Here is a 56,775-nt window from a genome sequence, read left to right as displayed (position 1 = left end):
GCGACAGGCGGCCGGGCGTCGCCACGGCGCGCCAGCTTCAGGGCAAGCAGCTTTCCTACAACAACATCAACGACACCGACGCTGCCTTCGAGCTGGTCGGCGAGTTCGACCCGTCGCGCTCCGCAGCAATTGCCATCATCAAGCACGCCAACCCGTGCGGCGTCGCTGAGGACGCTTCGCTGCAGGCGGCCTATGCCAAGGCGCTGGCCTGCGACCCGGTCTCGGCCTTCGGCGGCATCGTCGCCATGAACCGCATCCTCGATGCCGGAACCGCCGAAGAGATCGTCAAGACCTTTACCGAAGTGATCATCGCACCGGAGGCGTCCGAAGAAGCAGTCCGCATCATTGCCGCCAAGAAGAACCTACGCCTGCTGGTCACCGGCGGCCTGCCCGACCCGCGCGCGGCGGGCCTTGGCTTGAAATCGGTTGCCGGCGGTTTGCTGGTCCAGGGCCGCGACAACGCGGTGGTGGATGACCTCGAGCTGAAAGTGGTGACCAGGCGCGCTCCGACGCCGGCCGAATTGGCCGATCTGAAATTCGCTTTTCGCGTGGCAAAGCACGTCAAGTCGAACGCCATCGTCTATGCCAGGGATGGCGCTACAGTCGGCATCGGCGCCGGCCAGATGAGCCGGGTCGATTCCTCGCGCATCGCGGCGCGCAAGGCGCTCGACGCGGCCGAGGCTGCCGGCCTGACGGAGCCTTTGACCAGGGGCTCGGTCGTCGCCTCGGATGCCTTTTTCCCGTTCGCGGACGGGCTTTTGTCGGCAATCGAAGCCGGCGCCACCGCCGTCATCCAGCCCGGCGGCTCGATGCGCGACGACGATGTCATCGCCGCCGCCGACGCTCACGGCATTGCCATGGTCTTCACCGGAGTGAGGCATTTCCGGCATTGAACGCGTTACCCTCCCGCTGTGGGAGAAGGCAAGAGCAGCTCACTCCGCCGGCCGATCTGCCGGATAGGGCGTGCCGATCAGGATCGCCATGCCGGCGCCAAGGAACAGCACGATCGCCGCCATGCCGAGCCGCGCCGAGCCGCTGGCCAGGGTGATCGTGGCCACCATGAAGGGTGCGGCAAAACTGGTTGCCCGGCCGGCCAGCGCATAGATGCCGAAATAGCGGCCCGATTCGGCAGCGGAGACGCTGCGCGCCATGTAGGAGCGCGACGATGCCTGCACCGGGCCGAAAGCAAGCCCGATCAGCAGGCCGTAGAAAATGTAGGCTTTTTCCGCCGCCGTGCCGAACAATCCGCCACCATCCAGTCCGGGCATCACCCAGGCGCCGAACAGCGTATAGCCCGGTCCGGTCGAAACGATGCCGATCGTGGCAATGCTCAGCATGACCAGCGAAATCATCACTATGGTCTTGGAACCCAGCGCTGTGTCGAGGCGTGCGGCAACCAGGCAGCCGACGATGGCAACGATGTTGAGGATGATGCCGAACAGGCCGATCTCGGTAATCGACCAATGGAACATTGCCGCCGCAAACGTTCCGCCCAGCGCCAGCAGTGCATTGACGCCGTCCTGATAGATCATACGGGCGACGAGAAAGCGAAAAATGCCGCTGCGCTTGCGCACTTCGGCCAGCGTCGACTTCAGTTCCGACAGGCCTTCGCGCACCGCCGGCCCGATTGGAATGCCTTTGATCGCATCAGGCGTGAAGAAGAACATCGGCAGGATGAACAGGAAATACCAGCCCGCCGACAACGGCCCGGTAGCGCGCGCGTCCTCGCCGAGCCTGGGGTCGAGGCCGAAGATCGGGTCGAGCCCAACGACGGTCTTGCCGGTTTCAGGCGAGCCGGCCATGACGGTAACGACGAAGATCAGTGCGATCATGCCGCCGAGATAGCCGAGTCCCCAGGCCATGTTCGAGATCCTGCCGATGTCGCTCTTCGGCACCAGGCGGGGCATCATCGAATCATTGAACACGGTCGAGAATTCCGCCGCGACCGACGCCAGCGAGAACAACGCCACGACCAGAAAAAGATCAGAGCCGGGCGCGGCAAACCACAGCAGGGTGAGGCAGGTGATCTTGACCGCGGCGAAGAAGGCTATCCACGGTTTGCGTGGTCCGGTCTGATCGGCGATCGAGCCGAGGACCGGCGACAAAACGGCAATGACGAGGCCGGCGGCGGCAATGCCGTAGCCCCAGGCCGCTTGCCCGGTCTCCGGATTGCTGGCCATACGCGAGACGAAATAAGGACCGAAGATGAAGGTGGTAACGACCGTGAAAAACGGCTGTGCCGCCCAGTCGAACAGCATCCATCCCCAGATGCCGCGTCCCGATGCCCGCTGCACTGCCATCTCAGCCATGTCCCTCCGCTGGAGCTTGCTCCATGCCGATCGAATCGGAATGATGCTCCGTCTTCTTGTTGAGCACGATCTTGTCCAAAAGCCGATCGTCACTTTTTGGGATCATGGTCCGGCGCCCCCCAAAGCAGCGCGCCGTTTGCTCTATAGCGCGGTTCTTGCCGGCAATCCCGCGCGATATGGAAGACGTCTCACAGCTGCGTCAGATCACTCATCAGGCCGGATGCCACCGACAGCCGCGACACGGTGATGTCGCCGCCCTCGGTCAGAGCCTGCAACCGCTCGCGGATGCGTCCGACCCGTTCGCCGCCGGCCTCCAACCATGCCGTCACCGGATCCGCCGCCTCGGCATGGCCGGTCAGCGCCGCCACCGCGATGCCGCGCCTGGCCGCGCCGATCGTGTCGGTGGCGCGGGAAAGCGCCAGTTGATCGTAATAATCCGAGGGCGTGATCGAGCGCGCCGCATCTTCGACGCGCGGGATGCGGAAGACATCGCTGACTGCAAAAAACGCCTTGGCGGCAGCGACGATGCCGGCATTTGCCGTCCGCGCCGTCAGCGCTATGTCGGGGATGAGTTCCGCCACATCGGTCAACGCCAGTTGCTCGGCAAGGCTCTCGGGCGCGCCGCCCTTCGACAGGCTGTGCCGCCGCTCCTCGATCCGCTCGCGCGAGAAGGCCGGCAGCAGCGAAACGAGCTTCGGCTCCAGCGCCTTGCGCGCATCCTGCAACTCGGCAATCCGCTGCCCGAGCAGTGCAGTGTCGGCATCGTTCTTCAGGTACCAGCCGCTGGTCACATAGATCAGCCGGCTGACCGCCTGATAGAGGTCGAGCTGGATCTGTCCGTCGATCTGGTTGTCGAGCGCGTCGATCTGGCGATAGAGCGCCGGCAGTGCAAAGCCATCCCGCACCACGGCGAAGGTGCGCACGACATCGGCGGCACTGCGCCCGGTCGCTTCCTGCAGCCTGTTGACGAAGGACGGGCCGCCGCGATTGACCAGATCATTGGCGACGACACGGGCGATGATCTCGCGGCGCAGGCGATGGCCGTGGATTTCCGCCGCATATTTCTTTGCCATGCCGTCGGGAAAGTAACCCATCAGGTCGCGGTCGAAATGCGGATCGTCCGGCACGTCGCTGGCGACGATATCGGAAAACAGCACGATCTTGGCATAGGCAAGCAGCACGCCGAGCTCGGCCCGGGTGAGCGGCTCGCCGCGCGCTTCGCGCTCGGCAACAGCCGCCGGCGACGGCAGCGTCTCGACGGCACGGTCGAGCAGCCCGCGCGCCTCGAGCGCCTCCATGAAGCGGCTCTGATGGGCAATGTCGGCAAGGCCGCGCTTGCGAGCAAGGGACAGCGCCAGCGTCTGCTGGTAATTGTTGGACAGCACCAGGGCGCTGACCTCGTCGGTCATCTCGGCCAGCAATTTGTTGCGCGACGGCCGCGTCAGCGATCCCTTTCGCATGGCGGAAGCCAGCGCGATCTTGATGTTGACCTCGACGTCTGAGCAGTTCACGCCGCCCGAATTGTCGATCGCATCTGAGTTGCAGCGGCCGCCATTCAATCCGAATTCGATGCGCGCCCGCTGCGTGACGCCGAGATTGGCGCCTTCACCGATGACCTTGGCACGCAGGTCGAGCGCGGTGATGCGGATCGCGTCATTGGCACGGTCGCCGACGTCCTGGTTGGTCTCGCCCGATGCCCTGACATAGGTGCCGATGCCGCCGAACCACAAAAGATCTGCCGGCGCCTTGAGGATGGCACTCATGATCTCGACCGGCGTGGCCGTTGTCTTGCCGAGGCCGATAGCTGCAGCCGCGGCGGCCGGCAAGGTGATCGACTTCTGGCTGCGCGAGACGATGATGCCGCCTTCGGACAGCTTCGTCTTGTCGTAATCCTGCCAGCTTGAGCGGGCGAGAGCGAACATACGCCGGCGCTCGGCCATCGAAGCCGCCATGTCGGGATCGGGATCGATGAAGATGTCGCGATGATCGAAGGCGGCGATCAGCCGGGTCTGCTCCGACAGCAGCATGCCGTTGCCGAACACGTCACCTGACATGTCGCCAACGCCGATGGCGGTGAACGGCGTGGTTTGGATGTCGCGGTTCATCTCGCGGAAATGCCGCTTGACCGCTTCCCAGGCGCCCTTGGCGGTGATGCCCATCTTCTTGTGGTCGTAGCCGGCCGAACCGCCGCTGGCGAAAGCGTCGTCGAGCCAGAAGCCGTGCCTTTCGCTGATGGCGTTGGCGATGTCCGAGAAGGTCGCCGTGCCCTTGTCCGCGGCGACGACGAAATACGGATCATCCTGATCGCGCCGCACGACGCCGGCTGGCGGGATGACGCCGTCCAGCCCGATATTGTCGGTGATCGACAACAGGCTGGAAACGTAATTCTTGTAGGCGGCCGTGCCGGCCTCGAAAATTGCGTCGCGCCCGGCGCTCATCGGCAGCTTTTTCGGGTAGAAGCCGCCCTTGGCGCCAACCGGCACGATCACCGCATTCTTGACCTGCTGTGCCTTGACCAGGCCGAGCACCTCGGTGCGATAGTCCTGCGCACGGTCCGACCAGCGCAGGCCGCCACGCGCGACCGGGCCGAAGCGCAGATGCACACCCTCGACCTCGGAGCCGTAGACGAAGATCTCCCGCCATGGCCGCGGCGCCGGCAGCCCGTCGACCGATTGCGAATCGAGCTTGATCGCCAGCGATTGGCCTTTCTGTTTCGTATCGGAAACGAAATGATTGGTGCGCAGCGAGGCTTCGATCAGGTTCAGATAACGGCGGATGATGGTGTCGTCGTCAATGTTGGGAACGTCTTCCAGCGCATCCGTGATCTTGGCTTTCAGATGTTTGGCCTGAACGACGCCTTCCGTCTCGGCCGTCGGGCTGAGGCGGGCGACAAACAGCGCATGCAGGCCGCGGGCGATCTCGGGATAACGGTTGAGTGCGGCGGCGATGAAATCCTGGCTCTGCGGGATGCCGGCCTGCTGCAGATAGCGGCCATAGGCGCGCAGGACGGTGATCTCACCCGACCACAGGCCGGCGGTCTGGGCAAGGCCGTTATAGCCGTCATTGTCGACATCGCCGCGCCAGACGGAAAGGAACGCATCCTCGAACAGCGCGCCGCCATTGCCGAGGTCGATCGGCCTGCCGTAGCTGTTCTCGAGTTCCATGTCGTGGATGAAGACCATGCCGGATTGAATGTCGCCGACCTCGAAAGTGCGCTCGCTGATGACGCGGAAACCGATGTTTTCCAGCACGGGCACGCGCCGCGACAGCGCCACCGGGCTGCCATGGTGATAGATCTTCAGCGCCGCCTGATGCGGCTTCTGGACGGTGTGACGGTAATAGTCGATGGCGATCGGATTTGACGCATCGAGCTTGGCGATGCGCCTGGCGTCGGCAAGCGCCACGGCCGGCGGAAAACTGTCGCGATAACTTTCCGAAAAACGCGAGGCGATGGCCGTGAGTCTCGCATCGGCGCCGGTCTCTGTCGCGGTCTCGCGCAGTGCATCGTCCCAGGTCCGTACGATGTCGCGGATCGCCGCCTCGATCGTCGCCTGCTCGACCTTCGGCGTCTTGCCGCCGGAGCGGCCGATGATGAAATGGACGCGCGCCAGCCCGCCTTCCGGGAAGGCCGGATAATAGGCCGACAGCCGGCCTTCGAAGACGGTCTTCAGATAGGTGCCGATCTTCTCGCGCACGACGCTGTCGTAGCGGTCGCGCGGCACGAAGACGAGCACGGAGACGAAGCGGTCGAACTGGTCGACACGCACCAATGCCCTGACGCGCGGTCGCTCGATCAAGCCCAGTATGGCTTCGGCATGCTTGCGCAGGATCGGCACCGGAACCTGGAACAGCTCGTCGCGCGGATAGCTCTCCAGCACGTTGATCAAAGCTTTGCCGGAATGGTCGCTTGGATTGAAGCCGGATTTGGCAATGACGGTTTCCGCCTTCGAGCGCAGGTAGGGGATCTTCATCACCGAGCGCGTATAGGCAGTCGAGGTGAACAGGCCGACGATACGGAGCTCGCCTGAAAGCACGCCTTTGCCGGTGTAGGTCTTGACGCCAATGTAGTCGAGGTAGATGCGGCGGTGCACCGATGACTTGGCGTTGGCCTTGGTGACGATCAGCGGTTCCGGCCCATGCAGGAAGGCACGGATTTCCGGCGTCGTGCTCACCGCTTCGGTGCCGCGCCTGAGCACCAGCACGTCGGGATCGGAAAGGATGCCGAGGCCGGGCTTTTCGGCGCGCTCGAGCATGCCGCTCGTCTCGCCGCCGGTGTAGTTGAATTCGCGCATGCCGAGAAAGGTGAAATTGTCGTCGCGCAGCCATTCGAGGAAGGCGATCGCCTCGGTGACATGGGCCTTGTCGAGCGGCACTGGCGAGTAGCGGAATTCCGAGATCGCCTGGTCGAGGCGGGCAAGCATCGGCTTCCAGTCGGTGACGGCGGCTCGCACCTGGCCGAGCAGCTTCGTCAGGCGTGCGGCCAGGCCTTCGGCCTGCTCGGCCGAAAGGCGGCCGATATGGACATGGATGACGCTCAGTCGGTCATGGCTGTGGTCGCCCTTGGCATAACCGCCATCGCCGAGGATTTCCTCGACGCCGTTCTTGCCGTGCCTGACGACTATGACCGGATGGGTAACCAGCAGCGGCTCGCCGGCGCTTTCTGTAATCTCGCCGAGGACGGAATCGAACAGGAACGGCATGTTGTCGTTGACGACGGTGATCACCGTCATCGGCCGGCGCTGGCGGACGACACCGGAATCAACGTCTATAGCAACGACGCAGTCGTCCTTCTTGTGCCTGGCCACTGCGCGGCCGGCGAGTTCGGCAGCGCGTTCGAGATCGATGACGTCGTAGGCGGCGACATCTTCGGCCGGAGCTCGGGCCAGCAAGTAGTCGGCAAGCCTGCCGGGCTTTTCGCCACCCGCGGCTTCACCCCTCGTCACGCCGGCTTTTTTCAACCGGCTCGCTGACTTTACGCTGGCCATGAGTCCCTCCCGTCACATGTTTTTGCGGCTATGCTAACAGATGACGGGTATTTGGCGACAAAGGTTTGACGGCTTGCGACGAAATGTCGAAATTCACCGGCAGCCTGGCGAAAACGAGGAGAAATCCGCCATGACGGAGAAAATTACCGCGCTTGACCTGGCACCGGCGGAGCTGAGCGACGCGACCAAGGCCTATTTCGCCAAGTGCCGGGAGAAGCTCGGCCTCGTTCCCAATGTGCTGCTCGCCTATGCCTTCGACGAGAAGAAGCTGCGCGCTTTCACCGACATGTACAATGATTTGATGCTGGGTGAATCCGGCCTGTCGAAACTCGAGCGCGAGATGATCGCGGTGGCCGTCTCGTCGATCAACCATTGCTACTATTGCCTGGTCGCGCATGGCGCGGCGGTGCGCCAGCTTTCCGGCGACCCGGCCTTCGGCGAGATGATGGTGATGAATTTTCGCGCCGCCGAGCTGTCGGACAGGCAACGCGCCATGCTCGAATTCGCGGTGAAGCTGACCGGGCAGCCGGCAAAGATCGTCGAAGCGGACCGGGCGGCGCTGCGGCAAGTCGGCTTTTCCGACCGCGACATCTGGGACGTCGCCTCGACCGCGGCGTTCTTCAACATGTCGAACCGGCTGGCATCGGCAATCGACATGCGGCCGAACGATGAATACCATGCGATGGCGCGATAGGCACCGCCGTTGCGAGCCAACCACACATTATATTAGCTACTTCGCATTCTCGTTGCTTGTTTGCCGGTTTGGTCCGATGATCGGCATGCGGCATGACCGCATGCCGGTTCGATGCCGCCGATCAAAGGAGGAGAACATGGCGAAATTTCTCTACGTCTATCACGGCTCGGGCAAGATGCCGACCGAGGAGGCCGAACGGAAGGCAGCGATGGATGCCTGGAACGGCTGGTACGGCAAGCTTGGCTCAGCCGTGGTCGATGGTGGCAATCCAGTCGGCATGTCGAAGACCCTGCTGCCCGGCGGCAAGGTCGAGAACAATGGCGGTAGCAATCCGACCGCCGGTTACACCATCATCGAAGCGAAAGACATCGACGATGCCGTCGGCAAAGCCAAGGATTGTCCTATCCTGACGGACCCGGGTTTCAGCGTCGAGATTGCGCCGATAATCGAAATGGGTTGACGCGCCGGCTCAGGACCGCGCCGCGATAGCCGCCGCAGCGCCGGCCATGGTTCCGGCGCTGACGCGGTTGGCGATCTTCATCGCCCGCTTGCTTTTGAGCAGCTTGCGCGCCTGTGATGCGGCGAGCACCCAGGTCAAATCGATAGCGACCAGGACAACGGCCATGGTCGCGGTCAGCTCGACCCAGCCGATCATGCTGACCGAACCGAGGTCGATGATGGTCGGCAGCAGCGCCAGGTAGAACATCATGATCTTGGGATTGCCGAGCGTCACCGCCATGCCGGCAAAGAACAGTCTGACGGGCGAATCTTCGCGCGGCAGCGCGCCTTCCTTGGCCTCGACCGGCGCCGTCCACATCTTCCAGGCAAGCCAGCCGAGATAGGCGACGCCGACCCACTTCACGACGACAAAGGCAAAGTGGAACGTCTGCGCCACCACGGCGAGGCCAAACACCGCCAGGGACAGCCAGATCGCTTCGCCGATCCACATGGCAAGCAGGAACGGAAACACGTCGCGAAACCCTTTCGAGATGACCCGCGCCACAAGAGCGGCGATCGATGGGCCGGGCGAGCCGGCTGCAACAAGCAGGGCGCCGGCAAAAATCAGCAGCGACGTGAAATGCATGACGCGGTCTCGTTTGAAATGTTTGGGTCGTTCAACATAACCCAACTGTTCCGGCGACGGTAGCGTCTACCGAAAGAAGGCTTGTCGGCCAGGCACCTCACGGCTAGAGATGTCGTTCCGAAATCTTTTCCGAGCTTCACTTTGCCTACGTAACCGCCGGTCTCGTCAACTCCCCCAACACAGAGCAGGGCGTCGCAGTCGCGATGCCTGTTTTCACATCATGTGTTCCTCGGGTGGCGGTTCGAGACCGGTTTGGCACTGCTGAACCGCTGTCGCGCATAACCACCCGCGACACCTGATTTCCGACTGCCGCAGTCTCTCGCCACGCCGTGCCCGCAAGGGTTCTCGATATCGCCGATCTGACGAACTTCCCGACGGGAAGGGCTTTTCGGCATGCCTTCGATACTGCGTATCCGCTGGGCGATCACACCCAAGACCGCACCTCGACCTCACCTCAACTGCAATCGCTGCGGCGGCTTGAAAGCCTATCGCTGCAGCGGCAAATTCCGCGTCAATGCCAATGGCAAGCGCATTGACGCCTGGTTGATCTACCGCTGCATCGACTGCGACAATTCCTGGAATTTCGGCATTCTGGAGCGCTGCAGCCGCCGCGATATCGAACCGGCAATATTGCAGGCGCTCGAAAGCAACGATCCGGTCCTGGCGCGGCGCCATGCCTTCGATGTTGCCGCATTGCGAAGCAGGATCGGGCGCGTCGAGGCGTTTCCTGAAGCCGTCGTTCATAAGCAGGTGCTCGGGGACAGGCTGGAAAATACCAGCGCTCTCGAACTTCAGCTCTGGCTCGAAATGCCGACAACGCTGCGGCTCGACCGGTTGCTCGCCAACGAACTCGGTGTCTCGCGATCGCGGCTACAGGTTTGGGAAGAGAAGCGATTGCTGGTCATTGGTCCGGACGGGGGCAAAGCCTTGCGCAAGCCGGCTCGAACGGGAACGACGATCCGCGTCTATCTCGTCGGCGAGCCCGACCGGGAAGCCATCATCTCGGCTGCCGGCGGATGAAACAACGAGGGAAGGGAGCACACGAGTGCTCCCTTCCCTCGTTGTTGTAGACTACAAGAAAGAAACTTGCGCCGCGCCGACCACTTTCGCCGATTTCCCGAAACGCAATCCTAAGCTGTTTCCAAATCCTTGGCATTTTTCCTTCGCTGAAACGCGCCAAGGAATCGCAAGGGAAGAGTAAGCATCGATAGATTGGGATGTGCCTTGCGCATCATTTTCCATGCGTAACGGTCTGCCTGCCGTTCCTGATCAGGATCCTGTCCAGATTCGACATGCTGCAGCGCGTGGTGTCCTACCTCATGATAGAGCGTTTTCTCGATCATGAATCTCCGAACTACGTTCCCAATCCTGTGCTCGGACGGGCGTCGCCAGACAATCTCGATGACCGATACCGCCTGGAGGTAGGTACCGGCGAATTCGGGCTCGGGAGGTTCCGGGATTATGTAGATTCGCGAAATGCCAACCAGATCGGCTTCAGGTACATTTGCGAGCCAGCGGCCAACGTGCCGAGAGGCTTCAAAGCGACTGTCGAGCTTGCCATGCTCCAGAACAATGATGCCGCCGACCGAAGACCGCCGCCAGTCGTCCATTGTAAAGCGGACGATGCTGCGGAGCGCAGCTCGCATGAGGGGAGTTATCGGTCTTGCGAGCGAAGCCGACATATATCGTCGGGATGCGTCTTCGTTGATATCGTGCAGAGCAGTAGCGAGGCCCGCCACAAGCGTTGTGATTTCGTGATGAGAAACCTTGCCTAGATCGATCCTTGCAAGTTCGTGCTCGATCGCTGCCAATACTGCATTGCCAAATCCAACAAGATTCTTGTGAGCAACGAGCCTTCGCCGCATGTCATCTTGCATAAGGCTCCGGACGAAAGCCAGAACGGCATTTCCCACACCCGGTTCCCCAACTTTACCCACAGCTAAACTACCGTGACAAAGAAGGAGAGAGCGAAAATATCATGGTATTGCGACGACTCCGCTGTAGCCCCTGAAGAGACACTGAGCGGCCGGCGCCACATTCCTTCTGGCGACAAGCCGTGTCCGCTCAGCGGGAAGGAACGCGTGTTTCGCCCCTCCATTCCGCCCAGAATAAAAGCTCTTACGCCGCGCCGACCACTTTCGCCGACTTTTCAAAACGCTTGCGCTCGTTCGGATCGAGATAGAGCTTGCGCAGGCGGATGGTCTTCGGCGTCACTTCGACCAGCTCGTCGTCCTGGATCCAGGCCAGCGCGCGTTCCAGCGTCATGCGGATCGGCGGTGTCAGCTTCACCGCCTCGTCCTTGCCGGCGGCGCGGATGTTGGTCAGCTTCTTGCCCTTGAGCACGTTGACTTCGAGGTCGTTGTCCCTGGAATGGATGCCGATGATCATGCCCTGATAGACCTTGACGCCGGGGTCGATGACCATCGGGCCGCGGTCTTCCAGGTTCCACATGGCGTACGCCACCGATTCACCCTGTTCGTTGGAGATCAGCACGCCGTTGGTACGGCCCGGCAGCTCACCCTTGTAAGGTTCATAGGCATGGAACAGCCGGTTCATCACAGCGGTGCCGCGCGTGTCGGTCAACAGTTCCGACTGGTAGCCGATCAACCCGCGCGTCGGTGCGTGAAAGACGATGCGCTGGCGATTGCCGCCCGAAGGGCGAAGCTCGACCATCTCGGCCTTGCGCTCCGACATCTTCTGCACGACGACGCCGGCATGCTCCTCGTCGACGTCGATGACGACTTCCTCGACCGGCTCCAGTAATTCGCCGCTGTCGCCCTTCTGCATGACAACGCGCGGCCGCGACACGGCGATCTCAAAACCTTCGCGGCGCATCGTCTCGATCAGCACGGCCAGCTGCAATTCGCCGCGGCCGGAGACGAAGAACGAATCCTTATCCGGCGATTCCTCGATCTTCAGCGCGACATTGCCTTCGGCCTCGCGCAGCAGGCGGTCGCGGATGACGCGGCTGGTCACCTTGTCGCCTTCGGTGCCGGCCAGCGGGGAATCATTGACCAGGAACGACATCGTCACGGTCGGCGGATCGATCGGCTGCGCATGCAGCGGTTCCGTCACCGACGGGTCGCAGAAGGTGTCGGCGACGGTGCCCTTCGACAGGCCGGCAATAGCGACGATGTCGCCCGCCTGCGCCTCGTCGATGGGCTGGCGCTCGAGCCCGCGGAAAGCGAGGATCTTCGAAATGCGGCCGGTTTCGACCTGGGTGCCGTCATGGTGCAGCACCTTGACAGCCTGGTTGGATTTCAGCGTGCCGGATTCGATACGGCCGGTGATGATGCGGCCGAGGAACGGATTGGCTTCCAGGATGGTGCCGATCATGCGGAACGGGCCGGGATGAACGGTCGGCGCCGGCACGTGCTTGATGACGAGGTCGAACAGCGGCGCCAGAGCCTGGTCCTTCGGACCTTCGGGGTTTTCCGAGACCCAGCCGTCGCGGCCTGAACCATAAAGGATAGGGAAGTCGAGCTGCTCGTCGGTGGCGTCAAGTGCTGCAAAAAGATCGAACACCTCGTTGACCACTTCGACGTGACGGGCATCGGGCCGGTCGATCTTGTTGATGACGACGATCGGCTTCAGTCCAACCTTGAGCGCCTTGCCGACGACGAATTTGGTCTGCGGCATCGGCCCCTCGGCGGCGTCGACCAGCACGATGGCCGAATCCACCATCGACAGAATGCGCTCGACCTCGCCGCCGAAGTCGGCGTGGCCGGGCGTGTCGACGATGTTGATGCGGGTGTCCTTCCAGTCGACCGAGGTCGCCTTGGCCAGGATGGTGATGCCGCGTTCCTTTTCGAGGTCGTTCGAATCCATGGCGCGCTCGGCGACGCGCTGGTTGTCGCGGAACGAGCCGGACTGTTTCAGAAGCTGGTCGACAAGGGTGGTTTTTCCATGGTCGACGTGCGCGATGATCGCGATATTGCGGATTTTCATGTTTCGGTCTCGGGAGCGTTGCAGGCAGCAGGCCAAAAGGCGCTGCCTCTTTCGGTTGGGCGGCTCATACAGGGTTTTTCGCAATTGCGAAAGAGGAGGCGAGCCACCAAATAAAGTCACCAAATCTTAAATGTCTTGGTGTGAAGTGGAATTATTAACCAAGGCGGAACCTTTCATGGTCCGGACAGTTCGAATTTCATGATCGAGATAGGCATCAAACTCCGGCCGATTTTGGCATGTACCGCGCTCGCCGTCCTCCTCGCGGCCGGCGCGGCGCAGTCGGCGGCGTCGTTCAAGGAGACGCGGTCTGCTTTGCCGTCCGACAAGCCGTCGGCGGAGCAGCTTTTTGCCGATGCTCCCGATGGCGTCGATCCGGTGGTGACCGGGCCGGTCAGCGCCGCCTTCAAGCAGCGGCAGCAAAATGCCGGATGCGACAGCGCCGTCTGGCCCAACATTCCCGTCGTCTGCTATCCCGATTGATATACGCACTACCCTCGGGCTGGCCCGAGGGTAGTGGCGCCGTCGCTCACGCCGACCGCACCGGATCGAGCGTGACCTTGTAGAGTTCGCTGTCGTCGCGATCCATCAGCCGCACCGTCAACTGCTCGGTGGCGCCATCGATTTCGACGAGCCCGAAGAACTGCAGGCCGGCCGAAGGCGCCAGGTTTTGACCCTGTTCGGCAGTTGGTGCCTTTATGAACTTCAGCTCCGGGCCGAATGTCATATCGAAACCATTAGGCCCGAACGTGCCGGAATGGATCGGACCCGAAACGAATTCCCAAAACGGATTGAAGTCCTGGAACTGCGCCTTGTCCGGATTGTAGTAATGCGCGGCTGTGTAATGCACGTCTGCGGTGAGCCAGACAGTGTTGCTGATACCCGCATTCTTTATATAGCGAAGAAGGTCGGCAATTTCCAGCTCACGCCCTTTGGCCGGGCCATTGTCGCCATTGCTGACCGCCTCGGCCCCTACCTTCTTGGTGCCGTCGTTCCAGACGACGAGGCCGAGCGGCATGTCGGCGGCGATGATTTTCCAGGTTGCGTTGGAATTCGCCAGTTCACGCTTCAGCCATTTGATCTGCTGTTCACCGAGGATGCGCGATTGCGGCGTCATCGTCTCCTGCATATCCGGACCGTTGGGGCCGCGGTAGGAACGCATGTCGAGGAAGAACACGTCGAGCAGCGGACCATAGGCGATCTTGCGGTAGACGCGGCCGGGCTCCGACGGCTCGTAACGGATCGTCGTCATTTCGTGGAAGGCGCGCGCCGCACGTGCCGTCAGCACATGGATGGATTTTTCAGTGTAGCGATCGTCGGCGCTCAGGTCCTTCGAGTCCGACCAGTTGTTCAGCACCTCGTGGTCATCCCACTGATAGAAGGTCGGACAGATGGCGCTGAGCGCCAGCACATGCCTGTCCATCATGTTGTATTTCCACTGCGCCCGGTATTCGTCCAGCGTCTCGGCAACCTTGCGCTTCTCGTCGATCAGCACTTTGTTTTTCCACTTGCCGCCGTTGGGCAGGTCGACCTCGTCCTTCATCGCACCATCGGCATAGATCGTATCGCCCGAATGCAGGAAGAAGTCGGGCGTGTGCTTGGCAATGGTGGCGTAGGTCTTCATGCCGGTCTCGTCGATGCCCCAGCCTTGGCCGGCGGTGTCGCCCGACCAAGCAAAGCGAATGTCGCGCTTCGAGGCAGGTGCCGTGCGGAAGCGGCCGACGACCGGCTCGGAAACGGCGTTGATGTCGGCAAGATCGGCCGCGACCATGCGGTAGAAGATGTCCTGGTCGGAGGCGAGATCGGTAAGCAGCCGCTTCACCGTATAATCGCTGGCCGGCGAGGTATCGAGCGGCGCCAGGCGGACGGCATTGGTGAAGCTTTCGGTCGGCGACACCTCGAACATGACGCGCGACGGCCGGTCGGTGCGTGTCCAGACCATGCCGCTGGTGGCGTCGACGTCGCCGGACTGGATGCCATGGGTGAAAGCCGGGCGCTGATTGGCGCGCGAGTAATAGGGAAGCGCGAGGCCCGAGGCGCCGACCAGGCCAACGGCGCTGGCCGACGTGACGAAAGCGCGCCGCGTCATCGAAATCTTGTTCATGGCTGTCTCCTGGATGGCATTGAACGTCGCCGCCAAGCTCCAGCTTCAATGTTTCAGGCACATTTCGAAACGATGAAGGTTTCGTAACAACCAACTGGAGCGCTAGCTCTTTCCTTCTCCCCTTGTTGTGGGAGAAGGTGGATTGGCGCGCAGCGCCAAGACGGTTGAGGGGTGCTGGACGGAGTGCCGGCGGTTCCAAGCTGGAACACCCCTCATCCGGCCGAGCTTCGCTCGGCCACCTTCTCCCACAAGGGGAGAAGGGAAAGCCGCACCGTTGGCGCACCCCTAAGCCGCTTGCGGTTCCGGGTCGAACGCCGGGCGGCTGGTGTTGATCAGCAGCGAGATGCAGGCGGCGGCTATTGCCGTCATACCGGCGATCAGGAAGGCAAGCTCGTAATTGCCTTGCAGCTCGCGCATGGTGCCGCCGAAGAAGGCCGCTGTCGCGGCGCCAACCTGATGGCCTGCGACGATCCAGCCGAAGACGATCGGCCCGCTGCGGTCGCCGAACGCCTCGTTGGAAAGCCTGAGCGTCGGCGGCACCGTGGCGATCCAGTCCAGTCCGTAAAACACGGCGAAGATGATCAGGCTGGTCGCCGAGAAGCCGGAATAGGGCAAATAGATCAGCGACAGGCCGCGAATACCGTAATAGACGCCGAGCAGCTTGCGCGGGTCGAAACGGTCGGTGAGCCAGCCCGACAGCGTCGTGCCGATAAGATCGAAGATGCCCATCATCGAGAGCAGGCCTGCAGCCTGCACTTCGCCAATGCCCATATCGCCGCAAAAGGCGATCAGGTGAGTGCCGACCAACCCGTTGGTGGTGAAGCCGCAGACGAAGAAAGTGGCGAACAGATACCAGAACACGCGCGTGCCGGCGGCGCGGCGCAGCGTGCTCAGCGTGTGCGAAAGGAAATTGCCTTGCGAGGCTGGCGGCACCGGCGGCACGTCGTCGGCATCGGCGCCATAGCGGACCATGCCGATCGACGCCGGGCGCTCCGGCACCAGCATATAGACCAGCGGCACCAGGCAGGCGGTGGCCACGGCAATGGCGATGGCGACCGGCTTCCAGCCGCCCGACTGGGCGAGCGAGGCGAGCAGCGGCAGGAAGACCAGCAGCCCGGTGGCACTGGACGCCGACATCAGTCCCATCACCAGGCCGCGATTGGTCTTGAACCAGCGGTTGACGATGGTCGCGCCGAGCACGGTGGCGACGGCGCCCGAGCTGACGCCGGAAAACACGCCCCAGGTGAGGAGCAGATGCCACGGTTTGGTCATCAACAGGCTGAGCGCGGTCGATCCCGACATCAACAGCAGCGCGGCAAGCAAGGTGCGGCGCAGCCCGATCCGCTCCATCAGCGCCGCGGCAAACGGCCCGGTCAGGCCATAGAGGAAGATGCCGGTGGCCGCCGCCAGCGACACCACGTCGCGCCGCCAGCCGAAACTGTTCTCCAGCGGCAGCATCATGACTGCCGGCGCCGAACGCAGGCCCGCTGCGATCAGCAGGCAGAGGAAGATGACGGCGACCACGACGAAAGCGTAGCGCTGGCCAAACGGGCGGGATTGAGCTATCATGTTACTGACCGGTACGTTGCAGGAGCGCGAAACATACGTACCGACCGGTAACATTGTCAACCAGCTAACCGGCAGACCAGGCATGAAAAGCATTGAACCAACGATCAAGGCGAATGACGCACCCCCGCCTCGCGCCGCCGAACGGATTCTCCAGGTGGCGCGAGACCTGTTCTACCGGCAAGGCATCAGGGCGATCGGCGTCGACGAGATCGTGCGGCGTGCCGGCGTCACCAAGCCCAGCCTCTACCGCAGCTTTCCGTCCAAGGATGAGCTGGCCGCATCCTACCTCCGGCACTATGACCTCGAATTCTGGGAGCGTTTCGACGAGGCGGTGGATGCCCATCCCGGCGATCCGCGCGCGCAGATCGTCGCTTTCCTGACCCGCGTCGGCAAGCGCACGCAAAAGCCCGATTATCGTGGCTGCGGCATGACCAATGCCGCGGTCGAATATCCCGAACATGGCCATCCGGCCCGCGCCGTGAGCGAGGCCAACAAGCAGGAACTGCGCCGGCGCCTGCGCGCCATGGCGGCAGAGATGGGCGCCGGCGACGCCGACACGTTGGGCGACGGGCTGCTGCTGCTGATCGAGGGCGCCTATATCAGCGGCCAGCTGTTCGGTGTCGGCGGGCCGGCGCAGTCGGTGGCCCGCAACGCCGATCTTCTGATAGAGGCAAGTTTGAAGAAATAGTGTTCCGTTTTACCAGACCACTGTGCGCAGCCCGACTTCCTCTAGGCTGCTGCTAAATTTGACGGTACGCTGCGCCCCCCGAACTGAGTTGTTCCGCCATGCGCGCTCTCTTGATCCCGCTTGCCCTCGCCGGTTTCTGCCAGGCGGCCCGGGCCGGCGACATATCCAGCGTCTATACCGATCTCGATTGGGAGAAGGACTGCGTCACCTATGCCCAAGCGGAAGAAGGCGAAGGGGACTGGGCCGATCTCGCCTGTTCGGGCTATCGCGGTTACCCGGTGCTGGTTTCCTACGACGATGCGCGGGAATCGCTGTTCTACGGCTTTCCACCTGGCGATATGACCACGGTCTGGGAAAGCTTTTCCGGCCTCAATTCGGCTGGACCCAAAGTCGAGTGGCGGATCGAAACCAACGGCAAAACTGCCATTCCCTTCGCCGTCATTCATCGTCGCTCGATCAGCGATACCGAGGGCGAGAACAAGTCGACGGAAGTGCTGATCGTCGCCAAGGTTGCCCAGCCTGACGCCCACGAAGGCTGCACGATCGGCCTTGTGCTCGCCACCGGCAATCCCGCCGCCAACGATCAGGCGCGCAAGCTTGCCGACGAGAAGGCACGCACCTTCGCCTGCGGCAAGGACAAGCGTGAGGTGCTTGGCGACGCGCCCGCTTTCGGCCGCGTCGACAACTGATTATTTGCGCCCGACAATTACTTGCGCCTGGCCCGCTCGATTGCCTCGACGATCATCTTCTTGGCATAGGCCGCATCGTACCAGCCTTCGATCTTGACCCATTTGCCGGGTTCGAGATCCTTGTAGTGCTCGAAAAAGTGCTGCACTTGCTGGCGGGTGATGTCGGGCAATTGCGTGTATTCGTGGACGTCCTCGTAACGCAAGGTCAGCTTGGGTGAAGGCACCGCGATCACCTTCTCGTCCTGGCCCGCATTGTCCTCCATCACCAGCACGCCGATCGGCCGCACATTGATGACGCAGCCTGGCACCAGCGCGCGCGTGTTGCAGACTAGCACGTCGATCGGGTCGCCGTCGCCCGACAGCGTATGCGGTACGAAACCGTAATTGCCGGGATAACGCATCGACGTGTGCAGAAAGCGGTCGACGAACAGGGTGCCGGCTTCCTTGTCCATCTCGTACTTGATCGGCTCGCCGCCGATCGGCACCTCGATTATGACGTTGACGTCCTCGGGCGGGTTCTTTCCGCTGGCAATCGCTTCGATACGCATCGCTTTATCCCTCTCTCGATTGGAGATCGATAGCGGGCGACGGCGAATGGTGCAATGCGGCGAATGGTACGGGGAGATCGTCCGAACCGAAAACCGGCCGGATCATGCGCTGGCCGTCATTCCCAGACGAAAGCGACCTTCTTCAGCGCCTTCTGCTCGAATATCTCGACGCCTTCGGCAACATCGCGGCCACCGGCGCCGGCATAGAAGGCAAGTGCGTTCTGATTGTCTTCCAGCGCCCAGACCACCATGCCTTTCAGGCCATGGTCGGCCAGCCGTGCCCGCGCGGCCGAGAACAGCCGGCTGCCGAGCCCGATGCCTTGATATTCCGGCCGCAGGTAAAGTTCGTAGATCTCGCCCTGCTGCCTGAGTTCGCGGGCACGGTTCTTGCCGATCGTCGCATAGCCGGCAATTTTGCCGCCGATTTCGACGACCAGGACGGTGGCAGCGCGGCGAATGGCATTCGCCCACCAGTCGGCGCCGCGGCGGTTGATCATCGATGTCAGCGTGCGGTGTGGGATGATGCCCGAATAGGCGCCGCGCCAGGCCTCGAGATGCACGTCGGCGATGGCGGCTGCATCGCGCGGTTCGGCTTTCCTGATGTCGATGCTCAGCGTATTCATGATTAGTTAACCATAAACCCGCCGCGCCCGATTGCAAGAGTCCGGTCAACCGCCACGATGCTTTCACACAGCCGGACGGTGCGTCCTTGAGACGCTGCGAAACCGCTTTTGGCGAGATCAAATCTCGACCAGATGGTCGTCCAGTTCGTTGCTGTCGCCAGTCGAGACCGGAAAATGTTCGGCCAGTACCGCACCGACTGCTTGGATCGCCTTGACCAACCCCTCGGCAAGCCGATCGTCGCCGGCATGCGCCGTAAGGTCGCGGACGACACCGTCCCAGACATGCTGGCCGACACGAGAATCGATCCCGCTGTCGGCGACCACCTCGGCGTAGCGCTCGGCAATCGAGACGAACACCAGCACGCCAGTGCGCGCCGTGGTGCGGTGGACGTTGCGGGCGAGGAACTGCTTCATCGCATTGGCGTGGGCGGCCTGGTAGCGCAGCCGCCTCGGCACCAAATGGATGCGCAATGCCGGCAATGCCCACAACAGGATGAGCACACTGGCAACCGCCAGAAGCTCGGCGATGACGAAATGCGGCAAGCGGATCGACAGCCACCAGGCTTCCAGCCCATAACCGACGGCGAGGCTGACGACGAGCATGCCGAGCATCGCCATGAAAGCGGCCGGAAAGAAATAGCCGTCGCTGGCATGCGCCACGACGCAGTAGATCTCGCCGTCGGTCTTTGATTCGGCAGCGCGGATCGCATCGGCGATGCGCTCATGATCCTCGGGGCTGATCGGTCGTGTTGCCATGATTGATGTCTCACCAGCTTCCTGAAGAACCGCCGCCGCCGGACGAACCGCCGCCGCCTGAAAACCCGCCGCCCGAACTTCCAGACGACCAACCGCTGCCAGAACTTCCAGACGACCAGCCACTGCCAGACGAGGTCCCAGACGTCCAGCCACCGCCACCGGAGGATGACGAAGCTGGCCCACGGCCGTAGCGGAACGTCATGCCCAGCCACTTGTAAACGCCCGGCGACAGCTTCGTGCCGAAGATCGGCGGCAGGAACGCCATTGCCAAGCCGCCGAAGAACATCGTCGCCCACAGGACAATGAACAGCATGAAGATGGGATCGACAGGATTGTCATTCGCCGGATTGCGCTTGCCGCGCGCCTCCAGTTCTTCGGGATTGCCTTCCAGCACCATGATCATGTCGTCGACGGCCTTGCTGATGCCGCCGGAGAAATCGCCGGCACGGAAGGCCGGCACCATGTCGTTTTCGATGATCAGCTTGGTGTGCAGGTCGGTCAGCGTGCCTTCCAGCCCATAGCCGACCTCGATGCGCATCTTGCGGTCGTTCGGCGCCACCAGAAGCAGGACGCCGTTGTTCTCCTTCGCCTGGCCGAGTCTCCAGGCGCGGAACAGCCGGTTGGCGTAAGGCTCGATCTCCTCGCCGTCGAGGCTGGGGATGGTCGCGACGACGATCTGGTCGGACCCTTTGGTCTCGAACTCGGCAAGCTTCTGCGTCAGCGCCGCCTCGGTCGCGGCATCGATGATGCCGGCATTGTCGACGATCCGTCCGGTCAGCGCCGGCAGTGCGGCGGCGAAGGCCGCGAAGCCGACCAGCAGCACCGCCATGGCCAACAGCGCGGTGCCGATCATTTTGATGAAACGGCCGGATTCCACCGGGCTGATGGCGTGTCTTGTCATCTCGTCACCAACTTCCCGAGGAGCCGCCGCCGCCGGACGAACCGCCGCCGCCGGAAAACCCGCCACCGCTTGAACCCGACGACCATCCCCCGCCGGAACCTCCCGACCAGCCGCCGGACGACCGCCGGTTTGGCTCGAAGGTCATGCCCAGCCAGCGATAGCGGCCGGGACCGATCTTCTGGCCGAAGATCGGCGGCAGGATGGAGGCTGCGAGGCCGCCGAAAAAGATGATTGCCCAGATGGCTATGAAGATCGTGAAGAACAGATCGTCGCTGTTGAACGGCGGCTGCTGGTTGCGTTCGCCGCGCGCCTCCAGTTCTTCGGGATTGCCTTCCAGCACCATGATCATGTCGTCGACGGCCTTGCTGATGCCGCCGGAGAAATCGCCGGCACGGAAGGCCGGCACCATGTCGTTTTCGATGATCAGCTTGGTGTGCAGGTCGGTCAGCGTGCCTTCCAGCCCATAGCCGACTTCGATGCGCATCTTGCGGTCGTTCGGCGCCACCAGAAGCAGGACGCCGTTGTTCTCCTTCGCCTGGCCCAGTTTCCAGGCGCGGAACAGCCGGTTGGCGTAAGGCTCGATCTCCTCGCCGTGGAGGCTGGGGATGGTCGCGACGACGATCTGGTCGGACCCTTTGGTCTCGAACTCGGCAAGCTTCTGCGTCAGCGCCGCCTCGGTCGCGGCATCGATGATGCCGGCATTGTCGACGACCCGTCCGGTGAGGGTTGGCAGGTCGGCGGCGAAGGCGATGACAGGGAGGAGGAGGAGGAGAAGGCTTTGGAAGACGAGCAGGAAGGCCAGGCAGGCGTTCTGTCGCGCCCCCCTCTGTCCTGCCGGACATCTCCCCCTCAAGGGGGGAGATCGGCTGTCACGGCTGTTTTCGCCAATCTCCAACGTTGCAGGATGGGCGGTGAGGCCAAAGCTGCCAATCTCCCCCCTTGAGGGGGAGATGCCCGGTAGGGCAGAGGGGGGCGCTACGGAGTGCAAGGCCAATAGGGACCACGCTCACCGGCTGTTCTTCACCCGCCTTGCGTGGTGTTGGTGCCGAAATCGACCTTCGGCGGCTGCATCTTATCCTCCTCGATGGTGAAATTCGCAAACGGCTGGTTGCCGCGGAACCAAAAGGTCGCCCAGATCACCGACGGGAAGGTCCTCAGCGTCAGATTGTACTCTCTCACTGCCTGGATATAGTCGCGGCGGGCGACCGTGATCCGGTTCTCGGTGCCTTCGAGTTGTGCTTGCAGCGCCAGAAAGTTCTGGTTGGCCTTGAGATCGGGATAGTTCTCCACCACCGCCAGCAGGCGCGACAGCGCGCTGGTCAGGCCGGCCTGGCTGTCCTGGAATTTCTTGAAGGCTTCCGGATTGTTCAGCGTTTCCGGCGTCACGGTCACCTGCGTCGCCTTGGCGCGCGCTTCGACCACGGCATCGAGCGTGTCCTTCTCGTGCGCGGCGTAGCCCTTGACCGTGTTGACCAGATTGGGGATGAGATCGGCGCGGCGCTGGTATTGATTCAACACCTCGCTCCATGCGGCCTTGGCGTTTTCCTCAGCCGTCGGAATGGTGTTGTAGCCGCAGCCGGCAAGCAGCGGCAGCATGACGGCCATGACCAGGAACGCAGCTAAATTACGAAAGATTGGCGGCGAAGAAAGGCGCTGGGCAAGCATGATAAGTCCCCTCGATAGCATTGGCAGGCGAAGCATTAGCACAATCCTTGCGTAAGAAAATGACTTCGGCCGAGAAGTGTTACTGGTTTCTGCCATTCGCCGTCGGGCCCTGTGACAGACGAGGCGAACGGGTTAAGCTCGGCATAAAACGGGACATCACCATGGCGAAACGCCACGACAGCGACGCGGAATCGCGCCGCATCATCGAACGGGTGGCGCGCGAGACCGACCCGGGCGGCACCTCGTTCCTCGCGCGAACCACTAAAGGTGCGCGCGACCACGTCACCGCGGCCGATGCCGACCGGTCGGATCCGATCGAATATTGGGGCACTCGCATCGGTCGGGCAGCGGGCTTGCTTATTGCCATCGGCCTGTTGATCTGGCTCGTGCTTTTCGTCACCAGGGGCAGTTAGGAAAATCAATGAGTGCCGAAAAAACCGAGGCGCCGCGCGCGGTCATCGTCGTCTCCAGCCATGTCGCCCGTGGCTCGGTCGGCAACCGTGCCGCTGTCTTTGCGCTGGAGACGCTCGGCTTTCCGGTTTGGGCGGTACCGACCGTCATCCTGCCCTGGCATCCGGGCCATGGCCGGGCCACCCGCATCGTGCCGCCGCTGGACCAGTTCAAGGCGCTGATGGCCGACCTCGAGCGCGCGCCGTGGCTGGGCGAGGTCGGCGCCGTGCTGTCCGGCTATCTCGGCGAGGCTGGCCAGGCCGAAGCCGTCGCTTCGCTGGTCGGCGCAGTGAAGGCGAAGACGCCGGACGCCCTCTATATCTGCGATCCGGTGATGGGCGATTCGGGCGGGCTCTACGTACCTGAGCCGACCTCAATCGCCATGCGCGACCGGCTGATGCCGATCGCCGATATCGCCACGCCCAACCGCTACGAGCTGGAATGGATGGCCGGAGCGCCGCTGCCAGACCTGAAATCGGCAATGGCTGCAGCCCTGCAGGCCGGCCCACCGGCCATGTTGGTCACTTCGGCGCCGGCGATGATGGCCGGCGGCACCGGCAATTTGCTGCTCACAGGCAGGGAGGCGCTGCTTGCCGAACACCGGCTCATCGACAAGCCGCCGAATGGGCTCGGCGACCTGACGGCGGCCGTCTACCTGGCGCGGATCCTGTCCGGCCAGCCGGCCGCCAAGGCGCTGCAATCGACCACGTCGGCGGTCTACGAGATCCTGGCGCGGACCGCCAAGCGCGGCGGCGACGAGTTGCAGCTCGAGACCGATGCCCAGAGCCTGTCGCACCCGATGGCGATGGTGCAGCTTCGCCATCTCCTGCATCCGGAACGGGACCGCCGGGCGTGACGCAGGCCGAAGACGCCGTGCCCCAGGATGGTGCGCCCAAGGATGTTGCGCCCGACGATGTTATGCCCTGGGGTGTTGTGCTTGTCGGCGTCGACGGTTGCAAGGCCGGCTGGATAGCCGTCCGCCGCGATCCCGGTGCGGCACCGTCGACAGCCGTTTTCCCAAGCTTCGCGGCGTTGCTCGACCGACTGCCCGCCGACTCGTTGGTAGCGGTCGATATGCCAATCGGCCTGCCCGATTTCTCCCAAAGAGGCGGTCGCGGCCCGGAGGCGCTGGTGCGGCCGCTGCTTGGGGCCCGGCAGTCCAGTGTCTTTGCCATCCCCTCCCGCGCCGCGCTCTACGCGGAGATCGAAGCCTTCACCACGGTCGACGCCTGGTACGCCGCACATCGCAAGGCAAGTGAGGTAGCCAAGACGACCTCAGATCCGCCGCGCGGTGTCTCGATCCAGGCCTTCGGCATCTTCGCCAAGATCCGTGAGGTCGATTCGCTGCTGATCGCGCGCCCCGAACTACGCAGCCGCGTGTTCGAATCGCATCCGGAAGTTGCCTTCTGCAAACTGAACGGCGACCGGGCGATGCGCCTGCCAAAGAAGATCAGGGGCAACATCAATCCGGCCGGCATGGCCGAACGCAAGGCGCTGCTTGCCCGGCATGGTTATAGCCAGGATTTTCTCGACCACGCGCCGCCGCGCGGCGCGGCCGCCGACGATTTCCTCGATGCCGCTGCGATGATGCTGGTTGCCGGACGCATCGTCAAAGGCGAGGCAATGCCGTTTCCGGATCCGCCGCTCGCCGATCGTTTCGGCATTCCCGTCGCCATTTGGGCCTGAGGACCAGGGCGTCAGGAGCGTGATCTGAGCGCCTCGTTGAGTGCCCACATATCCTTCTCCTCGGGCGCGGTCTCCAATCCGAGCACGGGAACTTGCGTGCGCAAATGGTCGTGGTGGGTGCGCACGCCATATTCGAGATCGGAGAGGTAAAAACCTCCGAAGGCTTCGGACAGCATGGATTCGTTGGACCATATCGAAAGCTGTACATCCTCGGCCAGCGTGTCGCGGTCGATGCGGTAGGATAGGTAGCGGGCTGCCGCCTGCTCCCTGGTCTCGTCGCAATAGCGGTAGATGGCGCCGCGCAGCAGCGTCTCACCCGTCGACAGCGGAAATTCCTGATAGAACTGCACCGATTCCGGCATGATCGACAGCGCGTTGTTCGGGAAGATGCCGTAGTAGATCCAGGCCTTGCGCAGGTGTTCCGGCAGGTGCTTCGCCTCGGGTGCGAGCTTGATGTATTGCGCGACGCTCCAGCGCCGTCCGGCATACGGATTGTAGGTGGCGAACGAGCGCGACACGCCGTTGACGAACGGCTCGTCGAAATAGGTCGCACCGTAAAGGTCCTGCAGCGCCGGATGCGCCATGGCGACGTGGTAGCCTTCATTGTCGACATCGCGCACCGACTTCCAGTTGACCGGCGTCTTTTGGGTCCAGATGCCCCAGGACGGCACCATCTCGGCGACGCCGTAATGGGCAATCTCGGCTTCGATCGGCTTCAACAGCTCGGCCACCGATGGCTGCGGCCCACCCTTGCGGAAACGGATGAAGATGAAGCCCATCCAGATTTCGAGCTCGAGCGGCATCAGGCCGAATTCGGTCTTGTCGAGGTCGGGGAAGGAACGGGGGCGGGCAGCACCGCGCAGCGTGCCGTCGAGATTGTAGACCCAGCCATGAAAGGGGCAGACCAGCGCATTCTTGCAAGTGCCCTGGCTGTCGGCAACGACGCGACTGCCGCGGTGGCGGCACATATTGTTGAAGGCGCGCACAACGCCATCCTTGCCGCGCACGATCAGCGCCCGCTCGCCGACCACATCCATCGTCAGATAGTCGCCGGCGTTCGGCACGTCGCAGACATGGCCGGCGATCTGCCAATGGTTGCGGAAGACGTGCTCTTTCTCGAGTTCGAGCAAGGCGTCGGAATGATAGCTCCAGCCAGGCAGCCCCCGCCGATCCCAATCGTTGGGGATTGCCACGTCACGCAGATGCGGGTTCATAAAAGGCTCTTTATTTATTGAATGCTCGTTCAATAAAAGCATATTTTCCGTTGAAATGCAATGGTTTGGGAAAATGGAGAGAATTCTTGACGGGAAATCAAGCGGGATTCGAGAGCCCAGTCCGAACGATCGAAGCCGGGAAAATCCCGGGAATTCCAGACGTTAATCCCCTTACACTTGTTGAGCGCTCGACGCTCTGTGGGCCTGGAAAAGCGACGTGGATCTGGTGCCGTGGGTAGCGGAAAACGAGCACAGAATGCCACCGGTGCTGCCAGCTACGCCGGATCGGTTTGCCCAGGAATGGCCGCGGGCTTGGTTTCATGCCGGTTACACAATCGTTAATCCATCATCGTTGGCCGGTTACAAGGTGCGATTAAGTTCGTTTCAACAGGGAAAAGAAGAAGACCGAAGGAAACGACGATGCGTACGAAAATCCAGATCACCGATACCGACCTTCGCCAGCAGGGTCCCCAGCGTAACGACCGGCGCCCGAAGCTGGCGCTGCGCCAGCGCGCCAGTGATCATCCGATGGCGATGTTCATGCTGCTGGCGGCTGCCGCATTTGCCGGCATGGCGTTGACGCCGACCGTCGGTCCGGCCTTCGCCTCACTGAACCCGCCGGCCAACCTCATCGACGGCGCGACAACCACCACCAAGACGGCGCGCCTGCCGATGCCGGAGATCGATTTTGCCTGCAAGGGGCAGGCCTGGGGCGCCGAGAGCCTGGATTGCCTGCGCGTCATCGCTGCCCAGTCGGGCAAGGCACGACCGGTCCGCATGATCGCCAATGCCGCCCCGCTGGCTGATATGCCGAACGTTTTTTGATTTTTTTGCGAGCGCCCTCCAGCACTCCAGTCAGGCTCCCGCCGCAATGTCGGCCGGGAGCCTTTTTCTTCCGGGGCGAGATCGCGGAGTCTAGCCGCCCAGAGCGGCCTGCTCGGCAATGGCCGAGAGCACGCCGCGCACATCCAGCGTGCTGAACGGTTTTTCGAGGATCGGCGGTCGCTGCTGCGCCGGCAGCGCTTCGATCTCGCCTTTCGCGCCGATCAGATCGCCGGTGACAAGCACGAAGCGCCGCGCCAGACCCGGCATTTCGGCGAGTAGCTCGCGATAGGCGGCTATGCCGCTGGTGCCGGGCATGCGCAAATCGGAAAACACGATGTCCGGCGGCACATGGCCGCTCAGCGTCGCGGCGGCCGAGACCCAGGCCGGCACGACCCGCGACTTGATGCCCATCAGCTCCAGAATATCGGACAGCGACGCGGCGACATCCGGCTCATCGTCTATGATCAGCGCGTGACGCAAGCCGCTCGACCGCGACGGAGCTTCGCCGGCGGCGGCCGCGCCGGCAGCGATCGCCGGCAGCTGCACGACAAAACGCACACCTCTCGGCGAAACCTCCTCGAACCAGATATTGCCATTGTGCCGCTCGATGATCGATTTCGAGATCGACAGGCCGATGCCGGTACCGACACCGACCGGCTTGGTGGTGAAATAGGATTCGAATATGCGTGAGCGTATCGCTTCCGGCACGCCTGGCCCGTTGTCCTCGACCGAGAATCCGGGATTGCCGCGGTCGCTGCGAAACGTCCGGACCTTGATCCTGCGGTCGCCGGCAACGCCGGCCAAGGCGTGCTGGCTGTTGATGAGGAAGTTGGCGGCCACCTGCGTCACGTGGTCGGCATCGGCCATGGCCAGCAACGGGCCGCCGGCGAAATCGGTGTCGATGATGATGCCGCTCGACCGTGCACCATAGGCGGTCACTTCGAGTGCGGCGCGGATCACCTGGTTGAGGTCGGTTTCGGCTTGTGCGGCCGGGTGCAGGCGGACCATCGACAGGAAGCTCTTGACGATACGGCCGCAGCGCTCGGCAGCGGCGCGCACCTTTTCGGCGCGCACCTTGGTCTGGGGATCGGCGGCGAATTCGTGCAGCAGCGTCGACTGGGCGACAACCACGGCCAGCGGATTGTTGAGCTCGTGCGAAACGCCGGCAAGCAGCGAGCCCATTGCCGCCATCTTCTCGTTCTGGTGCAGTTTTTCGCGCTGGCGGTTGATTTCCTCCTCGGCCCGCAACTTGTCGCGCAGGTCGCGGATGGAGCCGAAGATCAGCTGGCGATCGGCGACCCGCATCTCGGTTGCCGTCAGCTCGATCGGAAAAACCTCGCCGGCGGCATTCTGGGTGACCGTTTCAAGCCGTTGGCCGACCATCGGCGCGCCGCGGCCCGACATGTATTCGGCACCCGACGCATAGCCCTTGCGGTAATATTCCGGCACGACCGTATCGAGCAGGTCCTTGCCGAGGATATCGCTGCGCCGATAGCCGAACATCTTCTCGGCGGCCGGATTGAATTCGATAATCGAGCCGGTCTCGTCGATGACGATGATGGCGTCGAGAGAGGCCTGCAGCATGGTGCGGCGAATGACGTCGCTGGCATGCGCGTCGGAGGGCGACCGTTCGATGGCATCGCCGATGGCGAGTGCCACCATGTGCAGCGCCGCCTCTTCCTGGTCGGTCCATTCGCGTTCGTGGATGCAGTCGTTGACCGCCAGCGTGCCCCACAAATTGCCGTGCGAAAAGACCGACACCGACAGGAATGACTTGATGTTCTGCTTTTCGAAATCGGTCCGCAGAAAGCCTTCGAGATCGCGTGTGTGCCCGGCGAAGATCTTGCCTTGACGCTCGTCCTCCGCCAGCCGTTCCAGCAATGGGTCCGAATCGACGACCGACTGCATGATGACGGTCGGTGACGCCAGTTCGCCGCCAAACCGGGGAGCGATCCAATAAGCGGCGACCGACTGGGCGAAGCCCTGGCCGGGCAGTTCGCGCAGGCGAAACAGGATGCCGCGGTGACAATCCATGGCTTCGCAAAGCGTCTGGAGAATACCCTCCATTTCGCGTTGCCAGTCGCCGGCTTCGCGCAGCCGGCGAACCACATGCACGGCCGCCATCGACGCGCCCTGCCTGGCGCCCTGCATGTCCGCGCGTGTTGTTTCAGCCGTCATGGTCAGCCGTCATTTCCTGGCCGTGGCTTGCTCAAGCCGCCGGGCCTTAGTTGTTTTCCCCGACTGGCAGCGAGAAGATATAGCCTTCGCCGCGCACCGTGCGCAGGAATTTCGGATTGGCCGGATCCGCCTCGATCTTCTTTCTCAGCCGCATGATGCGGATGTCGACGGCGCGGGACGACTCCGGGTCCTCGACGAAACCGATCGCCTCGGAGATCGCCGCCCGCGTCAACAGCCGGTTGGCGCGCGTCAGGAACACCTCCAGCACGTCGAACTCGCTCTTGGCCATGTCGATGACCGCGCCGTTGGCGCCGGTGACGAGCCTGCCGTCGAGATCGGCGTGAAAGGGTCCGAAGCTCACGGACCGGCGGCCGCCGGATGTTTCAGCCTTGGCCTTTTGTGGCTCGGTCGGTTCCGGAACGCGGCGCAGCACGCTGCGCACCCTGGCCAGCACTTCGCGCAATTCGTAAGGCTTGACGATGTAGTCGTCAGCGCCGAGCTCCAGTCCGACGATGCGGTCCAGCGCGGTACCGGCCGCCGTCGCATAGATGATGCCGATCGGCATTTTCGACCGCATCCAGCGGCCGAGCGACAGGCCGTCCTCGCCCGGCATGGCGATGTCGAGAATGGCCAGATGGAAGGACTGGGTTTCCAAAAGGTCGCGCGCCGCCGCCGCACTTTCGGCCGTGGCCACATCATAGCCGCTGGCGCCCAGATACTCGGCGACCGCATCCCTCAGGTCGGGCTCGTCCTCGACAATGACAATTCGTGCCCGCACGATGCTTTCGCTCCCGCTTTCAGCGGAAAGTAGATTGGGTATAAACATGATGTCCAGCACTCTTCTTGGGTTGCCGTATGCGGGGTAGAAAAACATGGCTGCACGATCCGTTATCGCGCTTGTTTCCGTCGCTGAAGTAATTGCGACCGATCTCGCCGATCATCTCGAGCGGCGCGGTCATGACGTCCGCGCGGCGCGACAGCCGTGGGAGGCCGAATCGCTGCTTTCGGAAAAGGGTATCGATGTCGTGGTTGTCGGCGACAGCGTCAGCCAGGCAGAGGGGCGCGACCTGCTCAGGCGACATGGCGGCGAAGGTGGACCGGATTTCATCCTGATCTGCCGCCCGGCCGATCTGGTCGACAAGGTTCTGGCGCTCGAACTCGGCGCCGCCGACGTCGTCGAAAGCCCGCTCAATGTCAGGGAGCTTGCCGCTCGCGTAGGCGGCCTTCTGGCTCGGCGCGGCAGGAGCGCCGGGGAACTGATCGTGCTGGAGAACGCGACCGTCGATCTCCGATCGGCCATCGTCATGCACCGCTCGGGCACGGAAGAACAGCTGTCCCCCGGGCAGGTGGCGCTGCTCAGGCTGTTCCTGGCCAGCCCGCGCAAGGTGCTGACGCGGGACGACATCATCGCCGCCGCGCCCGCCGAAAATGCCGAAGCCTTCGATCGGTCGATCGATTCGCGCATCGTGCGGCTGCGTCGCAAGCTCGATACCGAAACCATCACCACCATACGGGGTGCGGGCTACCGGTTCGATCCGCCCACGCAATTCACCGATTGAAGGCAGGACGGCCACCCTTTTGTCTTGAGCATCGATTTTCCCAAAACCGTTCCACTTTGGGGTCCGATGCTCTTCAGCGCACCACGAGAAGCGACGGGCCGGACAGCATGTCACTGTTCGTGCTGACCTCGCCGGCATGGGCACGTTCCTTCAGCAGGACGGTGGCGAGGCCGGCAATGCCGAGCAGCCCCTGCACGTAAAGCAGCGCGGAAAGCATGGAAGCGGCGAATTTCGTTTTCATCCTGTTCGTTCCTCAAAATTGGAATTTACGGGCACTTCAGGGGAACCCCCGAAGCGCCCGCGCCCCCAGCGGAGCCCCCCGTTGCGGCGCGGGCCTTCGGTCCTCTCGGCTGCAAGTTGCCGGAGGCGCCGCGCATCCTCAACGGCCCTAAGCCGCCCCCGCCAGAGGGGCTTGAGCCGGTCGACGCGCAGGCTGGAAACTGTCCAGACCAATCCAGACCGTAGCGAAAACAGTGTTGGCTTCCGATCGTTCGTTGACCGCTGTTTTCGTTAGGTCAACTTTGCCTGTTCGCTGTATCCGGATCATGCCGCCGAGGCTGCGCTTTGTTGCAGCTCGGTTTCGGAGTCAGGTGAATTCCTATCAAACGAAAGGCAATCGCGTATTCGCGCCGCGGTTTGGCCGATCCGCCTAGGCAAACACGCCACCGTCATGACGACGTCGTGCAACTGCAAGCTGCTTTGCACGGACCTTTTCTGTTAACCAGGGGAAACAGAATCGAAACACAAACGAGCATGTAGCGAAATCGGCTGGAAACATGACGCCCCGATAAGCCGGTCATCGAATTGAGCCGGCCCCGACCGGCAGAATAGGGGAGACATCATGTACACTGCCATTTCCGCCAAGCTCATCAACATCGCTGCCGCCGTGATCACCGGTACTGCCTTGCTTGTCAGTGCCGGCAACGGCGCAGCCCACGCCGCCGCCAACAAGATCGTCGCGCGTGTGTCGCTATCGCAGCAGACCATGGAAATCCTGGTCGACGGCCGGCCGACATTCGCCTGGAAGGTCTCGACCGGCGACAGGACGCACGTCACGCCGACCGGTTCGTTCAAGCCGACCCGCATGCATGAAATGTGGTATTCGAAGAAATACGACAACGCCCCGATGCCGCATTCGGTGTTCTTCAGCGGCGGCTACGCCGTACATGCGACAAGCGCCATCAAGCGCCTCGGCCAGCCAGCCTCGCATGGCTGCGTGCGCCTGCATCCGGACAACGCCGCCGATTTCTACCAGCTCGTCGAGGTCTTCGGCCCGGCCAACACCAGCATCGTCATCGTCAAGTGAGCGATGCTGCTCTCATCACTTACAAAAAGGCCGGAAATCCGGCCCTCTTTATTAGTGCAGTATCAGTGCAGTCTAATCCGGCATCACCGGCATCAGGTTCGGATCCGGCTTTTCGGCGTGATGCGGCAGGTCCTTGCTGGCGATAAAGGTGTAGAACATCGGCACAACGAACAGCGTGAACATGGTTCCGACCAGGATGCCGGTGAAGATCACCAGGCCCATCGAATAGCGTGCCGCGGCACCCGCGCCGCTGGAGATGATCAGCGGCACCACGCCGAGCGCCATCGCCGCCGTCGTCATCAGGATCGGCCGCAGCCGCACCCTCGCCGACGCGATGATCGCATCGCGGCGCCGCATGCCGTGCATTTCACGCTGCTGGTTGGCGAACTCGACCAGGAGGATGCCGTGCTTGGTGATGAGGCCGATCAGCGTGATCAAGCCAACCTGCGTGTAGATGTTGAGTGTGCCGAGCCCAATATTAAGCGGCACGATCGCGCCGAAGATCGACAGCGGCACCGCCATCATGATGATCAGCGGATCGCGGAAACTTTCAAATTGCGCCGCCAGCACCAGATAGATGACGAGCACCGCCGCCGCAAACGCGATGATGATCGTGTAGCCCTGTTCCTTCTCCTGCCGCGATTGACCGGTATAGTCGATGAAGAAGGTGTCGGGCAGGCTTTGCTTGGCAATGTCCTCGATCGCCTGTAGCCCATCCCCGGTGGTGATGCCGGGCCGCGGCAAGGCAGAGATCGTCGCCGAGTTGAGCTGGTTGAACTGCTCGATGGCGGCCGGCGACGCGTTGGTCGAGATCTTCACCACCGCCGAGAGCGGCACCATCTCGCCCGATACGCTGCGCACGAAATACTCGCCCAGTTTTTCGGGATTGTCGCGGAATTGCTGCGGCACCTGCGGAATGATGTCGTAGCTATTGGATTCGCGGTCGAATTGCGCCACTTCGGCGCCACCGACCAGGAGCGTCAGCGTCCGGCCGATGTCGGCTATCGGCAGGTTGAGCCCGGCGGCGCGGTCGCGGTCAATCGTCACTGTCACTTGCGGCGCGTCGAAGGTCATCGAATTCTGCACGACGATGAAGCGGCCGGAGGCCTGCGCCTTGTTCTTGATGTCTTCGGCCGCCTCGTACACCTGCGAGGCGTCGCCGGTCGAGCGCACGACCATCGTTATCGGCAGGCCGCCGCCGGAGCCGGGCAGCGTCGGCGGCGCGAAGACGAAAGCTTCGACGCCCGCCACCTTGCTTAGGCGGCCCGTAATGTCTTGCTGGATTTCCTTCGAGTTGCGCGTGCGGTCAGCCCAGTCCTTGAACGCAAAGCCGACGAAAGCGCTGTTTGTCTGGCCACCACCGAAAGCGACCGCCGAGAACTGTGCCCGCGTCTCGGGCAGATCCTTGACCAGGCCGAGTATCTGATTGACGTAGGTTTCGGTATAGTCCGACGTCGCGTACCGCGGCGCGGTCACCAGCGAAAGCAGGAAACCCTGGTCCTCTTCCGGCGCCAGTTCGCTCGAGGTCTTGGTGAACATGAAACCGGTCGTGGCGACCAGCGCGAGGACGATCATCAGCGTCACCGGGCGATAGTTCAACGAACCGGTGACGAGCCGCTCATAGATGTGTTCGACCCGCCCGAACGTATTGTCGACAATGCGCTGAAAGCGGCTGTGCGAGCCGGACCTCAGGATACGTGCCGACATCATCGGTGTGATGGTGAGGGCGACGACACCCGAAAGCACCACCGAGCCGGCAAGCGTCACCGCGAATTCGCGAAACAGTGCGCCTGTCAGGCCGCCGGTGAAGGCCAGCGGCGCGAACACGGCGGCCAATGTTATCGTCATGGCGACGACGGCGGACGAGATCTCCCGCATGCCGTTGAAGGCTGCCTGCATCGGCGACAAGCCGTCTTCCTCCATGTGGCGGTGGATGTTTTCCACCACCACGATGGCATCGTCGACGACAAGTCCGATCGCCAGCACCATGGCCAGCAACGACAAAAGATTGATCGAATAGCCCACCGAAAACAGCAGGAAACAGACGCCGATCAGCGACAGCGGAATGGTCACGATCGGCATCAGCACCGAGCGGAACGAGCCGAGGAAGAGCAGGATGACGACGATGACGATGGCGACCGCCTCGCCGATGGTCTTGAACACCTCCTCGATCGACGCGCTGATCTGCTCGGTTGAGTCGTAGACGATCTCCATCGTCATGCCGAGCGGCAGCGTCTCCTGGATGGTCGGCACAATCTTGTGGATTGCCGCCGCGGTGGTCAGCGGATTGGCGGCCGGCGTCGGAAAGATAGCGAGAAAGATGCCGGGCTTGCCGTTGAAGCTGACCCTGGTGTCGGTGTTCGCCGCGGCGAGTTCGACGCGGGCCACGTCGCGCAGTCTCACCACATTGCCGTCCTTCGACCGGAGTGGAAGGGCGGCGAAAGCCTCCGGCGTCTGCAGCGTCGAGCGAACGGTGATCGAAGAAACCACATATTCGTTTTCGGTGTCGCCGGGCGCGGAAAGGAAATTCGATTCGTTGATGGCGGCCAGCACTTCCGCCGCCGTCACGCCGCGCGCCGCCAGTTTGATCGGGTCGATCCAGACCCGCATCGAATATTCGGCTGCGCCGAAGATCTGCACGTCGGCGACGCCTTCGACCGTCGAGATACGCGGCCGCACGACGCGCTCGATATATTCGGTGAGCTGTTCCGGCGTCATGTTCGGGTTCTGCATCGAGATGTACATCATCGCGAACTGCTGGCCGGTGCCCTTGACGATCACCGGGTCTTTGGTTTCGTCCGGCAGATCGCCGCGAACGCTCTGCACCTTCGACAAGACTTCGTTCAGCGCGACGTCGGGGTCGGAGCCGAGTTTCATCTGCACCGTCACGGTGCTGGATGACGGCCGGCTCGCCGACGTCACATAATCGATGTTTTCGGTCGACGCGACAGCACGCGCGATCGGCGCGGAAATGAACCCCTGGATCAGGTCGGCGCTGGCGCCGGGATAGGCCGTGGTGATGGTGATGGCCGTTTCTTCAACCTCAGGATACTGCCGGATCGAAAGGTTGAAAATGCCTTGGAAACCCAGAAGCAGGATCATGCAAGCAAGCACGGTCGAAAGGACCGGGCGGCGGATGAAGAGGTCGGAAAAGCTCATTGCTGGGCTGCCTGCTGGTTGCCCGGCTTGCTCGGATCGATCGTGTTGTCGACGGCAACGGACATGCCGTTGGAGAGCCGGTTCTGGCCGGCGGTAACGACTTCGTCGCCGGGCGCGATGCCCTCCAGGATCTCAACGAGGCCGGCGTTGCGGCGGCCTGGCTTGACGAACACCTGGGCTAGCACGAGCTGCGGCTTCTGTTCTTCCGCTGCCGGCTTGCCTTCCGCTGCCGGTTTGGCTGGGGTAGCGGCCGCCTTTTCGTCGGGTTTTGCCGCGGGTGCCTCGGCTGCGGGCTTGGCAGCATCTGCAGCCGGCTTTTCTTCCGGCTTTGCCTCGGGCGCCGCGCCGTTGGCTTCGGCGGATTTGGCCGGGCGCACTACGAAGACGAAGTCGCCGTACAGGCTGGAAGTCAGCGCCGTCTGCGGCAGCGCCAGCACGTCGTTCTCCTCGGGCAGTTCGACGCGCACCTGAACGAACTGGCCGGGCGTCAGCTTGCCTTCGGGATTGCCGACCTCCGCCCTTACCGTCACCAGCCGGCTGGTCGGGTCGATCTTCGGATCGATGCCGCGGATGCTGCCGGTGAACGGCATGTCGCCGCCGCCGACGCCCAACCGCACCGTCTGTCCGATCTTCAGCTGCGGAAGCTGCTGCTCCGGCACGGTGAAATCGACACGCATCGTATCCATGTCCTGCAAGGTCACCACAGCGGTGCCGGGTGTGAGATACTGGCCAAGGTCGATTTTCGGAATACCGACGGTACCCTTGAAGGGGGCCGTCAACTGCTTTTGGTCGAGCACCGCTTGCAGCTTGTTTACCTGCGCGGCGGAGACCGATGCTGCTGCCTGCGCCGTGTCGAGCGTAGCATCGGTGCCGACCCCGCGCTTCTGCAGCTCAAGAGCGCGCATCAGCGTCGTCTGGTCGGATGTGGCTTGCGCTTTCGATGCCACGAGGTCGGCTCGCTCGACTTCATCGTCGAGCTGCAGCAGCACGGCGTTGGCGGCGACCTTTTGATTGGCATGGAACAGGATGTCCTTGACGATGCCAGCAGTTTCGACGGTGAGGTCGACGCCGCGTACGGCACTGACAGTGCCGATCGCCTCGATGCCGGGCGTCCATGACATCGGTTTGACGATGACCGTCGACACGGTCGCGGCCGGCGGCTTCATGGTGGCGAAGAACTGTTTGATCGCATTGTCGCGAAACAGGTTGAAGCCAACGATGCCGCCGCACACCAGCACGAGCAGAATGAAGGCGATGATGAAGCGCTTGATCACGAACAGTCCCTCGGCCACGGCCCAGCATAACGGTCGGATGACCGGAACACATACCTGTGCCTGGTCCCAATTTCAAATGACGGCGATCTTACTGTACCGTCTGGACGGTCTTGTCAATTCCGCCTAAGCTAATGAAAGGGGGAACGCTTGATGAAGGCCCGCAGAGCAAATTCGCGCGAGAAGATTCTCGCCGCCGCCGCCGCCGTGGCGCGCGAGACGGGTCCTGGCAGCCTGTCGCTGGATGCGGTCGCCAGCCGTGCTGGCGTGTCGAAGGGTGGTCTTCTCTACAATTTCCCGACCAAGGCGAAATTGATGCAGGCGCTGGTGGAGGATTATCTGCGCGCCTTCGAGCAGGCGCTGCAGTCCGCCCGCACGGCCGGCATCAACGGCGAAAGCCCGCTTGCAACTTATATCAAGCTGTCGGCCGAGCATGCCGAGGAATCGAAACCGTCGGCGTCCTGGATTTTTTCGGCGATTGCCGAGGATCCCGATTTCCTGACGCCGATAAAATCGTTCAGGCGGCAGCTGTTCGAGCGGCTGAAGCAGGAAACGCCGAACCTCAAGGCGCTGCTGGTCTGCTATCTCGCCATCGAAGGGCTTCGCAGCATGAACCTGTTCGATTCGGACATTCTCTCCGCCGAAGAGCGCCGGCTGCTGATATCGACCCTGCTGGAGATCGCGGAATAGTCTAGGAATGCGCCGGCCGGGTTCAATTGCCTCGGTCGCGTCGATCGCCCGTTGCGTCAACCCAAAGTGCCCGCCGTCACACAGGCTTCATCCTGCCGACATAGCGTCCTCCCATTCTTTGCTGCAACGCAGGAGGAGTGGGGTATGGTCGATATTGTTTCAAGCGAAGCAGGAATTCCAAGGCCGGAGCATCCGCTTGACCGGCCAAACGGCACCGGCAAATGGTTTCTGCCGGCCTTTGCCGTCATCATTCTGGGCGGCCTTGCCTATGTCGGCTACGCGCTCAGCCAGGACCTGACCAGCACCATCGCGGTGCCGTGGATCCTACTTGGGCTGGCGCTGCTGATCGCGCTCGGCTTCGAATTCGTCAACGGTTTTCACGACACTGCCAATGCGGTGGCAACGGTGATCTACACGCATTCCATGCCGGCTGAGCTTGCGGTGATGTGGTCCGGCTTCTTCAACTTTCTGGGCGTGCTTACCGCCAGCGGGGCGGTCGCCTTCGGCATCATATCGCTGCTGCCGGTCGAATTGATCCTTCAGGTCGGATCGAGCGCGGGGCTAGCCATGGTCTTCGCGCTGCTGGTCGCAGCGATCATGTGGAATCTCGGAACCTGGTATCTCGGCCTGCCGGCCTCGAGCTCGCACACGCTGATCGGTTCGATCATCGGCGTCGGTCTCGCCAACCAGTTCATGGCCCCGGCCGGCTCCGTCACCAGCGGCGTCGACTGGTCGCAGGCGTCCAATGTCGGCCTGTCGCTCCTGATCTCGCCGCTGGTCGGTTTTGGCCTGGCTGCACTGCTGCTTCTGGTGATGAAGCTGCTGGTCAGGAACCGCGAGCTCTACGAGGCGCCCAAGTCGAGCGCGCCGCCGCCGCTGTGGATTCGGGCGCTGCTTATTTTCACCTGCACCGGCGTCAGCTTTGCCCACGGCTCCAATGACGGGCAAAAGGGCATGGGCCTCATCATGCTCATCCTGATCGGCGTCGTGCCGACCGCGTTCGCGCTCAACCGCACACCGGACGTGAACTATCTCGAAGCTTACAAATCGGCGGCGACGCAAGTCGAAACGGTACTCGGCAAATACGTCAAGCCCGGCGTCGTCGTGACTGACGCGGCGACCGCGGTCGGCGACGCCGTTCGCACCAAGACCTGGAAGGACGAGACCACGCCTGCCCTGCAGAGCTTCATCCACGACACCAGCGCCATGTTGTCGCCCTATCCGTCCGTGGAAAAGCTGCCGACAACGCTGGTCAGCAACGCCCGCAACAACATCTATCTTATCGGTGAAGCGCTGAAGCTGATCGACAAGAAGAAGCTGCTGCCGATGGAGGCAGACGACCTGAAGGCGGTGACGACCTACCATAAGGCGGTCGACAACGCGACGAAGTTCATCCCGCTCTGGGTCAAGGTCGCCATCGCGCTGGCGCTCGGCCTCGGCACCATGGTCGGCTGGAAGCGCATCGTCGTCACCGTCGGCGAGAAGATCGGCAAAAGCCATTTGACCTACGGTCAGGGTGCGTCCGCCGAGCTTGTCGCGATGGCGACGATCGCATCGGCCGACTATCTCGGCCTGCCGGTCTCAACCACCCATGTGCTGTCCTCGGGCGTTGCCGGCACCATGGCGGCGAACGGCTCGGGCCTGCAATGGTCGACGGTGCGCAACATGCTGATGGCCTGGATACTGACCCTTCCGGTCTCCATCTGTCTTGCCTTCGTGTTGTTCGTCATCTTCCGCCAGGTGTTCTGAGCGGGGGCAGGGTTTGACCAGAATGTCGCGGCACCGGCCCCGGCGCCGCCCTGATCACCTGAACGTGCATCGTTTCGGCGGCGGCCATGAATGACGCATCGCATCTGACATTGCTTGCCGCGGACGACCAGCATCATGCTCCCGGGCTGGTCTGGGCCTATCATGCCGCTCCCGGCAAAGCTCCCGAACCGCTGGCGCCCCGAGACATAGAGGCCGCGCTGGCCTCAGCGGGCGGCTGGGTCTGGCTGCATGTCGACCTTGTCGACCGGCGCGCCCATTCCTGGGTCAGCCATGCCTGCGCGCTGCCGGCGTCGGCTCATGCAATCCTCGAAGGACATGAGGACAGCCTAGTGCTGGCGCATGAGAATGGCGTCGTCCACGGCATTTCGGCCGATCTGCATGGCGAGATCACCCATCAGTCGACGACCATCGGCAGATTGCATTTTGCGGTCTCGGAACGGCTGCTGGTCACCGGCCGCCGGCATCCGCTGGCGGCAGTGGAGGAAGTGCACACGGCCCTTGCCGCGGGGCTGCGGCCGGCCACGGCATTCGAGCTGTTCGAAATGCTAGTCATGGCTTTTTGCAAGACCACCAGCCTGCGGCTCGCCGCGGCAACGAAGCGGCTGGATGCAGTCGAGGATCATCTCGTGACCGAGCGGCTTGCCGACGAAAAACGGCAGCTGAAGGATGTGCGCCGCCTTGCCGTATCCCTGCATCGGCCGATCTCGGCCCTGGCAGCGCTTTTCCAGGACGAAGACCGTTCCGCCTGGAACCTTTCCGCCGGCGCACATGAAGTTCTGCGCCGGCTTGCTGCGCGCCTTGAACGGCTCGACCGCGAGGTCGTCATGATCAACGACCGGGCAAGGCTGCTGCAGGAGGAGCTTGCGGCTGAGCTTGCCGACGAATCGAACCGTAGCCTCAAGGCGCTGGCGGTGATGAGCGCGCTGCTTTTGCCAGGAACCCTGATCGTCGGCATTTTCGGCATGAACACAGGCGGACTGCCATTTGCCGAGAGTCCCAGCGGCTTCTTCCTGGCGATGCTGCTGGCGGTTGGCGCGACCGGCCTGTTCTACTGGCTCCTACTGCGCGCCGGCGCCAATCTGCGGTTCTGAGGCCGATTAATGGCGGCGTTCGTTCACCTGTGTCAAAATACGGGCTGCCACCTCGAAACCACGCCATCCCGCCTTCCGAAAATCGGTTCCGATTTTCAGGCCGATGCGCTAGAGCCTTTCGGGATTGAACCGTGCCTTTAACCCGGAAAGGCTCCCACCGCTGCCCATGCCCCATCTTCCCGAGCATCTTCTCACCGGCTACCGCAATTTCATGAATGGCCGCTATCTCACCGAGAGCGGGCGTTATCGCTCGCTGGCGCGAGAGGGCCAGGCACCGGAAACGATGATCGTCGCCTGCTGCGATTCCCGTGCCGCGCCCGAAGCGATCTTCGATGCCGGGCCGGGCGAGCTGTTCGTGCTGCGCAATGTCGGCAATCTGGTGCCGCCCTATGCGCCAGACGATCAGTTCCACTCGACATCGGCGGCGCTCGAATTTGCGGTGCAGAGCCTCAAGGTCAAGAACATCGTGGTGATGGGCCACGGCCGCTGCGGCGGCATCCGCGCAGCGCTCGACACCACGGCCGCCCCATTGTCGCCGGGCGATTTCATCGGCAAATGGATGAGCCTGATCGCGCCGGCGGCCGAGACCGTGTCGTCGAGCACCTTCATGACGGCGACCGAGCGCCAGACGGCGCTGGAGCGCATCTCGATCCGCTATTCCATTGCCAATCTGCGCACCTTTCCTTGCGTCTCGATCCTCGAAGGCAAGGGGCGGCTATCGCTGCACGGCGCCTGGTTCGACATCTCGACCGGCGAGCTTTGGGTGATGAACAAGGACACCGGCGATTTCGAGCGGCCGGAGATGGAGTAGGAGACAAGGCATGACGCGACTTCGGGACGCGTTCGCGGCTGCGGCACTGCTGTGCTCGGCAGATTTCGCCCGTGCCGACGATAGCGCGATCATCGATCGCTGGTATTCGGCACTGCTCGTCGCCGACCGCAGCGAATTGTCGGACCTGCTCGCCGACAACGTCCGCATCAAGCTCGACGACCTCGGCGTCGTGCAAAGCAAGCAGGAATTCATCGCCTCGATCGCCGAGTGGCAAGGCGCCGTCGCCGGGGCCGAAATCCGCCACCGGATCGAGAAATCGGAGAGCGGCGTCACCACTGTGATCGCCTGCTATGATTTTCCCAGCAACGACATGCTGATGCAGGAGACCTTTGCCGTCGCCAACGACCAGATCACCGCCAGTTCGCAGGCCGCAATCGCCGAAAACTGCGACGGCTACTGACGGAGTTTTCCGCCCAGGGCTTTTTTGGTGACGGGCGCTGGAATTGCCGCGTTATCTCGCGTCTAAAAAGCGCACTGTCATCGTAATTCCCGTAATTCCACCCAATATCGAAGTCTCTAAAACGATATAGACGACACGATTGCTCGGGCAACGTCCAATTCTTTCAGACAATCCGTGTCATTAGCCATACCGACGTATGTCATAAATACAACATCATTCCCATTCGACAAATACCAGGCAGATAGCAATTGATCCACGGCCTCTGACAATACGCCAACAGAGATTATACCTTCAGACTCGTTGTTTGTGATATGACCTACATCTATGGAATTATTTTGGCAAAACTGAATCATAAATGGTCTCAGAACGTTAAAGTCTACGGTTGGTTTTTCTCCGCTACGATACTTCGCAATAGAGAATTGAACCGCGCCGCCGCCGTCCGTTTCTTTGGCTAAGGTAGGTGGCGACCCCTCTGGAAGATCGCCGGTTATATCTACCCATCCGGCAGGTAGGTCGAACGTGAGGCCATAGAATTCTACTCTCATTAAGGTTCCTTTGGATCAGGTGTCAGGATACGAGTGGAAGCCTCAGTCGAAGGAAAATGCAGGTTACAAGATAATAATCTTGGTACGCATAGAATTCGGCTCGAACGATACTCACGGCACCATGTGGGCACGCGTCGGCGTTAACCAGGCGTGCTGTTGCGCGCAACCGGCCGGCGCCTTACATCGGTGACGATCCGCCTCCTCCCGCCACTCAGCGAAAGTTTGCCCATGCCGTCCACCGTCGACCTCGCCGCCCATCCGCTGACCGCATGGCAAGGGCCGCTCGGCCTGCCCGATTTCACGCGCATCGGCGACGGCGATTTTTCTCCGGTCTTCGACGCGGCCCTCAAGGCGCATGAGGCCGAGATCGAGGCGATTGCCGGCAACACCGGGACGCCGACCATCGACAATACACTTGCCGCGCTCGAGCTTGCCGGCGAGGCGCTCGACCATGTCTCCTCGATCTTCTGGTGCCGCGCCGGCGCCCACACCAATGAGGCGATCCAGGCGCTGGAGCGCGACATCTCGCCAAAGATGTCGCGGCACTTCTCGGCAATCTCGATGAACGAACGCCTGTTCGCCCGCATCGACCACCTCTATCAGCGCGGCGATGCTTTGAAGCTCGATGCCGAAACGCTGCGGGTCTTGGAAAAGACCTGGAAAAACTTCGTCCGCTCCGGCGCCAGGCTCGACGCCGAAGGCAAGAAGCGGCTGGCCTCGATCAACGAGGAATTGTCGTCGCTCGGCACCAATTTCGGCCAGAACGTGCTTGCCGACGAGCGCGACTGGGCGTTGTTCCTCGACGAGGCCGACCTTGCCGGCCTGCCGGAATTCCTGAAAAGCTCGATGGCGGAAGCCGCCGAGATGCGCGGCCAGAAGGGCCGCTACGCCGTCACTTTGTCGCGTTCGATCTACGAGCCGTTCTCGACCTTCTCAGAACGCCGCGATCTGCGCGAGACGGCGTTTCGCGCCTTCATCATGCGTGGTCAGAATGGCGGCGCCACCGACAACACGGAAGTGGTGCGCGACATGCTGCGCCTGCGCGCCGAGAAGGCGAAGCTGCTCGGCTATCCTTCCTACGCCGCATTGAAGCTCGACGATACCATGGCCAAGACGCCGGAGGCGGTGCACGCGCTGCTCGATCCGGTCTGGGAAAAGGCGGTGGAAAAGGCCGCAAGCGACCAAACCGAATTGCAGCGGCTGGCGGCCGAAGCCGGCAGCAACGAGAAATTCGCTGCCTGGGACTGGCGCTTCTATCAGGAGAAGCTGCGCGCAGAGAAATTCGCCTTCGACGAGGCCGAGCTGAAGCCGTACCTGCAGCTCGACCGCATCATCGAGGCCTGTTTCGACGTTGCAACACGATTGTTCGGCATTTTTTTCGAGGAAAAGAAGGGCATTGCCACGTGGCACCCGGACGCTCGGGTTTTCGTGGTGAAGAATGCCGACGGAAGCGAGCGCGGCCTGTTCCTCGCCGATTATTTCGCGCGACCCTCGAAGCGCTCCGGCGCATGGATGAGCGCGCTGAAATCCGGCTACAAGCTAGGCGATGGCTCCAAGCCGGTCATTTACAACATAATGAATTTCGCCAAGCCGCCGGCCGGCGAGGCAGCCTTGCTGTCGGTCGACGAGGCCAAGACCCTGTTCCACGAATTCGGTCACGCGCTGCACGGCATGCTGACCGACGTCACCTGGCCATCGGTCGCTGGCACCTCGGTCAGCCGCGATTTCGTCGAGCTGCCCTCGCAGCTCTACGAACACTGGCTGACGGTGCCGGCGGTGCTGGAAAAGCATGCGCTGCATGTTAAGACCGGCAAGCCGATGCCAAAGGCGCTGGTCGACAAGATGCTGGCGGCGCGCACCTTCGGCGCCGGTTTCGCCACGGTCGAGTTCACCGCCTCGGCGTTGGTCGACATGGCCTACCACGCACGCCCGGATGCGCCGGACCAGCCGCTTCGTTTCGAAGCCGAAACGCTGGAACGGCTTAACATGCCCGACACCATCGCCATGCGTCACCGCACCCCGCATTTCGGCCACATCTTTGCCGGCGACGGCTATTCGGCCGGCTATTATTCCTACATGTGGTCGGAAGTGCTCGACGCCGACGCGTTCGCCGCCTTCGAGGAAACAGGCGATCCCTTCAATCCGGCGCTGGCCGAGCGGCTGCGCAAGAACATCTACGCCGCCGGCGGTTCAAAGGACCCGGAAGAACTCTACACCGCCTTCCGCGGCAAGATGCCTTCCCCGGAAGCGATGATGGCCAAGCGCGGGCTGGTGTGATGCATGCCCGCTCTTGTCACCGTTCTCTTTCCATCCTGATTGATCTCGGCTGTCATGGCGGCGGGTTGCGCACCGCCTGATCCGGTTTCCGCCGGTCCCGTTCGGCCTCGTTGGCTGCGGCCGCGTCGTTGAGGTGACTGCACTTAATGCGGTCTCCATCGTTCCGGCCGAAGGAGCCGCGTTCATGGCGGCGCTACGGGCTGTGCGGGGGTAGGCAACGACAGCTTGCCCGATAGTGTGCTGAAGGTTCTGCAAAAAGTTTTGGAGAGAGAACGGGGCTTGCTCTGAGGGGCGAGCGGCCATGGCACGGTGGTGACGTTGCGATCACCGATTCCCGTGGAAGGGGAAGTGCCATGACCAATCGAGACGTTAGACTGAGCAGAGGCGAGTTGAAAGCGTTGCTGTTGTCGGATGAGGACGGCTTTCGCCAGGCATTGCAGACTGTCGTGCAGGAGGTTCTTGAAGCCGAGATGACGGAGGCGATCGGGGCCGAGAAAGGGGAGCGGACGAGTTACCGGTCCGGGTATTACGAGCGCAAGCTGGTGACGCGGGTCGGGGTGCTGGAGCTTCGCGTTCCGCAGGATCGGGCTGGCCGGTTCTCGACGGAGTTGTTTGAGCGCTACCAGCGTTCGGAGAAGGCATTGGTGTCGGCGCTGGTCGAGATGTACGTGCAGGGCGTCTCGACCCGCAAGGTGAAGGCGGTGACGGAGGAATTGTGCGGCCACTCTTTCTCGGCCTCGACGGTGAGCGAGGCGACGATGCGGCTGGATGAGGCGCTCAAGGCGTTCTTCACGCGGCGGCTCGAGGAAAGCTATCCGTATCTCATCTTGGACGCGCGCTATGAACGGGCTCGCGAGGCGGGCGTGATCGCCAGCCAGGCGGTGCTGGTGGCGATCGGCGTGGATTGGGAGGGCCGGCGCCAGGTTCTGGGCGTGGAGCTGGCCAACCGGGAGAGCCATTCGAGCTGGCGCGAGTTCGTGACGGGGCTCAAGAATCGCGGGCTCGCCGGCGTCGAGTTCGTCGTCTCCGACGACCATCCGGGGCTCAGGGCGGCAATCCGCGAAGTGCTGCCCGAGGCGGTCTGGCAGCGCTGCTACGTGCACTTCCTCAGAAACGCGCTCGACTACGTGCCGCGCAAGGTCGACGACGATTGCCTGATGGAGCTCAGATGGTTCTACGACCGGCGCGACCTTGCCGAGGTCAAACGCGACCTGGCGCAGTGGATCGCCAAATGGCAGGCCAAATACCCGAAGCTGGTCAACTGGGTGGAAGATAACATCGAGGAGACGCTGAGCTTCTATCGGCTGCCGCTTGCCCACCACAAGCACATGAAGTCGACGAACATGCTGGAGCGGCTGAACCAGGAGATCAAGCGGCGCACCCTGGTCGTTCGCATCTTCCCCAACCCGCGGAGCTGTCTGCGGCTGGTTCGGGCATTGGCGGTGGAGATCCACGAGAACTGGCTCGAGGCGACCCGCTACCTCAACATGGATCATCTGCGCGAGCACAAGAAGGAGAGCCTGAGGGCCTTGGCCGCCTGAGCACCGTCATGTGTCCGCCGCTCCGCTAAACACGGGAGCTGCGCGGCGGACACGCCGACGTCACCGCAATGCCACGCCATTTTGCAGAACTTGACGCACACAACTCCGAAGTGGCGGAGAGGGAGACCTTCGCTGGCAATAGGATGCTAATGATTTCAATGACTTAGCTGTTTAATAAGAGCTAAAACCAGAGCTAAAACCAGAGCTAAAACCAGAGCAAGGGTTGGCTCACAACCTCGCGCTTTGCTTGGTGTGACGCCGGTTCCTGTACGTTTGGTGCTAACAGCCGTGTAGTCAACTGTCCCGCAGCGACTTGCCCCGGAATGCCAAGCTCTTGCGCGGTTGGCCGCTTTTTTTGTTCGCTGGTGCCGCAGTTTGGTTAATGGGGGGCTTCGTGGTTTAGATCGATGCCGCCCGTTCCCCCAAAACGGTTGTCTCATGCGGGGGCCGGGTGCGTGCAAGTCTGTAGCAAAATTTCGGAGCAAGCCGGATTTCGCTGAGCCGGCGCCACAAGCGCTCGCGATGGGCGATCAGCACTCATGCGGCTCAGGCAGACATTTCGCCGTCATCCTCATCCTTGTCGGCGTGATCTTTTCTGTTTCCTCACGAAAATGTCGTGGCATAACCAGTGCGGAGAAGCTTCCTCCTAATCGACAGGCGGGGCGGTGCCGAAGCTTCGAATAGGCTCCACCACCCCACCGTCGTCTTCAGACTGTTCCGCCAGAGACTTCGCTGCCACGAGGACATTCATCGGCAACATAGTGCGACGGACTAGCCGGCTAAGATCAAGCGCACCGCCTGTTCGCGTGCTCTGTTTAACTGCCTCACGCATGTAACTCACCACCCAGTCAGGAATGCTGAGAATTGTGTTGGCCTGACTGGCGGCATCGAAATTTCGGGGACGGTGACCTTCCGGGCGTATTGCCCGAAGCTTGCGCAAGCTGCCAGCCTGCGTCGATTCCACTACAAAGCCATCTCTGCGCCACAGTTTCTCGATCGCTTTCAGCCTGCCAATCGATTCGCTTTCCAAATGGAACGTAGTGTGTGGTGTCGGATAGAGGCTCCAACTCGCGGACACGCTGCTGGTCCTTGCAGGCCGCCACAACGTCCATGGCGAATTCCCGTCGAGGCCAAGCGCGACGTCGTCGAGCCTGCTGTCCATCGCTGCGTCAGACGATGCCGTCGCCTCTATGAAAGCTTGGAAACCGACATTGAACAGCGGCAAGTGCCCAGCTAAAGGTTCCCTCGGCCACTCTTTGGAGATCAGTTGCCTCCAAAGGCGCAGAGCAACGACGTCGGGCGCATCCGCACCAAGCAGCTCACCCAAATTTTCGACCACGATCGCGAGACGTTGGAGATCGTTGGGATCCGGTTTGGGATCGCGTCGAAGCTTGCGAATCAAAAAGTGCGCGCCTAGCAAGCCGAACAGTGGGTTTCGATATTTGCCCCAGAGCAAATAGTCGAGAGTTTCAGGGTCAGGTCCAGGGCCGCCGGTCACAAGGTCTGCAATGCCCCGTTCGTAGGCATCAATCAACGCATCGGACGGATCGAAGCCGACCCCAGAAGGCCGCATAGATATAGAAGCGGTCGGAAGCTGGGGGCGACCCTCATAAGTCAGAATAAATACGTGTGTGTCCCACCCTTTCGCGATGGGGATCGGCAGGATTGAAATGTCTCCTTCAGAGCCAAAGTAAAGCAGGTCAGAGGTCCCCGGCTCCACGAGATGCAGTGAGTTTCCCTCGTAGATGGCGATATTCTTGCCTCGGTTGTTTAGCGACAGCGATAGCGATCTTGCCATCGGCGTCGCATCGCCCGGCTGCCGCGAACGCACAGAAACGAAAATAGCCTGGCCGCCCTGCGAAGCATCCCATTTGCTTGCATCGACTACCGGATCGGTCAGCCACTCGTGCTTGTCTATTGTGCTGGATAGCAGAGTCGCAGAAGCGCGTCGGGGAAGGTCGAACTGCTGCTCAACCGGTTGATCGCCCACATCAATGTCGTAAGTGATAGATGCCTCCGCATGATCAATGCGGACCTGATAATGTCCCGGAATAAGCTGCTTGCTGACAGAACCAACGCCGCGAGCGATAAGAAAATCGTCGCGAATTATGCTAATGTCGCCGGGCCGGGGTGTGGGCGCGTCCTGCTCAGTGTTGCTGCCGGTCAGGCTGCTCTTCACCGAGATTGAAACCTGCGTGCCGACTCCTTTCCCGCCGTCAGCATATTTCTCCAGCAGTGGTTTGCGATCTGGAGGACCAAGATAAATCTTTGTGTCTGCGGGGACTGCTCGAACTGTCTGCTCTTTGGGTCTTGCAAGATCCGGGACTATGATCCTCAGTCGGTCGAGGAGGTCGCTAAGTTCGATCGTCCCCTGTTTGAGCACTGTCAGCAGACCGGCGGTAAAGTAACCCCGAATCTCCTCATTGACCTCTCCTTCAAATGTGGGCTCGTACTGATCGCTCCCAAAGAGAATCGCGGAATAGCGGTGTCTTGCGTCCGGGTCCCCGCACTCCAACTCGCTTTGCTGCCCCAGCGGAACCACGGCTCGAACGCGGCAGCAGTCGAGAAAAAAGACGCTTTCTGAAAATTTCAAACAGCCAATCGAGGCCTTTATGTAGCTTTCCAAATGAAGAGCAGCGCCAGCATCGAGTGGTGACCAGTTCGCGAGACAGAGCGACTGTTGCTGCCACGAACCGGCACGGCTATGGCCGTGCCCAGTGAAATAAAAATAAAAGCGCCGCCGCAACTTTCCCTCGGACTGATTACGGATCGCGCGAAAGGCATCGTCGATCATCCATTGCCGCGGGCCTAGTGGCTCAACAGTCGAAACGACGAGCTTTGCATTCTCCGGCGCGAGGCCGCCGCCGTCCTTATGAATTAGCCAATCGCGAAAATCAGTCGCGTCCTTGACCGAACCCTTGAGCGATTTCGCGCCCTTGTTCCACTCCGGATAATCGTTGACGCCAATAACCAAGGCATAGTCGTCCGGTGCGTGGGTCATGGTGTTGCTCCCACTATGAAGCGGAGGCTAGCAAGGGTAGCCGGATCGTCGTCGAAACTGCCGTGGTGAAGGGAATTCGTTTGGAGGCCCTGCGCGGTACGGGCGGGGCTTGGAGAATAAGCAAGCCGGTTACCCTCCTGCAACCAAAGGCGCACATCGTCATAGTCACGTCCGGCTGAGGTCGCCGCGCGTCGAAGGTAACGATCCATGCCGACAATGGCCGCATCGGGGCGATCCTCGAAGCAACCAGAGACCATGTAGAGGAGCGATCGAGGATAGATCGGGCCGGCGATACGATCCTGCTTTTCCGCGGCATCGGTCATCGTGAACATTCGGAAGCGTTTGAAAATCTGCGGCCCGCGAGGAATCCAACGGGCGAAAAGGTCCAGACGGACGGCGGGCGCCAGGAAAAGGATATTGCGCAACCGGATTGTGCGCCGGTCAGCTTCAATCGCTGCCAGCATCTCACAGATAGCGATCGATCCAGCGCTGTGGCCCACGACATCGATGATCATTTCCGGCCGGGCCGCCTGCAGCGCTTCGAGCCGCCGCAGCATATATCCCCCACCGTGGCCGTTCACGCCGGGCGTTGCCCCATCGTCGGTCCACATCCGCTGCGCTTTTGCCTTCATTGCGTCCCAGGCGAACTTTCCAACGTCGCCAAGATAGGCAGCGCGCAGCAACTCCTCCACTGCGGTTGGAAGAACATCATGCGCCGTCTCGCTGCGGTAGCGGCGGATCACGGCAACGACGACCTTACCGATGAACAAAGCAACGCCAGTAATAGTCGCGCCTCTCGCACCGTCCTCGAGGTCCAGTTTGCGGCGAATCGGATCAGACCCAAGCACTGCCAAATCGATCAGATCAGGTAACGAAGGGTCGGCCGCAAAATCATATTCAAGGTCGCTAGCGATCGCCTCCGCGTCGAGGTCATCAAGTCCGCTGCTTTTTGCACTCGCGGCCAATTGGGCGGCATCGGCCTGGGCTGCAAGTGCGCCATCAAGCGCCCTTGCACCCTCCGGTGTCTCAAGCATGGCTTCGATTTCTGCGGCAGCGAGTGGGCCACCACCTATGCCCTTGGCTCCGCCGTCATCGCCGACACCTGCCTTGGCTAGCACCCAAGAAAGCGCCTTCTTGAAGACCTTGGTTTCCGTGATTGACAGAAGGTTATCGCGGAACGTTTCGGCAAGACCCGTCTCCCAAATAATCCCTACCGAGGCTGCCGTCGATCCGTAATTACCCGACATCCGTTCCGCGCTTATGAGCCCGGACGCCTCGTTTACCAGCCCCCCATGAAAGTAGAGTACGAGCTGTGAGGCGTCGCCCAACGCATCGCCTAGCAGGTGATCGACATCGGCGGGCGTGCTCGATAATTTTCCGCTCGCCGCGAACCTGCCATCGGCGCCAAGATTGATCCAACATTGCGATGCCATGACTGCCCTCCCAATCCACGCTGAGGATTTGGCGTAGTTCCGAACCGCGCGGGCTCGATGGAACATTAAGTGACCGTATCGACAAACGCAGTATGAAGTGGACCTTCCATCGCGTCGACGCGGCCAGGCTGGATGCGGCGCCCGTGTTGCTCTCGCGCGGCATTTCACTGAAATCAGTCGCGGCGGAGGTCGGACTCTACTCGCCCAGGCGGCTTCCGAAGCACTCGAACGGCGCTTCGGCATCCGAGACCGCGGCCCGGATTTCGGATGAAGATCACACGCTGCAGCGGATTGCGGCGGAACTGACAGACACCAACAAAATGTCGTTCGTGGCAGAACGGCCAGACGGCTCGATTGCCGGCTACGCGATGGCTAAGATGAATGAAGCCGGCGACGTCATGGTTGACCGGCTCCACATCGATCAAAGCGAGTACGGCACCGGGCTAGCCGCTAATATATTGCACGCTGTCTTTGCCGCCCATTCCGGCATCCCGAGCATCGCACTCGAAGTGCTCGAGGGAAACGACCGGGCAATGGCCTTTTACCGCAAACATGGTTCGAAGTGGTCGATCGCAGGGCCGCGTCGCACGGTGCAGAAGGCCATGCATCGTTGATTATGCGCAAACTGCTATCTCGCGCCTAGTCGGAACTCGCGCATCGAACAGTACATCACGTCTTCCGTCCCCAGCGCACCGGCGGCCTCCCCGCTCGCAATCCAAATAGACGTCTTTCAGCTGTTTGATTGGCATGTCAGCGTGAGCGAACGCGAGGTCCTGAGAAGGCTCGATCGCGCGCTCGCGGACCAGCCAAAGGGGATCTCGGCCGAGGCGTAGCCACTGCCGGCGGCCAACCGTCTCGGGATCGAGGCCCAAGCGATCCTGGTGCGCTCGATCGTCGTGCCGGCCGCGCCTGCCTCCGCATGACGGATGGCGCGGCTTCGCAAAGCGCACATGATTTCGTCACGTAAGATGCCGATGTCGCCAAGAACGTCATCGGGTAAACGGCTCAACTGGTCCGTTGCCGACAAGAGAGCTTTTCGCTCGGCGCGGAGGCGTAAACACCTGCGAAATGGACCAATGGCGGCAGCATGAATTATGACCATGATCAGATCGTCCCTTCATTGATCTGAATTGACCGGTACGGAACGGCGCGAATGGCACTCCGGGCGAGAGCGTCAGCCGTCCGCGAGGCAAGTTAGGCGTAGTGGTCGATGGATTGGTTTTGCCGCGGCGTGCCCATACGGCGGGCGGTGGCTGGCCCCGGGCCACGCATGTAATAAAGCTCCGGGCGGTAGCGCGGCGCGACGAATTTGCGAAACCCCGCAGCAAGTTTTGTGACGGGAGCCAAGAATTTCATGACTGTTCCCTTTCCCTTCGCCGGCTTGCACACGAGCCGGCGGGCCTGACGTTGCAACAAGGATATGACAGTCGAACCAGGCTCGGCTGTGGGAATTCCCACACCGGGGAAAACATTGGCGAAATCCGCTCCCAGTTTGCATCCCGGAAAGCGGGGCCTGCGGCCATCAAATTTCCTTGGATAGGGAGTAAGGTGAAGTACACTTGATTGAACAAGAGACCGTTGTGACAGGCTCTCTGGCCTTCATCTCAAGACTTTGCGATGCCGACCTCGCCGCGCTGACCAAACGGTGGCACGAGCGCAGCTATCGACACAACGAGCTAATCATTTCCCACGGCGACACTGGTCGCGATGTCTTCTTCCTGCTGGAAGGACGGGCTCGCGTGACACTGGTTTCAGCGGACGGCAGGGAGATAGCGTATCGCGATGTCGAACCGGGTGACATTTTCGGGGAGCTCGGAGGCATTGACGGGATTGCACGCTCTGCCAGCGTAGTCGCGCTGGAGGCAACCCGCGCTGCACGGCTGTCCGGCACAGCATTCCGGGATATCGTGATGACCCACCCGACTTTTGCCTGGATGCTGCTTGAGCATCTGTCTGCCCAGCTCCGGCGCATGACCGAGCGGGTATTCGAATACAGCACTCTGGTCGTGCGAAAACGGCTGATCGTCGAGCTCCTGCATCGGGCGGAGAAAGCCGCACTCGCGGACGGCGAGGTGTCCATAAGCCCGGCACCGACGCATTCCGAGCTGGCGGCAACGATGAGCACGCACAGGGAAGCGGTCTCGCGCGAAATGAGCGACCTCGCCAAGAGAGGCCTGATCGAAAAGCGCGGCAGCAGGTTATTGCTGCATGACGTCTCGGCACTACGGGCGCTGGTCGACAAGAAGGAATAGCGAAGGCTGTCGCTGCGGCGGGGGGCACCGCACGTTTCATACTCCTCGCCGCAAGTGATTATTCCTTCCGGCAAACCGGGCAACCTAGCGTGCCAGCGCGCGGGTCGGGCTTTGATCGCTTCACCCCTTGCAAGAATCATGACTCGGCTTCTTGATGCGGGCACGGAACGTTATCCCCAGCCTGCTTGCAGACTTACAAGGGCGGATCGAAGGGTGAAGCCGCATGGACGTTAAATACCAAATCTTCGTCAGCTCGACCTATGCCGATTTGGTGGACGAAAGACGGTCGGTCATCGAGGCCGTTCTTAACCCTCGGGCATATTCCTGTGGGGATGGAGGCATTCCAAGCCAGCGACGACACTCAATGGGATTACATTAAGCGGCGCATCGATGACAGCGACTACTACGTACTCATCGTAGCGGAGCGGTACGGCTCAGAGTTGAAGGGTAAGAGCTACACCCAGATGGAGTACGAGTACACCGTCGCCCAAGGCGTGCCTACCGTGGCGTTTTTGCTCGAAGGCGGTGCTCGCAAGACGTGGGCCGCGGAAAAGGTCGAGTTCGAGAAAAAGGCCAAACTCGAGAGATTCCGAAAGCTGTATGAAAAGAAGCTCGTTAAATATTGGCGCAACAAGGACGATTTGGCGGGTAAGGTTGCGATGGCTATTAGACGTTATGACCGTGGTCTGAGCGGCGGCCCGCCCTTCTAGCTTGGCCGACCGATCCACCGCACGATTTCATAGGCAGGCATCGGGCGGCGAAAACCCTTCAGCGTCAGTTCGCCAACAAGAACGGATTCGACCAGCGACTCGACAGCGCCGAGGACCCGTTGGCTAACAAGAATCTGGCGCGATTTGGCCTCCTCGCACAATCGGGCGGCATGGTTCGACACAGTGCCGATGACGGCATAGTCCGAGCGCTGATCAAAACCGATGCGCCCGATGGTTGCGTGGCCCCTGGCAATGCCGATCCCAAAGCCAAGCAAATAGTCGCGCTTGCGCCATCGCTCTGAATGCTCGTCAATCGCGTCGCGCATTGCAGCAGCCATTGAGACAGCTCTCTCGCTGTGGTCGGCGCATGCCAGTGGATCGTTGAAAACCACGACGATACCGTCGCCCACGAACCGCTCGAGAGTCCCCTCGTGGCGGACAATTTGTTCACCAAGACAGGAATGATACTCGGCAAGAACGGTCATGACTTCTTCGGGTTCGGCGGTCTCTGCGAAGGCAGTAAAGCCGCGCAAATCGCAAAAGACAACGGTCACCTCGCGACGGTGGCTCTGCAAGAGCGCATCTCCATTGCCCGCCGCAACGATGAGGTCGGCGACCTGTTCGGGCAGGAACCGCCTAAGCCGCGCCATTCGCTCGAGCTCCGTCACCTGGTCGGCCACGGTTTGCTCGAGCGAGCGGTTCCAGTCGGAAAGTTGCGCGGCTTGGTCCTCAAGGCGTTTGGCTTGGCTCGCGACAGTGTCGTGAAGCGCCTTCTGACGCAGCATCGAGCGCACCCGCGCTAACAGCGCCCTGTGCTCGAAGGGCTTTGTCAGATAGTCGTCGCCACCGGCGTCCAGCCCATCGACCACGTCGCGCGTGTCGGCTTTCGCGGTGACCAGAATAACGGGGATCGACCGCAGCGATTGATCGTGCTTGAGCATGCGTACCACACTGATGCCGTCGAGCTTCGGCATCATGATGTCGAGCAGGATCAGATCCGGCGTGAGTTCGCGGGCTTTCGCAAGCCCCTCTTCCCCATCGGCGGCGGTTGCAACTTCGTAGCCATTCGCCTCGAGGCGCATGCGCAGGATCTCGAGGTTTTCCGGAGTATCGTCGACCGCGAGAATGCGAGGCGGATCGTGCAAAGCGCTGCCTCCCTCAAGAAAGGAACCCGCGAATCTCGGAAAGCAGCTGGCGCGGACTGAAGGGCTTGGCAATGTAACCATCGCACCCAGCAGCAAGGGCTTTCGCCTCGTCGCCCGACAACGCGTAGGAGGTGACGGCGATAATCGGAATGTGCCGGAGCGCCGGGTCGGCCTTGATGCGGCGGGCCGCTTCATACCCGTCGATCACCGGGAGCTGAATGTCCATAAGGATCAGGTCTGGCCTGTGCGCTCCTGCTGCAGCGATGCCGGCGGCGCCGTCCGCCGCCTCGATCAGTTCGTATTCGGTGGTAGCAATGAGATCGCGGATGATCTGGCGGTTGTCCTCGGTGTCTTCCACCATCAGGATTCGTTTGCTCATGCGGCCCTCACGTCCTCATTCACCCGGATTGGTACCTTGAGACGGAATGTCGACCCTGACCCGATCACGGACTCGACGTCTATGGTTCCGCCATGCATTTCGACGATGCGCTTCGAGATCGCCAGGCCAAGACCCGTACCGCCCTTCTGCCTGGTACTGCTGTTGTCGACCTGCTGGAATTCTTCGAAGATGAGAGCCTGGTCCTTGGACGCGATGCCGGGACCGGTGTCTCGGACGGTCATCTCGAAGTGCCCGTCGACCGCATCGGCAAGAATGTCGACCGCACCCGTTTCGGTGAACTTGACGGCGTTGCCTGCAAGATTGAGCAGGACCTGCGTCAAACGGCGTTCGTCCCCGCGGCCGATTGGAAGGTTCTCGGCAACAGTCGTTGAAAGCTCAAGACCCTTCGCTCGTGCCAGCGGCTCTACAGCCGTAACTGTCGATCGAACAATCTGCGCGACGGAGTAGTCCTCGATCGCCAGTGTGAGCTGGCCGGCTTCGATCTTGGAAAGGTCGAGTACGTCGTTGATGAGCCCGAGGAGGTGACGACCGTTTGCCTGCACGCGCGCGACGGTCGTCTTTGCCTTGTCCGGGAGTTCGCCGTAGATGCCGTCGACCAGCAGCTCTGTGAAACCCAAGACCGAATTGAGCGGTGTCCTGAGTTCGTGGCTCATATTCGCGAGGAACTGGGACTTGTGGCGGCTAGCTGCCTCCAGCTCCCGGCTTTTCTCCTCGATCTCACGGAACAGCTTGGCATTCTGGATCGCGAGCACCGATTGGGCTGCGAAGGTCTCCAGCAGGTGGACAACTTGCTCATGGAAGGCACCTGGCTTGTAGCGCCTGACGACCAGTGCACCGACGATCTTGTTGGGCCTCAGCAGCGGAACGATCAGGATACCGCGATATCCGGCTTCGACGATCGTCTTTCTTACAAGGAAGGATGAGGCCTCCTCGCTGAGGTCGGGAAACTGCACCGGCATGCAGCGCTCGGGTGCGTCGCCGATCCCCATGTCGGCCAGCCCGATCGTCTGGTGTGAGACTGCGGCTATAAGCTCATCGCTCATACCGAAATTTGCGCGCGGACGGAATTGCTGCCGCGTGCTGCTGAACACGTAGATGGTGCCAGCATCCGTCTCCGACAACTGGACCGCTTTGGCGACGATCGTTTTCAGCACCGTGTCGAGATCCAGCGTCGAATTGACCGCCTTGCTCACTTCACCAAGCGCCTCGAGCTCACCAACAGACGCGGCAAGCTCGCGCGTCCGTGACTGCACCGCCTCGAAGAGCCGCGCATTCTCGATGGCGATCACCGCCTGGTCGGCAAATGTCTCGACGAGCGCGATCTCCTTGAGATTGAAAGGTTGCGGCTCAACCCTCGTCATGACGAATACGCCAACGAGATCACCTTCCCGCGACAGCGGGGCAGCGAGGACGGTGCGGAATCCGCCTGCCTCAGCGATCAAGGCAACGCGGTAGTCCGGATCAGCGGTCACGTCTTCGATTTGCACGATCCGCCGTTCTTCGATTACGCGCCCTACGGCGGAGCCTCGGCCTGCGGCGAGCGCGGGAAGTGGATTGGCGTCGACATAAGCACGGAAACTGGGCGGGTAGCCATGCGTCGACACATAGCGGAATACGCCATCCAGCAACTGCACGATACCACCCTTGTCGGCACGGCAGAGCCTGACAGCCGATTCCACCAACGTATCGAGCACGACCTGCAGATCGAAGGTAGAGCGGCTGATGACCTTCAGAACGTCTGCAGTGGCTGTCTGCTGCTGAAGGGCTTCGTCGAGCTGCTGGGTGCGTGTCTCAATCTCCTGATACAGGCGCCCCAGCTGGTCGGAGGTCTGGTTGACGTTAGCGGCGAGCACTCCAAGTTCGTCGCGATTGGCGACGGCAACCTGTTGGGCGAAGTCGCCGGCCGCTATCTGGCTGAGGCGCGTCTCGATCTTCTTGACCGGTTCGATCAACGACCAGGAGATGATGTAGCCGAGCCCCAACGCCAGCAGGATACTGCCCACAGCAAACGAGACCACGATCAGTCTGGACGTGCCGTACGCACCCTCGGTCGTTTCGATGGCCACTACCATGTCGGCCTCGGCCATGTTGACCAGCTGGTTTGTCAGCCGCTCGAGGCTATCAGCCGACGGTATGATTTCATCAAGCTGAACCTTGCGCGCCTCCTCAGTGCGGCCGGCGCGGACGAGCTCTGCCACGTGCGTCACCCCGGCCGTCAGCCGTTCGTACTCTTGCCTGACCTGGCCAAGCACTTCCACCTCGGCTTTGGCGACGAACTCCATGCGGTCGAGGTCGTAGCCGAACTGGTTGAGCTGGCGCAGCGCCGCATCCAGCATCCGGTCGTCCTGAAGCAAAAGGGCGGTGGAGATGCCGTAGAGCTGGGTGGTCGTATCGTGCTGGACCTGGCGATAGGCTGCTATCCGGCGCTGCAACTTGATCAGCTCGTTTGTTTGATCATTGACCCCACTCAGCACCTGCAA

The 56,775-nt window shown here is 61.9% G+C and carries 51 protein-coding genes (2 of these 51 only partly in view); 25 read left to right on the top strand and 26 right to left on the bottom strand.

All coding sequences use genetic code 11. The features are described 5' to 3' along the window. Positions 1–893, top strand: the 3' portion of a protein-coding gene (gene purH, locus NKI67_RS05370; protein ID WP_023678122.1) for a bifunctional phosphoribosylaminoimidazolecarboxamide formyltransferase/IMP cyclohydrolase. Its footprint begins 724 nt before the window's first position; the window shows 893 of its 1,617 coding nt (coding positions 725–1,617); the start codon falls outside the window, past its left edge; the stop codon is at positions 891–893. A 39-nt stretch (positions 894–932) separates the two neighbouring features. Here the strand turns inward: purH and NKI67_RS05365 are convergent, their stop codons facing one another. Both NKI67_RS05365 and NKI67_RS05360 read right to left on the bottom strand, forming a co-directional pair. Next, positions 933–2,309, bottom strand: a complete 1,377-nt coding sequence (locus NKI67_RS05365; protein ID WP_352644639.1) for an MFS transporter — start codon at positions 2,307–2,309, stop codon at positions 933–935. A 188-nt stretch (positions 2,310–2,497) separates the two neighbouring features. After that, positions 2,498–7,294, bottom strand: coding sequence for an NAD-glutamate dehydrogenase (locus tag NKI67_RS05360; protein WP_352594378.1), 4,797 nt, complete (start codon positions 7,292–7,294; stop codon positions 2,498–2,500). Positions 7,295–7,424: 130 nt separating this feature from the next. Between NKI67_RS05360 and NKI67_RS05355 the strand changes: the two genes are divergently transcribed. Next, complete coding sequence (locus NKI67_RS05355) at positions 7,425–7,988, top strand: peroxidase-related enzyme (RefSeq protein WP_023678125.1); 564 nt, start codon at positions 7,425–7,427, stop codon at positions 7,986–7,988. A 136-nt stretch (positions 7,989–8,124) separates the two neighbouring features. Continuing rightward, on the top strand, positions 8,125–8,448 hold the full coding sequence (locus NKI67_RS05350) for a YciI family protein (RefSeq protein ID WP_023678126.1): 324 nt from the start codon (positions 8,125–8,127) through the stop codon (positions 8,446–8,448). Between the two features lie 9 nt (positions 8,449–8,457). On the opposite strand, the gene NKI67_RS05345 is transcribed toward NKI67_RS05350, so the two are convergent. Beyond that, positions 8,458–9,072, bottom strand: coding sequence for a LysE family translocator (locus NKI67_RS05345; protein WP_352569503.1), 615 nt, complete (start codon positions 9,070–9,072; stop codon positions 8,458–8,460). A gap of 393 nt (positions 9,073–9,465) precedes the next feature. On the opposite strand from NKI67_RS05345, the gene NKI67_RS05340 reads away from it, so the two are divergent. Then, the gene (locus NKI67_RS05340) at positions 9,466–10,092 is read left to right on the top strand and encodes a DUF1062 domain-containing protein (RefSeq protein WP_352644637.1); all 627 of its coding nucleotides are present in this window, start codon (positions 9,466–9,468) and stop codon (positions 10,090–10,092) included. A 110-nt stretch (positions 10,093–10,202) separates the two neighbouring features. Here the strand turns inward: NKI67_RS05340 and NKI67_RS05335 are convergent, their stop codons facing one another. Both NKI67_RS05335 and typA read right to left on the bottom strand, forming a co-directional pair. After that, on the bottom strand, positions 10,203–10,949 hold the full coding sequence (locus tag NKI67_RS05335; protein WP_352644635.1) for a M48 family metalloprotease: 747 nt from the start codon (positions 10,947–10,949) through the stop codon (positions 10,203–10,205). 241 nt (positions 10,950–11,190) lie between these two features. Next, on the bottom strand, positions 11,191–13,020 hold the full coding sequence (gene typA / locus NKI67_RS05330) for a translational GTPase TypA (protein WP_023678130.1): 1,830 nt from the start codon (positions 13,018–13,020) through the stop codon (positions 11,191–11,193). A gap of 198 nt (positions 13,021–13,218) precedes the next feature. Here typA and NKI67_RS05325 point away from each other — a divergent pair, with 198 nt between their 5' ends. Then, positions 13,219–13,500, top strand: coding sequence for a hypothetical protein (locus NKI67_RS05325; RefSeq protein ID WP_352451242.1), 282 nt, complete (start codon positions 13,219–13,221; stop codon positions 13,498–13,500). A gap of 46 nt (positions 13,501–13,546) precedes the next feature. Here the strand turns inward: NKI67_RS05325 and NKI67_RS05320 are convergent, their stop codons facing one another. Both NKI67_RS05320 and NKI67_RS05315 read right to left on the bottom strand, forming a co-directional pair. Further along, the gene (locus NKI67_RS05320; protein WP_023678132.1) at positions 13,547–15,121 is read right to left on the bottom strand and encodes an alkaline phosphatase D family protein; all 1,575 of its coding nucleotides are present in this window, start codon (positions 15,119–15,121) and stop codon (positions 13,547–13,549) included. A gap of 285 nt (positions 15,122–15,406) precedes the next feature. Next, positions 15,407–16,690 (bottom strand): MFS transporter, encoded by a 1,284-nt coding sequence (locus tag NKI67_RS05315; RefSeq protein ID WP_352474677.1) that lies wholly within the window; start codon positions 16,688–16,690, stop codon positions 15,407–15,409. Positions 16,691–16,772: 82 nt separating this feature from the next. Between NKI67_RS05315 and NKI67_RS05310 the strand changes: the two genes are divergently transcribed. Continuing rightward, on the top strand, positions 16,773–17,378 hold the full coding sequence (locus NKI67_RS05310) for a TetR/AcrR family transcriptional regulator (RefSeq protein WP_352644633.1): 606 nt from the start codon (positions 16,773–16,775) through the stop codon (positions 17,376–17,378). A 98-nt stretch (positions 17,379–17,476) separates the two neighbouring features. Then, complete coding sequence (locus NKI67_RS05305; RefSeq protein ID WP_352644631.1) at positions 17,477–18,067, top strand: hypothetical protein; 591 nt, start codon at positions 17,477–17,479, stop codon at positions 18,065–18,067. A gap of 17 nt (positions 18,068–18,084) precedes the next feature. Here NKI67_RS05305 and ppa read toward each other — a convergent pair whose 3' ends face one another. From ppa to NKI67_RS05275, 6 genes are all read right to left on the bottom strand, one after another. After that, positions 18,085–18,615 (bottom strand): inorganic diphosphatase, encoded by a 531-nt coding sequence (gene ppa, locus NKI67_RS05300; RefSeq protein ID WP_352451245.1) that lies wholly within the window; start codon positions 18,613–18,615, stop codon positions 18,085–18,087. Positions 18,616–18,731: 116 nt separating this feature from the next. After that, complete coding sequence (locus tag NKI67_RS05295) at positions 18,732–19,238, bottom strand: GNAT family N-acetyltransferase (RefSeq protein WP_023678138.1); 507 nt, start codon at positions 19,236–19,238, stop codon at positions 18,732–18,734. 117 nt (positions 19,239–19,355) lie between these two features. Then, entirely contained in the window at positions 19,356–19,994 is a 639-nt protein-coding gene (locus tag NKI67_RS05290) for a TPM domain-containing protein (RefSeq protein WP_352644629.1), read from the bottom strand. 10 nt (positions 19,995–20,004) lie between these two features. Next, positions 20,005–20,847: a TPM domain-containing protein gene (locus NKI67_RS05285; RefSeq protein WP_352644684.1), complete on the bottom strand. Its 843-nt coding sequence runs from the start codon at positions 20,845–20,847 to the stop codon at positions 20,005–20,007. Positions 20,848–20,899: 52 nt separating this feature from the next. Then, positions 20,900–21,748: a TPM domain-containing protein gene (locus tag NKI67_RS05280; RefSeq protein ID WP_352644626.1), complete on the bottom strand. Its 849-nt coding sequence runs from the start codon at positions 21,746–21,748 to the stop codon at positions 20,900–20,902. A 167-nt stretch (positions 21,749–21,915) separates the two neighbouring features. Continuing rightward, positions 21,916–22,560, bottom strand: a complete 645-nt coding sequence (locus NKI67_RS05275) for a LemA family protein (protein ID WP_023678141.1) — start codon at positions 22,558–22,560, stop codon at positions 21,916–21,918. A 161-nt stretch (positions 22,561–22,721) separates the two neighbouring features. Between NKI67_RS05275 and NKI67_RS05270 the strand changes: the two genes are divergently transcribed. The 3 genes from NKI67_RS05270 (at position 22,722) to NKI67_RS05260 (ending at position 24,696) form a co-directional block, all read left to right on the top strand. Further along, positions 22,722–22,973, top strand: a complete 252-nt coding sequence (locus NKI67_RS05270) for a hypothetical protein (protein WP_023678142.1) — start codon at positions 22,722–22,724, stop codon at positions 22,971–22,973. Positions 22,974–22,981: 8 nt separating this feature from the next. Beyond that, positions 22,982–23,866, top strand: coding sequence for a pyridoxal kinase PdxY (gene pdxY, locus NKI67_RS05265; RefSeq protein ID WP_352644625.1), 885 nt, complete (start codon positions 22,982–22,984; stop codon positions 23,864–23,866). A 62-nt stretch (positions 23,867–23,928) separates the two neighbouring features. After that, positions 23,929–24,696 (top strand): DUF429 domain-containing protein, encoded by a 768-nt coding sequence (locus NKI67_RS05260; protein WP_352574925.1) that lies wholly within the window; start codon positions 23,929–23,931, stop codon positions 24,694–24,696. 11 nt (positions 24,697–24,707) lie between these two features. Here the strand turns inward: NKI67_RS05260 and NKI67_RS05255 are convergent, their stop codons facing one another. Further along, on the bottom strand, positions 24,708–25,910 hold the full coding sequence (locus NKI67_RS05255) for an aromatic ring-hydroxylating oxygenase subunit alpha (RefSeq protein ID WP_352644623.1): 1,203 nt from the start codon (positions 25,908–25,910) through the stop codon (positions 24,708–24,710). Positions 25,911–26,330: 420 nt separating this feature from the next. On the opposite strand from NKI67_RS05255, the gene NKI67_RS05250 reads away from it, so the two are divergent. Continuing rightward, entirely contained in the window at positions 26,331–26,735 is a 405-nt protein-coding gene (locus NKI67_RS05250) for a hypothetical protein (RefSeq protein ID WP_352644621.1), read from the top strand. Between the two features lie 90 nt (positions 26,736–26,825). Here the strand turns inward: NKI67_RS05250 and NKI67_RS05245 are convergent, their stop codons facing one another. Both NKI67_RS05245 and NKI67_RS05240 read right to left on the bottom strand, forming a co-directional pair. After that, positions 26,826–28,913, bottom strand: coding sequence for a PAS domain S-box protein (locus NKI67_RS05245; protein ID WP_352644619.1), 2,088 nt, complete (start codon positions 28,911–28,913; stop codon positions 26,826–26,828). A gap of 46 nt (positions 28,914–28,959) precedes the next feature. Continuing rightward, positions 28,960–29,739, bottom strand: a complete 780-nt coding sequence (locus NKI67_RS05240) for a response regulator (RefSeq protein WP_198023578.1) — start codon at positions 29,737–29,739, stop codon at positions 28,960–28,962. Between the two features lie 46 nt (positions 29,740–29,785). On the opposite strand from NKI67_RS05240, the gene NKI67_RS05235 reads away from it, so the two are divergent. Further along, positions 29,786–30,472, top strand: coding sequence for a response regulator transcription factor (locus NKI67_RS05235; RefSeq protein ID WP_023678149.1), 687 nt, complete (start codon positions 29,786–29,788; stop codon positions 30,470–30,472). A gap of 73 nt (positions 30,473–30,545) precedes the next feature. Here NKI67_RS05235 and NKI67_RS05230 read toward each other — a convergent pair whose 3' ends face one another. Next, positions 30,546–30,713, bottom strand: coding sequence for a hypothetical protein (locus NKI67_RS05230; protein WP_023678150.1), 168 nt, complete (start codon positions 30,711–30,713; stop codon positions 30,546–30,548). Positions 30,714–31,313: 600 nt separating this feature from the next. Here NKI67_RS05230 and NKI67_RS05225 point away from each other — a divergent pair. Further along, on the top strand, positions 31,314–31,778 hold the full coding sequence (locus tag NKI67_RS05225; protein WP_352458095.1) for a L,D-transpeptidase: 465 nt from the start codon (positions 31,314–31,316) through the stop codon (positions 31,776–31,778). A 72-nt stretch (positions 31,779–31,850) separates the two neighbouring features. On the opposite strand, the gene NKI67_RS05220 is transcribed toward NKI67_RS05225, so the two are convergent. Beyond that, positions 31,851–34,937 carry an efflux RND transporter permease subunit gene (locus tag NKI67_RS05220; protein WP_352644616.1) on the bottom strand — a complete coding sequence of 1,029 codons (3,087 nt, stop codon included), beginning with the start codon at positions 34,935–34,937 and terminating at the stop codon, positions 31,851–31,853. Further along, on the bottom strand, positions 34,934–36,211 hold the full coding sequence (locus NKI67_RS05215) for an efflux RND transporter periplasmic adaptor subunit (RefSeq protein WP_502909320.1): 1,278 nt from the start codon (positions 36,209–36,211) through the stop codon (positions 34,934–34,936). Before NKI67_RS05215 ends, NKI67_RS05220 begins: the two co-directional genes overlap by 4 nt. Before the next feature lie 150 nt (positions 36,212–36,361). On the opposite strand from NKI67_RS05215, the gene NKI67_RS05210 reads away from it, so the two are divergent. The 5 genes from NKI67_RS05210 to NKI67_RS05190 all read left to right on the top strand — a co-directional run bounded on the left by NKI67_RS05210 (position 36,362) and on the right by NKI67_RS05190 (position 40,991). Then, positions 36,362–36,898, top strand: a complete 537-nt coding sequence (locus tag NKI67_RS05210) for a TetR/AcrR family transcriptional regulator (RefSeq protein ID WP_352569487.1) — start codon at positions 36,362–36,364, stop codon at positions 36,896–36,898. Between the two features lie 144 nt (positions 36,899–37,042). Then, entirely contained in the window at positions 37,043–38,647 is a 1,605-nt protein-coding gene (locus NKI67_RS05205) for an inorganic phosphate transporter (RefSeq protein WP_352644614.1), read from the top strand. An 86-nt stretch (positions 38,648–38,733) separates the two neighbouring features. Next, positions 38,734–39,759 carry a transporter gene (locus NKI67_RS05200; protein ID WP_352594108.1) on the top strand — a complete coding sequence of 342 codons (1,026 nt, stop codon included), beginning with the start codon at positions 38,734–38,736 and terminating at the stop codon, positions 39,757–39,759. Between the two features lie 166 nt (positions 39,760–39,925). After that, positions 39,926–40,570, top strand: a complete 645-nt coding sequence (locus NKI67_RS05195; protein WP_352636927.1) for a carbonic anhydrase — start codon at positions 39,926–39,928, stop codon at positions 40,568–40,570. A gap of 10 nt (positions 40,571–40,580) precedes the next feature. Continuing rightward, positions 40,581–40,991 (top strand): nuclear transport factor 2 family protein, encoded by a 411-nt coding sequence (locus tag NKI67_RS05190; protein ID WP_352636928.1) that lies wholly within the window; start codon positions 40,581–40,583, stop codon positions 40,989–40,991. Between the two features lie 116 nt (positions 40,992–41,107). On the opposite strand, the gene NKI67_RS05185 is transcribed toward NKI67_RS05190, so the two are convergent. Next, the gene (locus tag NKI67_RS05185) at positions 41,108–41,536 is read right to left on the bottom strand and encodes a hypothetical protein (RefSeq protein ID WP_352636929.1); all 429 of its coding nucleotides are present in this window, start codon (positions 41,534–41,536) and stop codon (positions 41,108–41,110) included. Between the two features lie 222 nt (positions 41,537–41,758). Between NKI67_RS05185 and NKI67_RS05180 the strand changes: the two genes are divergently transcribed. After that, positions 41,759–43,813 carry a M3 family metallopeptidase gene (locus NKI67_RS05180; protein ID WP_352644680.1) on the top strand — a complete coding sequence of 685 codons (2,055 nt, stop codon included), beginning with the start codon at positions 41,759–41,761 and terminating at the stop codon, positions 43,811–43,813. Positions 43,814–44,166: 353 nt separating this feature from the next. Then, complete coding sequence (locus tag NKI67_RS05175) at positions 44,167–45,354, top strand: IS256 family transposase (RefSeq protein ID WP_352644611.1); 1,188 nt, start codon at positions 44,167–44,169, stop codon at positions 45,352–45,354. Positions 45,355–46,000: 646 nt separating this feature from the next. Here NKI67_RS05175 and NKI67_RS05170 read toward each other — a convergent pair. Together NKI67_RS05170 and NKI67_RS05165 are read right to left on the bottom strand one after the other, a co-directional pair. Next, positions 46,001–48,355, bottom strand: coding sequence for a caspase family protein (locus NKI67_RS05170; RefSeq protein ID WP_352644609.1), 2,355 nt, complete (start codon positions 48,353–48,355; stop codon positions 46,001–46,003). After that, a complete protein-coding gene (locus NKI67_RS05165; RefSeq protein ID WP_352634296.1) occupies positions 48,352–49,788 on the bottom strand; it encodes a hypothetical protein in 1,437 nt (478 codons plus the stop codon). The genes NKI67_RS05170 and NKI67_RS05165 overlap by 4 nt, the downstream gene beginning before the upstream one ends. A gap of 92 nt (positions 49,789–49,880) precedes the next feature. Between NKI67_RS05165 and NKI67_RS05160 the strand changes: the two genes are divergently transcribed. After that, positions 49,881–50,402, top strand: coding sequence for a GNAT family N-acetyltransferase (locus NKI67_RS05160; RefSeq protein WP_352634294.1), 522 nt, complete (start codon positions 49,881–49,883; stop codon positions 50,400–50,402). Between the two features lie 580 nt (positions 50,403–50,982). Here the strand turns inward: NKI67_RS05160 and NKI67_RS05155 are convergent. Next, entirely contained in the window at positions 50,983–51,144 is a 162-nt protein-coding gene (locus tag NKI67_RS05155) for a hypothetical protein (RefSeq protein ID WP_167522729.1), read from the bottom strand. A 224-nt stretch (positions 51,145–51,368) separates the two neighbouring features. Here NKI67_RS05155 and NKI67_RS05150 point away from each other — a divergent pair, with 224 nt between their 5' ends. From NKI67_RS05150 to NKI67_RS05140, 3 genes are all read left to right on the top strand, one after another. After that, entirely contained in the window at positions 51,369–52,040 is a 672-nt protein-coding gene (locus NKI67_RS05150; RefSeq protein ID WP_352634292.1) for a Crp/Fnr family transcriptional regulator, read from the top strand. Between the two features lie 223 nt (positions 52,041–52,263). Continuing rightward, positions 52,264–52,419 carry a DUF4062 domain-containing protein gene (locus NKI67_RS05145; RefSeq protein ID WP_352634290.1) on the top strand — a complete coding sequence of 52 codons (156 nt, stop codon included), beginning with the start codon at positions 52,264–52,266 and terminating at the stop codon, positions 52,417–52,419. Further along, positions 52,367–52,750, top strand: a complete 384-nt coding sequence (locus NKI67_RS05140; protein ID WP_502902158.1) for a DUF4062 domain-containing protein — start codon at positions 52,367–52,369, stop codon at positions 52,748–52,750. The genes NKI67_RS05145 and NKI67_RS05140 overlap by 53 nt, the downstream gene beginning before the upstream one ends. Here the strand turns inward: NKI67_RS05140 and NKI67_RS05135 are convergent. The 3 genes from NKI67_RS05135 to NKI67_RS05125 are packed head-to-tail and all read right to left on the bottom strand — an operon-like array spanning position 52,747 to position 56,382. Beyond that, positions 52,747–53,895: a response regulator gene (locus NKI67_RS05135; RefSeq protein ID WP_352634335.1), complete on the bottom strand. Its 1,149-nt coding sequence runs from the start codon at positions 53,893–53,895 to the stop codon at positions 52,747–52,749. The two genes, NKI67_RS05140 and NKI67_RS05135, sit on opposite strands and share 4 nt — an antisense overlap. A gap of 13 nt (positions 53,896–53,908) precedes the next feature. Then, positions 53,909–54,256 carry a response regulator gene (locus NKI67_RS05130; protein ID WP_246501742.1) on the bottom strand — a complete coding sequence of 116 codons (348 nt, stop codon included), beginning with the start codon at positions 54,254–54,256 and terminating at the stop codon, positions 53,909–53,911. Between the two features lie 14 nt (positions 54,257–54,270). After that, complete coding sequence (locus NKI67_RS05125) at positions 54,271–56,382, bottom strand: GAF domain-containing protein (RefSeq protein ID WP_352644606.1); 2,112 nt, start codon at positions 56,380–56,382, stop codon at positions 54,271–54,273. A gap of 144 nt (positions 56,383–56,526) precedes the next feature. On the opposite strand from NKI67_RS05125, the gene NKI67_RS05120 reads away from it, so the two are divergent. Next, positions 56,527–56,775, top strand: the 5' portion of a protein-coding gene (locus NKI67_RS05120) for a hypothetical protein (protein ID WP_352644604.1). The gene runs 141 nt beyond the window's last position; only the first 249 of its 390 coding nucleotides appear in the window; its start codon is at positions 56,527–56,529; its stop codon lies off the right edge, out of view.

The organism is Mesorhizobium sp. M0408, assembly GCF_040321495.1.
Taxonomy (GTDB): domain Bacteria; phylum Pseudomonadota; class Alphaproteobacteria; order Rhizobiales; family Rhizobiaceae; genus Mesorhizobium.
This window is presented reverse-complemented; position numbering and strand designations above follow the sequence as displayed.

What these genes read in the sequence shown, in the direction of transcription:
- NKI67_RS05365 (WP_352644639.1), bottom strand. Translation starts at nt 2,309, where the DNA reads ATGGCTGAGATGGCAGTGCAGCGGGCATCGGGACGCGGCATCTGGGGA.
- NKI67_RS05360 (WP_352594378.1), bottom strand. Translation starts at nt 7,294, where the DNA reads ATGGCCAGCGTAAAGTCAGCGAGCCGGTTGAAAAAAGCCGGCGTGACG.
- NKI67_RS05355 (WP_023678125.1), top strand. Translation starts at nt 7,425, where the DNA reads ATGACGGAGAAAATTACCGCGCTTGACCTGGCACCGGCGGAGCTGAGC.
- NKI67_RS05350 (WP_023678126.1), top strand. Translation starts at nt 8,125, where the DNA reads ATGGCGAAATTTCTCTACGTCTATCACGGCTCGGGCAAGATGCCGACC.
- NKI67_RS05345 (WP_352569503.1), bottom strand. Translation starts at nt 9,072, where the DNA reads ATGCATTTCACGTCGCTGCTGATTTTTGCCGGCGCCCTGCTTGTTGCA.
- NKI67_RS05340 (WP_352644637.1), top strand. Translation starts at nt 9,466, where the DNA reads ATGCCTTCGATACTGCGTATCCGCTGGGCGATCACACCCAAGACCGCA.
- NKI67_RS05335 (WP_352644635.1), bottom strand. Translation starts at nt 10,949, where the DNA reads ATGCAAGATGACATGCGGCGAAGGCTCGTTGCTCACAAGAATCTTGTT.
- typA (WP_023678130.1), bottom strand. Translation starts at nt 13,020, where the DNA reads ATGAAAATCCGCAATATCGCGATCATCGCGCACGTCGACCATGGAAAA.
- NKI67_RS05325 (WP_352451242.1), top strand. Translation starts at nt 13,219, where the DNA reads ATGATCGAGATAGGCATCAAACTCCGGCCGATTTTGGCATGTACCGCG.
- NKI67_RS05320 (WP_023678132.1), bottom strand. Translation starts at nt 15,121, where the DNA reads ATGAACAAGATTTCGATGACGCGGCGCGCTTTCGTCACGTCGGCCAGC.
- NKI67_RS05315 (WP_352474677.1), bottom strand. Translation starts at nt 16,690, where the DNA reads ATGATAGCTCAATCCCGCCCGTTTGGCCAGCGCTACGCTTTCGTCGTG.
- NKI67_RS05310 (WP_352644633.1), top strand. Translation starts at nt 16,773, where the DNA reads ATGAAAAGCATTGAACCAACGATCAAGGCGAATGACGCACCCCCGCCT.
- NKI67_RS05305 (WP_352644631.1), top strand. Translation starts at nt 17,477, where the DNA reads ATGCGCGCTCTCTTGATCCCGCTTGCCCTCGCCGGTTTCTGCCAGGCG.
- ppa (WP_352451245.1), bottom strand. Translation starts at nt 18,615, where the DNA reads ATGCGTATCGAAGCGATTGCCAGCGGAAAGAACCCGCCCGAGGACGTC.
- NKI67_RS05295 (WP_023678138.1), bottom strand. Translation starts at nt 19,238, where the DNA reads ATGAATACGCTGAGCATCGACATCAGGAAAGCCGAACCGCGCGATGCA.
- NKI67_RS05290 (WP_352644629.1), bottom strand. Translation starts at nt 19,994, where the DNA reads ATGGCAACACGACCGATCAGCCCCGAGGATCATGAGCGCATCGCCGAT.
- NKI67_RS05285 (WP_352644684.1), bottom strand. Translation starts at nt 20,847, where the DNA reads ATGATCGGCACCGCGCTGTTGGCCATGGCGGTGCTGCTGGTCGGCTTC.
- NKI67_RS05275 (WP_023678141.1), bottom strand. Translation starts at nt 22,560, where the DNA reads ATGCTTGCCCAGCGCCTTTCTTCGCCGCCAATCTTTCGTAATTTAGCT.
- NKI67_RS05270 (WP_023678142.1), top strand. Translation starts at nt 22,722, where the DNA reads ATGGCGAAACGCCACGACAGCGACGCGGAATCGCGCCGCATCATCGAA.
- pdxY (WP_352644625.1), top strand. Translation starts at nt 22,982, where the DNA reads ATGAGTGCCGAAAAAACCGAGGCGCCGCGCGCGGTCATCGTCGTCTCC.
- NKI67_RS05260 (WP_352574925.1), top strand. Translation starts at nt 23,929, where the DNA reads ATGCCCTGGGGTGTTGTGCTTGTCGGCGTCGACGGTTGCAAGGCCGGC.
- NKI67_RS05255 (WP_352644623.1), bottom strand. Translation starts at nt 25,910, where the DNA reads ATGAACCCGCATCTGCGTGACGTGGCAATCCCCAACGATTGGGATCGG.
- NKI67_RS05250 (WP_352644621.1), top strand. Translation starts at nt 26,331, where the DNA reads ATGCGTACGAAAATCCAGATCACCGATACCGACCTTCGCCAGCAGGGT.
- NKI67_RS05245 (WP_352644619.1), bottom strand. Translation starts at nt 28,913, where the DNA reads ATGACGGCTGAAACAACACGCGCGGACATGCAGGGCGCCAGGCAGGGC.
- NKI67_RS05240 (WP_198023578.1), bottom strand. Translation starts at nt 29,739, where the DNA reads ATGTTTATACCCAATCTACTTTCCGCTGAAAGCGGGAGCGAAAGCATC.
- NKI67_RS05235 (WP_023678149.1), top strand. Translation starts at nt 29,786, where the DNA reads ATGGCTGCACGATCCGTTATCGCGCTTGTTTCCGTCGCTGAAGTAATT.
- NKI67_RS05230 (WP_023678150.1), bottom strand. Translation starts at nt 30,713, where the DNA reads ATGAAAACGAAATTCGCCGCTTCCATGCTTTCCGCGCTGCTTTACGTG.
- NKI67_RS05225 (WP_352458095.1), top strand. Translation starts at nt 31,314, where the DNA reads ATGTACACTGCCATTTCCGCCAAGCTCATCAACATCGCTGCCGCCGTG.
- NKI67_RS05220 (WP_352644616.1), bottom strand. Translation starts at nt 34,937, where the DNA reads ATGAGCTTTTCCGACCTCTTCATCCGCCGCCCGGTCCTTTCGACCGTG.
- NKI67_RS05210 (WP_352569487.1), top strand. Translation starts at nt 36,362, where the DNA reads ATGAAGGCCCGCAGAGCAAATTCGCGCGAGAAGATTCTCGCCGCCGCC.
- NKI67_RS05205 (WP_352644614.1), top strand. Translation starts at nt 37,043, where the DNA reads ATGGTCGATATTGTTTCAAGCGAAGCAGGAATTCCAAGGCCGGAGCAT.
- NKI67_RS05200 (WP_352594108.1), top strand. Translation starts at nt 38,734, where the DNA reads ATGAATGACGCATCGCATCTGACATTGCTTGCCGCGGACGACCAGCAT.
- NKI67_RS05195 (WP_352636927.1), top strand. Translation starts at nt 39,926, where the DNA reads ATGCCCCATCTTCCCGAGCATCTTCTCACCGGCTACCGCAATTTCATG.
- NKI67_RS05190 (WP_352636928.1), top strand. Translation starts at nt 40,581, where the DNA reads ATGACGCGACTTCGGGACGCGTTCGCGGCTGCGGCACTGCTGTGCTCG.
- NKI67_RS05185 (WP_352636929.1), bottom strand. Translation starts at nt 41,536, where the DNA reads ATGAGAGTAGAATTCTATGGCCTCACGTTCGACCTACCTGCCGGATGG.
- NKI67_RS05175 (WP_352644611.1), top strand. Translation starts at nt 44,167, where the DNA reads ATGACCAATCGAGACGTTAGACTGAGCAGAGGCGAGTTGAAAGCGTTG.
- NKI67_RS05170 (WP_352644609.1), bottom strand. Translation starts at nt 48,355, where the DNA reads ATGACCCACGCACCGGACGACTATGCCTTGGTTATTGGCGTCAACGAT.
- NKI67_RS05165 (WP_352634296.1), bottom strand. Translation starts at nt 49,788, where the DNA reads ATGGCATCGCAATGTTGGATCAATCTTGGCGCCGATGGCAGGTTCGCG.
- NKI67_RS05160 (WP_352634294.1), top strand. Translation starts at nt 49,881, where the DNA reads ATGAAGTGGACCTTCCATCGCGTCGACGCGGCCAGGCTGGATGCGGCG.
- NKI67_RS05155 (WP_167522729.1), bottom strand. Translation starts at nt 51,144, where the DNA reads ATGAAATTCTTGGCTCCCGTCACAAAACTTGCTGCGGGGTTTCGCAAA.
- NKI67_RS05145 (WP_352634290.1), top strand. Translation starts at nt 52,264, where the DNA reads ATGGACGTTAAATACCAAATCTTCGTCAGCTCGACCTATGCCGATTTG.
- NKI67_RS05130 (WP_246501742.1), bottom strand. Translation starts at nt 54,256, where the DNA reads ATGGTGGAAGACACCGAGGACAACCGCCAGATCATCCGCGATCTCATT.
- NKI67_RS05125 (WP_352644606.1), bottom strand. Translation starts at nt 56,382, where the DNA reads ATGGCCGAGGCCGACATGGTAGTGGCCATCGAAACGACCGAGGGTGCG.